We start from the raw sequence: 56,518 nt of genomic DNA, 5'->3' as shown, positions 1-56,518 counted from the left end.
AGGTAACCAAAGAAAAATGCTTTTCTTTGAATCAAGGGCCCGCACGAGCGATGCATACGCAGGGCTCTACATACGGGACATCCATGTCCCGATGAAAAACGGCCCGCATCCTTGCGGGCCGCCCTCCGGGTCTTCGTTTGCCTTCGCGAGTCTTAAGCTACGCACAGCAACAGCAACAGCAACAGCGACAGCGACAGCCAAAGAAAAGGCCCGAGCCGAAGGCTCGGGCCTTTGCAGGCAGCTCACTGGCGACCGCAAGCGCGCGGTCGCCTACGGCTTCGAATCAGGGCTGGACGAGTTCGACGAAGCCCAGCATCTCGCCGGCGCGCGGTTGCAGGCGCACGACGCGCAGCGAACCGGTGTCGAGCTTCAGCTCGCCATCGCGGGCGATGTCGTGGCGGTGGACCTTGACGGCATCGACCACGTCGCGCGGATGCAGCTTCGGCCAGGTCTCGACGCTGACGCTGTCGCGATCGAGGGCGACGATGCGCAGGGCCTGCTCGCCGATGACCAGTTCGCCGCCTTCGACCAGGACCAGCGACTTGTTCGCGGGTGCATCGATGCCCGGCGCGCTGAATTCGACCAGCGACACGTTGTCGCGCTGGCCGTCGTTGCCCACGTCCTGCACGCGCAGGAAACCGCCGGCCACCGGGAATACGTCCGAACGATTGAGCTTGAGTTTGCCGAGCCAGCGCTTGTCCTCGCTCCATACGTCCAGGCGCACGTCATGGCGGTCGAAGACGTTGACCAGGCCGAGTCGCGTAGTGCTGTGCGAGGCGGTGCGGCCCTGGATGATCTGGATGCTGTCGCTCATGCTGGCTCCTGCCTTCTTGGCGGCGTGTGGATACTCGTGCGCGTCGACGCGGGATAACAGCGCAAGACCCAGTATCGCGGCCGTGACGGCCAGGAAAAGTCTGTTGTTCATCTGCGTGATCGCCTGGATGGGAACGGCAACGGCATGTAAGCACTTGGCCCAGGAACGCGCAAGCCGCACGGGTGTGCGGCTTGCGCATGGATTCAGCAGGGGTGCTTACTTGGTCGGCGTCGAATTCACTTCGTGGTACAGCTTCTGGTAATCGCTGTACGGCATGTCGACGTCGCTGTGTCCCCAGGGATTGTCGAGCTTGATGCGGGTGTTGCCGTCGGCGTCGGTGTAGACGTCCTCGACCCGGTAAGCGTGACCGCCGACCGCGCCGTAGTCGGCGGCCAGCTTCTTCTGTTCGTCGTTCCAGCCGTCCGAGCCGGCGGTCCAGGCGACCACGGCATCGCCGTTCTTCAGCTTGTCGCTGAGCTCGCTGGAGTCGTACTCGGACGGGCTTTCGGTGCTCGAGTCGCGGCCCAGGATGGCTTCCTGCACGTCGGCCGGGCTCTCGCCGTCGTCGTAGGTCTTGTAGCCGCCATCGGCATACTGCGCGTAGGCCTTCTCGATGATCGCCGGCCACACTTCGCCCTGACCGTCCTTGCCCATGTCGCCGATGTCGGCGGCCTTGCCGTCGAACGGGCCGGCGACGGTCACTTCCTTCTTATCCCAACCGGAGCCGATGCCGAAGAAGCCGTTGTCGTATTCCTTGAAGGTGACGGTATAGGTGCCGTCGCCGTTGTCGCGGATCATGTTCTTGAGCACGTCCGGGTTCTGCGCCGCGATCGACTTGATCGTCGACAACACCGCGCAGCTGCCGTAGCCATCCTGATTGACGTCGTTGGGATCGATGGCGTTGCTGTCGCCCTCGCCTTGCACGAACGGCGTTTCGGTGGCGTTGGCCTTGGCGGCCTTCTCGTGATCGATTTCGGCCGGCAGGTTGACCGGCTGGTAGGCGTAGAAATTGGCGTTGCTCAGTTCCATGAGTCTGCTCCGGGGGAAGCTGTCGAGGATTCCGGCGCAGATTACGTAATGATGAAGGCTCGCAAAACTAGGGCCTACCCCAGTAGGGATTGCCCCAGGATGCGTTGCCGACGCGCGCCGGATCGACGATGAGTCGGTGCGCCGTGCAGCGCTCGTTTCTGCCGCGAATCGCCCGCGGTGCTTGCGATTCGGCGACGCGGGCCAGAGGCCGCGCGACTGCGAAAAACATCGATGCGATGGATAGGGAGCGCCGCATCGGCGAACGCCCGCGGCGCCGATGCCCGCGATGGAGACTGCCGCCGAACAGGGAGTATCGCCGGTCCCTGTTCGGCGCGGCCGAGATCAGCCGCCGCCCGATTGGCCGCGGCCCTTGGTGGCGGTGGCGACTCCCCACACGGCGTAGCCCGATGCCAACAGCCAGCCGCCGGCGATGTAGCCGACCACGGCTTCTTGCGTCGTGGCGAGTTTCTGCGCGCTCTGCAGCAGGTTGTTCCAGGAGTTGCTGGCCTTGACCAGACGGCTGGACTCGCTGGTGATCGCGCTGTTGGCGGGGCTGAGGCTGGTGAAGCCGTTGTACATGCTCACCGCGGCGCCTTCGACCATGCCCTCGGCCGCGCTCAGCAGCACGTCGCTGGCGGTGATCTTCTTGCCGGTGACGGCATCGGTGATGACCTCCGAAACCGCCGAGCCGACGAACCCGGTCGCGGCGCGGGTCAGGGTGCGGAAGGCGATCGTCTTGGCCGTGCCCCAGGCGGCGGCATCGCCCATCGCCGCCGGCATCGACGCCAGGCCGTTGAACCCGCCGGTGACCGCGCCGCTGAGCGCGCCGACGCCCATCGCCGAGAAAAAGCCTTTGGCGGTGAAGTCGCGGCCGTGCATGGCGTCGTACTCCAGCCCCTGCATGCCGGCGCCGGAGATGGCGCTGGACGCGGAATTGACGACCACGCTGAGCGCGTTGCGGGCCACCGCGGTGGCGGTCTTGAGCGGGACCGAGGCATCGACGGCATCGGCGCCGGCGCCCGCGGCGACATCGGTGGCGCCGCCGGCGCCGGCCAGGTCGATCTCGGCATCGATCGCCTCCGGCGCGGCGGCGCCGTCGGTCACCACGCTGAGCGCCAGTCCGCCCACGGCGACGGCGACCATGGCCACGCCGATGCCGACCTGGGCCCACAGCGAGATGTTGCCGGTCGGGTCGACGTAGTTGAGCGGGTTGTCGCTGGCGAAAAGGTAGGGGCTGGCGAACTGGCGCGCCGCATCCGGGGCGAGGAAACGCATCAGCGACGGGTCGTACAGGCGTGCGCCGAAGTCGTAGAGACCGCTGTCGGAGTCGTATCGCTTGCCGGCGAACAACAGGTTCCACTCACTCGCAGCGGAGCTCGCACTGGACAACACCGCGCCGAACGGCGCGTAGTCGAATGCGTGCTGTGCGTTGCCGGCGGCGTCGAATACCGCCCAGACGCTTTGCTGATAATCGTTGACCGGATAGCGCAGGGCGCCGTCGTGCACCGCGACCAGTCCGCCCGGACCCCAGACGCAGACCTGCAGCGCGTCGCCGTTCCAGACCATCAGCGGGGCCGAGCCGGCGCCGTAGAAGCAGATCTGGCGCGTGGCGCCTTGTTGCCGCAGCGCGCAATGGTTGTTCATGCCGCGTGCGTAGCGGATGGTGTCGAAACCCGGCGAGGCGACGGTTGCGGTCGAGAACAAGCAGGGGTCGTAGCCGATGTCCAGGCCGCGCCATTGCGAGGGCGCGCCGTCGGCGTGGTACTGGAAGGCCGCGGCGGGGCCGCTGCCGAAAGTCGCCGCGGCCAGCCGGTTGTTGCCGGGGGTGCACGGTGTCGACAGCGTTACCCCATCGGCGGTGGAGGCCCAGATGTTGCCGTTCGCGTCGATGCTGTCGATGCTCAGGTTGCCGGTGTCGCCCGACACCACCGTGGCCGTCGCCAGGCGTTGCTGGCCGTCGTAGACGTAGTTGGTCTGGCGCGTGCCCGTAGCGATCGCGGTGGCCAACTGGGTGGTGCGCTGTTGCACCAGGCGGTCGGGGGTGTAGCTGAAGGATTGCGCGAATGCGACCGCGCCGCCGACGCTGGCCTGGTGCAAGGTCACGCAGCCGGGCGAATCGTAGTTCCACAGTTCCGACAGCGCGCCGCGGACCGCCGTCTGCAACTGGCCGTTGGCGGTCCAGGTGTAGCGGGCGATGGCATCGGGCGCGTCGGGGGTGCCGATCGAGACGATGCGGCCGAGATCGTCGTAGACGTAGACGATGGCCGGCAGCGGCGCGCCGTCGGGCAGGTCGATGCGCACCACTTCGTTGAGGTTGTTGTAGGCGAAGCCCACCGTCGCATCCTGGCTCGCGGCGCCGTCGATCTGCAGGCGCGCGGTGATCGCGCGACCGAGCCCGTCGTAGCTCCAGGACTCGACCACGGTGCAGGCGCCCAGGCCATCGCCGGGATCCGGGTTATAGGTGGTCGTTTCCACCAACTGCCCGAGTGCATTGGGGTCGCTGCCATCGCCGTCATAACGATAGACGCGTCCGGGCACGGCACCGTCGGCCGCGGCGGGCCAGGCGGGGTCATCGAGGTAGGGGCTCAACGCGGCCGGATCCCAGGCCGCTTCGAGCACGCCTTCTTCGAGCACGCGGCCGAGCGCGTCGTAGCGGCGATACAGCAAATACTGTTGACCGGAATCGAGCGCAGGCTGGACGAACCGCAGTTGGCCCTTGCCGTTGTAGAGCACCTGGGTCTGGCCGGTGTCGGAGTCCTGATAGCTCGCCACTTGTCCGAGCGGATCGACCACGGTGGTGCGCACATAAGCGCTCGGGTCCGATTGCGGCGCCGTGGTGAATGCGTTCGGCAGTTGCAGCGAGATCGTCGTCGCCGCGGCGCCGGCATCGGCATAGCCGGGCAAGGCGAGGCTCTGTCCGGCCTGCTGGCCCGACTGCCCCGATTGCACCATCGCGGTCGCGCGCTGGCTGGTGTCGACCAATTGCCGCGCGCTGTATCCGCCGGGCGAGAGGCTGGTGGTCGCGTAGAAACTTCCCGGCGGAACCGGATCGGCCGCGGTGCTGGCGCCGTAGGCGGTGCGTATGGTCTGGCGCTGCGATTCCGGAATGCTGAGGAGGTCGTGGATGGCCAGTTGCAATCCCGGCTGGCCGCCCTCCACCGCGCGCGAGCTCGCCGCCGTTTCGTAGCGCGAGCCGTAGTACGGATAGCCTTGATCGTTCGAGCGCGTGCCGCCGTTGTCGCTTTGCCCGGCGTAATAATCGGCCACGTCGCCTTGCATGAGCCAGCTGTCCGAGGTTGCCGCAAGGAAGGCCGCGACATCCAGGAAGGCGGGCCGGTAGGTCAGCATCGGCGCCTGCGCGCCGCTGCCGAAGCTGCCCGGTGCCGCCTTGGTGCCGGCGAGCAGACGGTCCAGCCCGTCGTACACGGAGGCGGCGACGAGGCTGTCGCCGCCGTTGCGCTGCTGGGTCTGGCGCAGCCGCGCGGCGCCGTCGTTGTACGTCAGCAGCGTGCGTGGATCGGCGCCGAATCCGAGTTGGCTGATGCGCAGCGCGTTGGGGCCGGTGTCGAACGCGAACCCTTGCGCGGGTGTGGTGGCGGCGGCCGCGCTGAACACCACTTGGCCGTCGACGAAGAACAGGGATTGGCCGCCGCCGAGCAGCAGCAACCATTGCCGGCCCAGGCCCGGCGCCGATGCCAGCGGCGCGGGCCCCGCGCTGCCGTCGGCCAGCGTCCAGGTCCAGCCCGCGGCGGCGCTCCAGGCGATGCGTTCGCCGCCGCCGAATTGCAGCGCCAGGGTGCCGGCGGGCGCGGCCAGGGGCTTGAGTTCGATGAAGAAGGCCACCGAGTCGGGCTGGTTTCCGCCCTGCCAGGTCAGGGTCGCGGGCGTGGTGTTTTGTTTCAGCAGGGTGCCGTTGCTGCATTGCCAGTCGGCGGCATCGCTGGGCGCCCAACGGGTCTGCCAATCGTTGCCGTTGCGGAAGGTTTCGGTGTTGCCGCCCTGGGCGAACTGCAAGGTGAGTTCGCAATTGGGGCTGGCGTCGTCGAAAACGTCCTCGGCATTGCCCAGGCGCGACAGGAAACGCAGGTCCAATTCCTGCCATTGGCCGTCGGCACCGACCGCGCCGAGGGTCTGGGCGAAGCGGTCGTAACGGATGAAATCGCAGGCGCCGGCGAGGTTCATGCTCGCGAGCAACAGCCGCGTTGAGGCCTGCCAGGATTGCACGGTGATATCGCAGCCCACCGGAATCAGCAGCACGCCGTCGAGCAGTACCGCGCCGTTGCCTGGATTGGCGATCGCCAAGCCGACGCTGTCGCAGCCCTGGGGCAAAGCGACGATGTCGCTGAGGTAGCTCCATTCGCCCTGGGTGTCGGGCAAATCGAAGGAAGACGAAGTCGCGCCCGCGGTGACGGTGATCGCGCCGCTGCCGCCGTCGTAACCGGGTGCGGTCAGATAGCGCAGCGCGAACCGGTAAGCGGTTCGGCCAGCGCTCGGCGTCACCGTGGTGGAGACGCTGCCGGCGACCGCCAGCGACAGGCTTTGTTCGCCGAGCCAGGCTTGTTGCGGATCGGCCTGCGTGCCGCTCAACTGCCAGCCATCGGTGCTTTCGTACGTCTGGAAGCCGCACCAGGCGCACTCGCCGGCGACGGCGCCACGGAACACGGCGATCGGCAGGCCGCCGCCATCGGCGGAATAGGTGGTGGCACTGGTGACGCCTGCACCGTCGGCGTTCTGCAACACCGTGCCGTCGGCCGCGCGCGTCTGGATCAGGCTCAGCGACTGCCAACCCGCCGGTATCTGTCCCGGCGTCCAATCGGCGAACGGAAATGCATCGCTGCCGGCGGTCCAGCCGAAATCGGCGGCTTCGGCGAGCGTGCTCACGCCATCCCACAGCGTCGGCCAGGTCGACAACGCCATCGCCGAGACCGAGGTGGTGACGCCTGCCTGGGTGGTGCGTTGTTCGATCTTGGAGGTCAGATCGTTGAGCGTGCAGCTGACCGCATAGGCGTCGCAGGCATAACGGTAGTCGATGGTGTCGACCTCGCTGTTGCCGGAGCCGTCGACGACGCTGGACTGGACGCTGACCGGTTGGCCGGAATAGGGCGCGGACAGGCCCGCGGGGACATAGGAGGTGGTCCGGCTGGAGGCCACGCCGTCGGCCAGTTTCTGCTGCGCGGTCTGCACCACGTAGGCGCCGTACAGCGTTCGCACCGGCACGCCCGGATCGGTCGGGTCGCCGGCGCGTTGCACATAGGCGGTCCATTGATTGGTGATCGAGCCGACCTCGCTGCCGCTCGCGTCGAGCGCGGTCACGCTGTAGAGCAGGCCGTCGAGCATGCCGTACCAGTCGTCGCCGGTGACGATCTGGTTGCCGTTCAAGTAACGGCTGACGACGCAGCCGTTGGCGCTGTCGGCCGCGTCGCCATCGGGATAGACCGTGGATTGGTAGTACTTGACGATGCTGCCGGTGGCGTCGCAGGCGGCGCTGCTCGCATCGAACACGTAGGCCGTGGTCGAAGACTCCGACAGGCCGTCGTCGAGGGCGATGCTGCCGACCGGCCAATCCTGGATCGGGCCGAGAATGCCGTTGCCGGCATAGCGATTGAGGTTGACGCTGGTGGCGGCGTCGAGGCTGCCGGCGCTGCCCGGATAAGTGAAGAACGCCATCGGCCCGCCGGGCCAGGTGCCGGCGCCCTCGCCCTGCTGTTGCGCGGTCCACATCGCCTGTTCGCCGAGCACCTGGGCACCGCCGAAGACTGCGCCGTTGCGCAACACGAAGGCCGAGGTGGCGCTTGCGGTGCCGCCCGGAACGCCCTGGTCGTAGAGCGAGCAGGCGATGAAGGTCGGTCCCTGGTTGAGCAGCGAGGCCGAATTGAGCACATACGGGCCCTGCCCCGGCGCCGCGGTGTCGATCAGGGTTTGCAGGTCGGCGATGCTGGTGGCGACGGCGTCGCCCCAATCGGTGGCGACGCCGCGGAAGAACAGCTGGGTGCCGATCGCCAGATAGTCCGGACTGCCGGCGCCGACCCAGTTGGCGGTCGCGGCATGGCTGTTCGGAATGCTGAGTCCGCCGACGCTGGCGGGTGCGCCGAAGGCGTCGGCGGTGGGGTCGTAGCCGAGCACCTGCGCCGAGGGCATGCCATTGCTCTGCACCAACACCTGCACGACGTAGTCGGGGCCGTAGCCGTAGCGCTGTTCGGCGTTGGTGGTGCCCACCGGCACCATCGCGCTGTTGATCGACCAGCTGGCGCCGTCGAAGCGGGCCACGTTCGCGGCCACGCAGACCATCGAATTGGCGACGGTGGTCGGTGCCCACGAGGTCGGGTGCTGGGCGGAAAAATTATCCGTGCACGAGAACTTCGTCGCCGGCTGGGCGAACTGGTATTGATCGTTCCACTGCACCAGCCACAGGTCGTAGTTGTTGCGGTTGGTGCCGGCGACCAACAGATGCGAGATCGCCAGCAGGGAGGCGTCGCCGGCCAGCGCGATCGAATCGATGCTGGAGATGGAGAAGCCGAGTGCCAGCGGCGTTGCCGAGTGCCACTGGCCGCTGGCGTCGAGCCAATCCAGATTGACGTTGGCGCCGATGTCCACGCTGGCGACGTGGTCGTGGCCGCTGGCGAACCAGCGGTAGCTCAAGCCGGACTGCTGCTGGTAGTTCCAGTTCTGCCCCGGCCAGTACCAGCTGAACCTCACCGTATCGCAGGTCTGTTTGGCGGAGTTGGACTGCACCGCGAAGGCGAAGGAATCGCCGGCCAGGATCTGCACGCTGCCGTTGCTGTTGTTCCAGCTCCAGGTCGGCGAGTTGAGGCCGCCCGAGCCCTGGCCGCCCGAAGCGGCGATCCATCGGCCGGGGCTCGCCATGTCCTGGCGGAACAAATGCAGATCGGTGGTGGTGCTGGTCAGATACGAAACGGCGATGAAGTCCTGGCTCGCCTGCACCGACAATCGGTTCGAGGTGGTCTGCCCCTGGCTGCCGTCGAGCAGCAGCGGCGAGTTGCCCTCCGGCGGCCACACCGTCCATTGGCCGTTCCAGGTGTAGACCTGCATCGACAGACTGCCTTGGCCGTCGTTGCACCACAGCACCACGGCGTAGTCGGGGCCGAACCACACCCGCGCGTTGGAACCGTTCGGCATCTGCGGCGGCGGGCCGGCGGGCAGGGTGCGGTCGCAGATCGCCAGCGCTTGCTGGGTGTACTCGTAGCTCGCGCTGCCGCCGCTGGGCCAGACGATGCGGTTGAGCGCGCCGAGATTGCCGTCCGACCCGCCGTCGAGCACGTAGCCGTAGCGATAGCCCGGCAAGGAGTCGCCGTCGGCGTTGCTGAGCGTCATGGAAGTGAGCAGGCGCTTGCAGGTATCTCCGGAGGTGCCTGCGACATTGGCCACCGGCGAGCCGGGCAAGGGCTGGTACTCGAACTCGACCGCGAACAACGGCGCGCCGCTCGGCTGCAACACGTCGATGGATGCCAGATACAAGGTCTCGTAGCAGTCCTGGAAACCGTTAGGGTCGGTATTGGGGACGGCCTTGTGCGGGTCGTCGTACTCGCGGGGGCTGGAAGGCGTGGCATCGCTCCACAGTTTTTGCCCGTAGTTGAACACCACGCTGCGGCCGAACACGTCGTTGATCAGGCCGAGGTAGCAGGCCTTGGTGTAGGGCTTGCCGCCCTCGGCCACCAGTTGTTCGACCTGGTCGAGCAAGCCCGCGGCGTTGCGCTCGAAACAGTTGTACGCGTAGGTCACCGACTCGCCGAAGATGCTGTAGACGCGCTGCAGGTGCCAGGCGCGGGCGAACTGGCGCTGGCCTTGGGCGAGGCTGCTGTTGCCCTGCCACAGCGCGCGACCGTTGGCGTCGGTCCACTGCACGCCCCATTCGATGCTGTTGCCGGCGCTGGTCGCGTAGCCGGCGTCGGTCGCGGCGACGCCGCCGCCGAACGACATGCGCTGGCCCGAATCGTTGGTGACGCACCAGCGCTCGTAGCGAGGGTAATACAGCACCTTCCAGAATCGGTAGCTGGCCAGTTGGTAGGCCTCGCCGCCGTCGGCGGCGACCAGGGCATCGCCCAGGCTGAGCGCGAACTCCTGCTCCAGCGCATCGTCCTGCAAGGTCCACGCATCGTTGCCGTCGACGACGACCACGGCCGTGGCGGACAAGGGCAATCCGCGCGAGACGAACTCGTTGCGGATCGCCGCCGGCACGGCCTGGCCGCCCTGGAGCTGTGAGGCCAGGGTCGGGTCCATGGAGAACAACGGCGGTGCGGTCGGGTCGAACACGATCGCGCTGGCGTTGCCGCTCACCGACAAGGTGTAATTGCGCTGGCCCGGGGTGGGGCAGTTGCCGTCGTCCATGCGGATCTGCGCCAACGGCAGCGTCCAACCCATGCCGAGCACGCCGGTGGGCTGGTCGCGGTTCCAGGTCATCGCCTGTTGATTGACGTTGCTCTGGTACTGCATCGTCAGTTGGATCTGCAGGCCGTCGTTGTTGCTGCGCCCCGGCAGCGAGAACAGGTCCTGGGTGTAGTTCACGTCGCCGCGAAACAGGTTGACGCTGTTCTTGAGCACGCCGACGCTGCTGGCGTCCATCTGGAAGGTGCGGATGCTCGGTGCGCTGGTGCCGGACGGACTGGCCATGGTGTTCTCCCTGAAGGTGCGCGCGGCCAGCGTTCGCGGCGTGGCGCGAGACGGTTTCGGTTAGTGCGTGGCGGGCGAGGCGACGGCCGGTGTGCTGTCCGCAGACGCCCTGCAGTGAGTAGGGCGCTTGCGGCGGGCCGTACGAGCTGTCGTCGCGAACGGCCGCTCGGCGCGCGCGTGGCGCGCCGCGGATCTTACGAGATGGTGCTGGTGTAACCGATGATGATGCCGCTGGCGTAGCTGTTGCCGTCGCTCTGGTGATTGCCGCTGTTGTCCTGCATCCAGGCCGAACCGTTGACCTCGGCATAGCCCTGGCCGGAGTTGCCCAGGATCAAGCCGGCGCCGAACGAGCGGACGTTGTGATCGGTGCTGCCATTGAACTGCACCTGGAAGCCGGTGAGCAGCAACAGGAAGCTGTTGTAGTTATTGTTGAATGAAATCCGCGTATCGCTGGAATCGTTCTGCAGGTTCGGCAGGGTGACCGCTTGGATGTTCAGCGAGGAATCGCAATTGACGATCAGGCCGCCGTCGACGGTCGCGGTGGATACGTTGTTGCCGTGGCCGTCGTACATCGAGGCGGCGGAGGTCACCGCTACGCCGTTGGAGGATGTCGATACGCCGGCGCGCGCGGCGATGTGCAGGATCTGGTGATTCGAGTTGCCGTACGACAGATCGAAGCCGGCCAGCGCCGCGGTGTCGATCAGTGTGGTCGTGCCCGGGATCGGATAGGACTGGCTGCTGCTGCCGTTGGACACGCCGTCGACGTTGGTGAACAACAGTTGCGAATCGGCCGCGCCGGTCCAGGCCAGCGCCACCAGTTCGATATAGGAATCGTCGACGTCCATGCTGTTGCCGCTGGAGTCGACCAAGGTCGCGTCGACGTTGACCGACAGCTGTTGCCCGCTGGCGCTCGGCGACAGGCTGATGCTGGCGGTGCGGATCCAGTGATCGCTGCTGGTGCCGTAGCTGAGGTTGAACGAGCGGATGCCCACCACGTAGGCGGCGATGTTGTTGGCGAACTGGTGGGCGAAGGTCTTGCCGGGGCGCACGGTTCCGGAAGCGATCTCTAAAGCCATGGGACTCTCCTTGGCAGGGGCGGCCCTCGGCGAGGGCCGCGTTCACGCTGTGTGGAAAACAAGCGATTACCGCACCGGGATCGGACGCTGCTCGGGCGGTAGGAGACAGGCGCAATCTCCATGCATCGGGGATCGGCGCCGGACGACGGTTGCAACGGCGGTTGGCTGTCGGATCCTCCGCGGGCCGGCGATTGTCAAGGTGAAACGCCGCCGCAACGGCGAGGCGGCCATGGTCGCGCCAGCGGGATTCGAAACTGCAGGCGATTCACCGGAACGAACTTGCGTTCGGTCAAATATCGGGCGAATCGGTGGGCCGCGAAGCGACGTAATCCGCGTTTGCGGCAGGCGACGAGCGGTCGAGTAATCGCAAACGCTCGCATCGATTCTGGTCGATACGCTCGACGACAGCGACGAAAAATCCGATGGCGGTGAGCCGGGAAAGCGATTCGCTATCGTTGTCTCGTGCGCTCGTTTCCGCGGTGCCGGCGTGTGCTCGAAACGATGGCCATTCGACCGGGTGAAGGTCGACGCCGCGAAATGACGGCCGTGATTGAGGCACTGATGGATGCCGATGGTCTACGTTGTCGCGCAAGCAAATCCCTCGCGCTGACGAAGCGGTCGACCTCGTGCTTGCGTCGGGCGCTTTCCCCTTCTTCAAAGGGGGCAATGGATTGCGCGCTCGTTGTTGAATACGCCTTTGCAGGCGTAGCCGCACGCGGCGGCCGCTGCCCATTCAGAAACGCCGGACCGCGAGTGCCGAGACCTGCGGCCAGCAAGCGCTCACCGCGTCGATGGCGGACGTTGGCCGGCCTGCGCTCGGTTTTGCGTAATTGAGGTCGTTCAGCTGTGGCCGGGGCCTGCGCCCGGTTCGCGGCGCGGGCGCTGGGGCGCCCCCCGACCAGGAGAGGCGAGATGGGCTTTCGATTAGAAGAAAAGACCTTGAGCAGCGGCGAAAAGGTCACGCTCGTGCATTGGGAAAACGAGTCGCCGACCAAACACGGGGACACCTTGCAGAACCGGACCTGGAAGGACAGCGATACGCGCTCCGGCCTCGGTTTCTACGACTCGACCTCGGAGTACATGCACAACGACTGGGCGCAGAAAAACATGTCGCCGCAGGGCGTGACCGTGCCCGACGCCGGTTCGTTGCTGCTGTACCACCATGCCGAGACCGACACCTGGCACAGCGCGGATGCCTTGGATATCGACCATGTCGATCAATGGAAGGACCACTTCGATACCTTGAAAGTGGCCAGCCACGCCGACGCGCACATGGCCTACAACGACACCAGCAACCTGCGCCTGCTGCCGGCGCCGGTCAACCGTGCGCGCGAGGCCGCGTTCCGGATCCTCGAAGAACACGGCGCCGATTCGCCGCAGTGGCAGGGCTGGGTCGAGAAGCGCTTCGGTTTCGATGCCGACGCCGACCGCCCCGGTTTCGATCCCGACAACGACGGCGCCAAGCGCAAGCGCACGACCATGGAGCAGCCGTGGTCGGCCGACGACGGCCGCAAGGGCCTGAGTTTCGACGCTGCGGTGTTGGGCAAGTGGTACGAGTCGAAACTGGAGGAGTCGCATGTCGACACGGTGACCTTGAAGAGCCCGACCAGCGGCAAGATGGTCCCGGTGCCGCTGTTCTACTGCGCCGCCTCCGGACAGTTGTGCACCCGCGACGCGCTGGATATCGACCACGAGATTCCGTTCGAGCTGCTTGCCAGGAAGATGGAAGAGCACGGCGGGCCCGACGGGCTCAGCAAGGCCGACGCGCTGGACGGCTACAACGAGACCAGCAACCTGCGTCTGGTCGGCCGCAGCGTCAACAGCTCGCACGAATACGAGATGGGCGAGGATGGCGGCTACCGCGACGACGAAGAGCCCGAGCAGCCGGGAGAGTTCGACGGTCTGATCGCCAGCGACGACGAAGACGAGGAGCTGTCGGCCGAGACGATCAGCGAGTTGCAGTCGCTGGGTCGGAACTATCGGGTGCCGGAGACGCGGGTGGACCAACCGGGCCATCGCGACAACGATCTGTACCAGCAAGCTTTGGGCTGCCTGGAGAACTCGAACGTGGGCCAGGGCATGAGCGAATCCGAACGCAAGAACGCCGCCGGCACGCTGACCTTGGCGGCGAAGAATTTCAATCTTGCCTGCATCGACGCGGTAGCGACCGACAACCAGGACAGGTCCAAGCTGTTCGCGATCGAAGGCGATCCCCGAAACGCCAACTACGTCTGGGTGCCGGTCGAAGGCGCGAAACAGCAGAGCCTGGAGCAGAGCACCGTGGGCTTGAACCAGTTGGCCTACGAGCGCGAGCAGCAGGGCCAGCAGCAGACCCAGCAGCGGACTCAGAACGCGATGACGATGTGATAGTGCGAGGGTAAGGCGGCCCGGCAAGCCTCGGTGCGGTCGCATCGAGGCCGCGATGCCCCGGCGTGCCCTGGCAGGCCGCCCGGCGATGTCCTGTGATCCTGGGTTCGTCCCTTCCCACCCCGCTTTCGTCGCCAAGGGCTCGGTTTCGTCGCATCGGCCGATCCGGACCCGGCGATAGCTCCTATGCTCCACCGCATCGACGATGACGGGTCCGGCAAACGCCCGCGACCGCGTGCGGGTCCGGCCGGGGAGGCCGGGTCATCGAGGCGAATGCCAGCGATCTTCCTGGACGGAGCGGCTACGGCCCAGCCCGCTCGAATGCCCAGGCCGTCAACCTACTGCAAGGACTTGCGTGAGAACTATCGGAAAACTGATCGGCGCCTTCATGGTCGCCGCGACGATGACGCTGTCGGCGCCTGCGGCGTCGAGCGACGTGCAGCCTGCGGACAGTCGCTTGCTCGGCACGATCATGGCTTTGGACTGGGCCGTATTCGACGCCTTCAATCACTGCAGTGCGCCCGATAAGCTGCAGAAGCACGCCGACTATTTTTCGCAGGACGTCGAGTTCTATCACGACACCGGAGGCGTGACTTGGTCCCGGCAGGAGATGCTGGCAAATACCGAGAAGTACGTCTGCGGCAAATTCCGGCGCGAACTCATTCCCGGTTCGGTGACGGTCTTTCCGATCAAGGATTTCGGCGCCATCGAAATGGGCTCGCACCGGTTCTGCCAGTTTTCCAGCGGCAACTGCGACGGCCTGGCCGATTTCACCATCGTCTGGAGCAAGCAGGGCGGCGACTGGAAGATCACCCGCGTCCTCAGCTACGGCCATCGGTCCAGCAAGTAAGTCGCTTCCGCTCCGGCGTGTATCGGGGCGGAACGACAGCGTGTTGTGCCCGCGGCGATCGGGTTCGCGGCTCCCCTATTTTGTAGGCGGCGGCCACCGCGTTGTTGGGAGCCGACGCGGACGGGTTCGTCGTCGAGCCGGCAGCGAGCAGGAGAGGCCTACGGGCTTCTCTCCGTTCGCCCCTCAGCCATGGATCGCCGGATGCCTTGCCAGCACGGCATCGAGCAGGCTCATGCGCAGGCGGATCATGTCTTCGCCCACGGCGACGACCTTGGCGCGGCGGTGCGGGTGGTCCTGCAGCAGGCGGTTGATGATGTCGCGCATGACCAGGGCGTGGTCTTCGTCCTCGCTGACGTGCAGGACGAAGAAGTGCAGTTGCTCGTTGCTGTAGCCGGCCGCGCGCAGGCCGTCGAGGATGCCGCCGTACAAGGTCGGCACGATCGCTTCGGCGCCCAGGCACAGGGCCGCCAGGCCGTCGAGCGGGTCGGGCGAGCGGCAATAGTGGAACATGCTTTCGATCAGCGCCGTGGTTTCGGCCAGGATCGGCGCACTGCGCGGCTGCACGCCGATCTCGCCCAGGCAGCGGCGGTACAACTCGGCGTGGGTGACCGCATGGGGCCGGTCGAGACCGGTTTCCTCGACCAGGTTCATCGCCAGCGCGCGCACGTCCTCGTTGCTCGGCATGCGCGACATCAGCGCGCACAGATAGCGGGTGAAGTGTTCCGAGTAATAGCTGTGCTGGACCAGGAACGCACGCAGCATTTCCAGTGCGCGCTCGCCTTCGCGGCAACGGCGCAGAAAGGGATGGCGCTCCAGTTCGAGCAGCAGGCCCGGCGGGAACAGGTCGTCCCACAGCGCGGGCGGCGCGTCCGGGCGGGCATGGATGTCTTCGATGACGTGCATGGCGTTCCTTTAGGATCGTTGCGTTGTGTGGGAAGGGCGGTGGACGGGCGGCCAGGCCGCACCGGTGCGTTTGCGGACGAGGTCGGCATAGGCCGCGCCGAGGCGGCGCGTGATCGGCCCGGGGGCCCATTCGGCCACGGTGCCGCGCGCGTCGACGACGCGGCGGATCGGCGCCAGGCCGATCAGGGAATTGGTCATGAAGGCTTCTTCAGTGTCGCCGAGCCGCGCGTAGGCCAGCGGACGTTCGGCATGGCGCAGGCCCAGCGCGGCGGCCAGTGACAGCACGCAGGCGCGGGCGATGCCGGCGAGCGGGCCCTCGCTCAAGGGCGGGGTGATCAGTTCGCCGTCGAGCACGAAGAACAGGTTGCTGTAGGCGCCTTCGCAGACCTGGCCGCGCGCGTTGCACAGCAGCGCTTCGTCGGCGGCGTGGGTCTGCGCCTCATCGAAGGCCAGGATCGAGCCGAGGTAGTTCGCGTGCTTGCAGGCGGTCGGTGACTGATCCGGCAGGAGGTGAATGCGCTCGCTCGCGAACAGGGTCGTGCCCTGCTCGTGGATATGCGGCTCGTAGTAACGCGCCGGCAGGCAGGCGGCGACCCAGGTCGGCCGATGCGCGCCGCTGCAGGACAAGCCGGCGCTGCGGCCGCGGCTCATCCACAGGCGCAGGGTCGAGGACGGCTCCTTGCAGGCGCCGATCACCGCGGCCGCGGCCGCGCGCCAGTGCTGTTCGGACGGTGGGTCGAGGTAGCGCAAGGCGCGCGCGCCGTCCTGGAGCCGCCGCAGATGTTCGTCGAGCAAGAAGGGCATGCCGTCGTAGACCGGCAAGGTTTCGAACAAGCCGTCGCCATAGAGAAAGCCGCGGTCGAACACCGAGACCTTGGCGTGCTCGGCATCCACCAGATGGCCGTCGAGCCAGATCATCGTTGCCAACCCCAGGTGCGGCGCAGTTCCAGCAGCATCAGGCGGTCCTTGCGCAGCGCGCCGAGATCGGAGTCGGCCGGGCCGGTGAAGTGTTGCCAGCGCGCGAGCAGGCTCCAGCGATCGTCGAGTCGGTATTCGAGATTGGCGAACCAGGCGCGGCCGCGACCGTGGGTGGTCTGCAGCAAGCCGATGTCGCCGCTGAGGTCGCCTTCCAGCTGCGCGCGGGTCAGGCCGAGGTAGAGCGCATCGCTGTCGGCGTGGTTCTGGAACCAGACTGCGCGATTGGCGCGCAGTACGAAGTCCGGCTGCGCGCCGGGCGAACGGGTTCGCTCGGCGCGCCGGTGTACGTACTGGGCCAGGCCGAGCCAGCCGCCGTCGAAATGGCGCTCGAGGCCGAGCACGGCATAGAAATGATCGCCGAGGCCCGGCGGCGGTGGCCCCTCGAAGCGGGTGTCGGCCAGTTCGCCGCGCAGCCCCCAATGCTCGCCGAGCGAAGCGCTGAAGTCGGCGCCGAGCACGCGCACTTCCGCCTGCGCTAACTGCGGGCCGGCGGCATAGGCGAAGGCGGGCAGGATGGAGTAACCGCGCACGACGCTGAGCGAGGCATCGAGGCCGTTGCCGGCGTAGTCCAGGCGCAGCGCATCGGTCGACCCCGGCGCGCGGATGCGGTCGCCATGCAACGAAGGGACCGGCTTCCACAGTGAGGCCGGCAGGATGCTGGCGCGCAACTTCGGTATGTGCAGCGCCGCCAGCGACCAGCGTTCGTGCAACTGCAGACGTGCCGAGAGCAGATCGATGCCCATGCGGTCTTCGTCGATGTCGCTGACCAGCGCGCGCATATTGCGTGGGGAAATATTGTCGGTCGGGTTGAGGCGGTCGGCGCGGCCCCAGACCACAATTTGCCGCCCTGCGCGTAGTTGCAGCGGGCCGTGGGTGTATTCGACGAAGCCCTGGCGCAGCACCGGCGCGTCGTCATAAGCGAGCTGACGGGTGCCGCCCACGGCTTCGATCAAGCCGCGCCAGGCCTCGCCGCGCAGTTCGCTGCGCAGCCGCGCCGCCAGGCCGAGGCGCGAGCCGACATCGTCGAGGTCGCGGCTGCCGCTGGCGGCCAGCGCGGCGCCGGAGGCGGTGCCGGTCCAGCGCACGCCGTCGACAGCATTCTCGGGAACGTCTTCGGTGGCGGCTTGCTCTGGCGCGGACTCTGCGGCCTCGGCCGGCGCGACGACGTCCACGCCGGCCTGCGCCATCGCCGGCAGCGAAGCGCAGTACGCAGCGGCGACGGCGGCGGCGAGGGTCATACGGCGCATCACTGGCCCAGGCGCGATTCGATGAAGAGGTCTTCGCGCAGGGCGCGGTTGCTGTTGACGTTCTTCAGGGTCAGCACCGAGCTGCGGCCGCCCTTGGCCGCGACCATCTCGCGGCGGGTGGCGATGAGCTTGCCGGGCTGGTTGGCCACGGCGACGTGGCCGGAGATGGTCTGGCGCTTGAACTCCTGCCCGGACTTGTCGAAGTAACGTACCGATACCGCGGCGAAATCGTTTTTGCGCACGGTCGCGACGAGCTTGGAATAGCCGAGCGAGGCCGCGGTCTTGGCATCGCGCGGCACCGACTGCACCACGTAGCAGGTCGCGTTGGCGCAGGGCTCGTCGGCGAGCAGGGCATGGGTGAAATCGGCGCTATCCTGGGCCATCAGGTCGGCGTAGGCGAAGTCCGAGCCCATGAAGCTGTCTTTCTTGTTCGAGGCCAGGATGCGCCGGGTCTTGCCCATGCTGGGGAAATAGATCCACAGGTCGTCCTGGCTGGCGGCGTTCTCGTGCACCAGCACCGCGGTGCCGGCGACGTCGGCCGGCGTGGCGAAGCGGAACAGGCGATGGCTGTCGACCGCGTCGGTTTGCAGCTTGTTGTAGACCACGCCGCCGCGGTTGCGCACGCGTTCGCCCTGGCGGATGCCGAGCTGGCTGTCGGCCTGCCAGTCGGCGACTTTCTCGGTCGCGCTGCTGCGTTCGAAGATCTGTTGCGCGCTCGGTTTGGCGCCGTCCTGGGCCGGCGCGGCCAAGGAAATAACTGCAGCAGCGACGCCCGCGAGCGCCGCGCCGGCAAGGCGCAGGGTGAGGGGACGGATCATGGGGTCTCCTGGATCGTGTGGGTCGACGAGGCGCCGTCGGCTTCGCGCGGTAACAGATGGCGCAACAGGCCGACGCGCTCCAGGCCCATCAGCACCGCGGGCGTGAACAGGAACTCGCACAGCGCGCCGACGCCGATCGCCAGCGCGGTGACGCCGCCGAACTTGGCCAGGCTTTGCACTTCCGACAGCATGTAGATGACGAAGCCGAGCACCAGCACGCTCGACAGCAGCAGCATCGCCAGGCCGGTGCTGGCGAAGGTGTCGCGCAAGGCCGCGGCCATGTCGTGCTTGCGCCGGTAGTGGTCGACGACGGTCTTGACGAAATGCAGGGTGTCGTCGTCGAGGATGCCGATTGCGATCGCCGACACCAGCAGGGTGAACGGGTCCAGGAACACGCCGCCGAAGCCCATCACCGCCAGGGCGATGGCCACCGGCACCAGGTTGCACAAGGCCATGGTCAGGCCGAGCGTGGCCGAGCGGAACACCAGCACCATCACCGTCAGCACCACGAAGAACGACAGGCCGATGCTGCGGATCTCGTTGCTGGCCAGGTAGTTGGTCAGGCGCGACCACAGCGGCACCACGCCGGTGGTTTCGATCGATCTGATCTGCGGCGTCTCGCGCAGGATCCGTTCGGCTTCGGCCTGGATGTCGCGGAACAGCGGCTGGTACTGCGAATCGGGCCGGTACTTCATGCGCAGGTTGATGCGCGCCTTGGCGTAGTCGCCGGTGACCAGACGGGTCAGCTCGTCGGTGCCGGAGGACTCGAACAGGATCAGCGACTCGGCCACCTCGGCGCGCGAGTCCGGGATGCGGTAGGCGGCCTTGTCGCCTTCGTGCAGGGCCTGGCTGATCTCCATCACCACGTCGGCGATGCTGTAAGTCTTCAGGCCGAGGGCGCCGTAGCGCGCTTCCAGCCGGTCCTGCAGCTCGCGCATGCGCTTGAGCACCGCCGGGTCCTTGATCGACTCGCCGCCGACGCCGGCGCTGTCGACGATCAGCTCCATCGAGGCGGCGCCGCGCAGGGTCTGGTCGACGTAAGTGTAGGAGCGGTAGATGTCGGTGTGGGGCTTGAACAGGCCGACGTAGTAGTAGTCGGTGGTGACGCGGGCGACGCCGAAGCCGGCGACCGCGATCAGCCCGGCCAGCACCAGCAACAGCAGGCGCCAGCGCCGGGTGACGAAGTCGGCGAGCCAGTGCATGCCGCGCACGCGGCCGTCGAGCAAACGCGCCGCGCGCTGCGCATCCGGCAATAAACGAAAACGGCTCAGCGCCAGCGGGATCAGCAGCCAGCCGATCAGCAAGGACGCGACCAACCCCGCCGCCATCGAGATGCCGATGCCCTGCACCGGCCGGATCTCCGACCACGAGAACGACAGCAGCGCGCCGGCAGTGGTCAGCACCGACAAGGCGCTGGCGCCTGCCGAGTGGCTGAAGCCTTCGACGATCGCCGCGCGCAGGTCGCCGCCGGCGGCGTACTGGCGATAGACCTCGGCGAGCAGGAAGATGCTGGAACCGACTCCGACCGAGATCAGGAACGAGGGAATGATCGCGGTGAGCATGCCGATCGGCGCGCCGATCAGGGCGCTGACTGCCATCGCCACCACGATCGACAAGGACGCGACCACCAGCGGCAGCAAGGCGACCGCCCAGGAGCGGAAGATCAGCCAGAACCCGACCGAGACCAGGATGAAGGATAGCGTGCCGAAGATCGCGCTTTCGCGGTTGATGATGGTGAACACGTCGGCGTCGATGATCGGCGCGCCGACCACGCGCATGTTCAAGCGCTTGAACTCCGGCGCCTGGGCCAAGGCGCGGATCTTCTTGGCCAGCTCGATCTTGTAGACGATTTCGCCCGGTCGGACCCCGGTCTCGGCCAGGATGCCGAGGTGACGGCCGTCGCCGCTGATCAGGAAGTTGCGGTAGTAGGGATGGGCCAGGGCCTCGCTGCGCTTGGCCGCCAGAGCCGCCGCGTCGAGGTCTTCGCCGAGGAAGGGGCCGACGTCGAGGCCGCCGCCGTCGACGCTGGCGATGTGGCGCACGTTGGCGAGGGTGGTGACCTTGTTGACGTTGTCCATCGCCTCGATGCGTGCGCCGAGATCGCGCACGTTGGCGATGAAGGCCGGCGTCCACTGCGCGGGCGCATCGAGCACCAGGAAGCTGTATTCGTCGCTGCCGAAGTCCGCCTTGTACTGGGTGTACTTGATCAGCGCCGGGTCGTCTTGCATGAAGAACGAGTCGGGCGTGTTGTCGAAGCGCAGCTGGGTCAGGGCCAGGCCGGACAACGCCAGCAACGCCAGCAACAGGATCAGGCAGGTGCGCGGGTAGGCGAGGATGCGGAGGATCAGGGGGCGCATGGGGGCTCAGCCGTGGGCGGCGATGTGTTCGGGAAGGGAGCTCGCACCGGTGATGCGGCTCAGCTCGGCGATCAGCGGATAGACGAAGCGCTCGCGCATCTGCGCCTCGTTCATCTGGCCCTTGTCGTAGAGGTAGACCAGGCGCAGATGGCCGCGGAAGGCGCTGACCTGCACCATCACCTCGCCCGGCGGGAACAACTGCGGGAACGAGTAATAGGTGCGCACCGGGATCGGGCCGAAGTGCTCCAGGCGGGTGTCGATCGGGCCGACGTTGGTGCAGATCAGGTTGGCCCGGGTCAGCACGTTGGCGGCGAAGCGGATCGTCGCCGCCTTCGGCAGCAGCAGCGAGCTTTGGAACAGCAGGCGGAAGCGGTACAGCTCGGACAGGATCTCGCCGTTCTTGAGTGCGTCCAGGCGTGCGTTGGCGCGCTGGATCACCGCTTCGTCGTCTTCGTTGGGGTCCAGTTCCAGCGTATACGGCACGGCCACGCAGTCGTACAGCTTGTGCACGCGCGGGTCGTCGACGAAGCGGCGCAGGCTGAAGTTGTCGACGATGCGCAGGCCGTGCTTGAGGCGTTTGCCCTGGCGGCCGGCATCGGCCTGCGCGGTGCGCAGCAGGGCGAGCAGCAGCAGCGGATGGATGGTGCTGCCGCGGCGCGCGCCGGCGGCCTTGAGCGCTTCCAGCATCGGCGCCGGCAACTCGATCATCAGCACGTCGGTCTCGCCGCTGCGCTTGCCGGAGATGAGCAGACGCCCGGCCGGCATGACCAGGTCGTGGAAGAAGCCGGCCACGCCTTTCCAGGCCAGGCGCAGCGCCTCGGCGCCGCGCAGCTTGGCCAGGAACAGGCGGTCGTGGTTGTGCTCGGGCAGGTCGATCACTTCCGGGTCGAGCGGCAGCCCCGCCGAGAGGCGGCCGTAGGCCTCGGCGATGTCGCCGGAGAACAACTGCGCGGCCTTGCCGTCGGTGAAGGTGTGGCTGGTGAGGAACTGCAGGATGTGTTTCTCGGGCGTGCGGGTGTAGATGAAGCGGAACGGGTGGCCGCCGCGGGTCGGCACGCGTTCGTTCCAGGCATTGCCGAGCAACTCGGCGCGCAAACGCGCCGGGTCGACGTTGATGCTGCTGCGCTGTTCGATTTCGATCGGCAACCGCTGGGCCAGATGACGCCAGCCCAGGATCACGCCGCGCTGGTACTGGACCGAGCGCGCGCGCGGATGACGGTCGATGGTGTGCTCGATCGCCCGCTTCAGCAGGGCGAGGTCGGGCGCCGAGTCCAGCTCGATCCAGTCGCAGGAATTGGCGTTGCAGATCAGGTTGAGTTGAGCGTAGATCTGATTGAAGCGTCCAAGGCGAAAGTCGCGAGAGGTCGTCGGCGCCATGGGCTCAGCCCTCGTTGCCGGAGCGGTAGGGGAAGTCGTTCTTCTCCAGCTCGATCAGATCCTGGCGGCCGAGTTCGTTGAACACGTCCTCGACTTCGGCGCGGAACTCGTTGCGCAGGGTTTCGTTGTCCTTGCGCTTGAGGCCGTAGGCGCTGAGCCGCGCGCCGCGCGAGGTCGACGGCGGGCCGAAGAAGTTCAGGCCCTTGGCGTACCAGTTGGAGATCTTGATCCGCGCTTCGTTGGTCTCGCCCTTTTCGGCCAGGTAGGTGCGCAGTTCGGCGAAGCCGAAGCCGATGTGGCCGCGCTCCTCGCGCAGGATGGTCTGGTTGGCTTCGGCCCAGGGCTTGAAGCTGGCTTCGCAGAAGTTGCCGACCATGAACTTGCCGGCGCGGTCGAGGAACATGTGGTTCAACATGATGTCGATCCACTCGTTGCTTTCGTCGCCGACGCTGAGCGGGCCCTCCAACGAGGCGTCGTGCATCGGCCGGTGGGCGCGGCCTTCGGCGATGGCGATGGCCTGCTTTTCCGGAACGCCCATGCGCTCGAGCAGGTTATAGATCAGATAACTATGGCGCGCTTCCTCGGCGATGATCTTGGCGAACACGCGGCGGCGCTTGTAGTCGGGCGCGTTGGCGATCCACTCGATGCCTTCGGTGGCGGCCTTTTCTTCGGAATAGGCCTGGATCGCCATCAGCCGGATCAGCTCGTGGCGATACTCTTCCGGCACGTTGGGCAGGTCGGGAAAGTCGATCGAGCCGGGGGCGTAGTCGAACGGCGCGGCGTGGGCGTCGGCGATGGCGGTAACGGTGCTGCTCATGCGGAAGTCCTTGTCGGTGAAGTGATGGGAAGGTCAGATCGAGGCGGGGGCTGTGGCGGGCGTTACGACGGGCGCTGCGGCAGGCACGGACGCGTAGCGTTCGCGGACGTGGCGCTTGAGCACCTTGCCGGTGAGCCCGCGCGGCAGTTGCTCGCCGGGCGGCAGCACTTCGATACGCAGGCCGTCGTAGCCGGGCACCTGTTGGCGCAGCCAGGCCTCGAAGGCGCTGGCGTCGGTCGGTTGGCCGGGGCGGCATTCGATGACCGCGCCGGCGCCGGTGCTGCGGTCGGCACGGCTCAGCTCGACCACCGCCACGTCGGCCACCGCCGGGTGCTTGAGGATGCGTTCCTCCCACTGCAGCGAATAGACGCGGCCGTCGCCGACGCGGATCGAATCCACTTCGCGGTCGAGGTGGTAGTAACCGCCTTCGCGGGTCTTGACCGCGACATCGCCGGTCCACCACCAGCCGTCGAAATGCACGCCGTGCAAACGGTCGTGGGCGTTCCAATAGCCCTTGAACAGGGTCGGGCCCTTGACCATCAGGCGGCCCGGTTGGCCGACCGGCAGCGCGCGGCCGTCTTCGTCGGCGATCTTGACCTTGGGGCTGACCATGGTCGGCTTGCCGACATAGCGGTCGAAGCGCTTGGTGAAGGAAAAGCTGACCTTCATCAGAGCGGCGAAACCGACCTCGGAGGTGCCGAAGAATTCCAGGTACATCGAGCTCAGCAGGCGCTTGCCGAACACCCGCGCCATCGCGCCGTGCGCGGTGAGCTGGCGGATGTGCACTTCGTGGCTGGAGTCGCCGCCGGCCATCCAGGCCTTGACGTGGGACAGGTCGAAGCGCGACAGGCCGGCGTCGCACATGCCCTGGTAGACGTCGGGGAAGGACAGGATCAGCGAGCAGCGCTCGCGTTCAATGATCGACAGCAGTTGCTCGGGGGTTTCCTTCGCCGGCACGTAGCCGGGCACGCCGGCGGCGAGGCAGCTGACGATGCTGGCCTGGGTGATGTGGTGGTTGGTCGGCGAGGCCAGCAGGATGCGGTTGTTGCGGGTGATCGGCTGGATCATCAGCTGGCCCTTGGTGGCGCGGACCAGGCTGTAGGAGCCGTGCAGCACGCCCTTGGGGAAGCCGGTGGTGCCGGAGGTGTGGACGATCATCACGTCGTCGTGCTGATGCATGCGCACCGGCGCGAAACCGTCGGCGCGCGGCGCCAGGCATTCGCTCAGGGCCACGCTGCCGGCATCGCCGGCCTGCACGGCATCGGTGACGATGGCGACGCGGCGGCCCTGCGCCAGCGCGCCCGCGTCCAGTCGCGGCAGCCGCTCGCGGTCGATGAAGACCAGGCGCGCGCCGGTGTAGTCGAGGTAGGCGTTGAGGTCTTCGGCGCGCATGCCGCCGTTGATCGGCACGGTGATCGCGCCGGCGCGCATGATGGCCAGCGAATAGATCAGGTATTCGACGCCGTTGTCGAGATAGATCGCGACCCGGTCGTAGCGTTCCAGGCCCAGGTCGAGCAGGGTCTGCGACAGCCGGTCCGACAGCCGGCGCAGCTGTCCGGCGGTGATGGCCCGTCCGCCGACGCCGAAACGTTCGAGCGAGCCGGAGAAACGCAGCACTTCGAAATCTTCGCCGTAGACGGCGATCGACTTCTCCAGCGCATTGGCGACGGTCAGGCCGCCATCGAAGATGAACTTCAATCGGGACAGCATGGGGTCTACCTCAGGCGGGGATGGTTTCGGCGGCATGCGCGGCGGCCGACTGTTCCTCGGCGCGTCTGCGCAGCGGAGCGCGCTGCAGCTTTCCGGTGCTGGTGCGCGGCAGCGCATCGACGAACTCGACCAGGTGCGGATAGCGCCGCGCATCCAGGCGGGTCTTGCACAGGGTGCGCAATTCTTCGGCGAGGTCCGGCGAGGCCTGGTCGGACACCACCCAGGCCTTGGTGCGCAGGGTGCTGGAGTCCTCGGTGGCGACGCCGTCGGCGCTGGAGGTGATCGCCGCCTCGCGCACCAGCGGATGGCTCAGCAGCACTTCCTCCAGGTCGAGCGGCGACACCCATTGCCCGGCGACCTTGAACATCTCGTCGTGGCGGCCGCAGAAGTGGAAGTAGCCGTCGCCGTCGCGCCAGAACACGTCGTTGGTGCAGTACCAACCGCCGTGGAATCGGCTGCCGGCGTTGCGGTCCTGGCGCGATACCGACAGCGACGGCCCGCGCAGCCACATCACCCCGCGTTCGCCCTTGCGGCAGGGACGGCCGTCGTGGTGGCGCAGCACCGCATCGAAGCCGGGCACGAGCTTGCCGGTCGAGCCCTGGTAGTCGCCGTCGGCGACATTGCTGAGGTAGGTCGAGAAGGCTTCGGTGGAGCCGAGACTGTCGAGCAGGCGGATGCCGTGGCGCTGCAACCAGCGCGTCGCCACCGCCTGCGGCAGGCGTTCGCCGGCGGCGATGCACAGGCGCAGGCTGTTGCGGCCCTCGATCCGGTTCGACAGCGCCTCGTCGTCGAGCAGGTACTGATAGACGGTAGGCACCGCGAACATGACGGTCGGGCGCGCGGCGACGATCAGCTCGGCGACCACCGCGGCCGAGATCTTCTGCGGTGCGATCACCGCGGTCGCGCCCTTGAGCAGGGCGATCAGCAGGTTCTGCAGGCCGAAGGCGAAGCTGGTGCGCGAGGCCGAGAACAGCACGTCGCTGACGCGCAGATCGAGCAGGTGGGCGGCATAGCGCTCGGTGGCGACGATCGGATCCAGGTGCCGGTGCTCGATCAGCTTGGGCTGGCCGACCGAGCCGGAAGTGAATACCGCGAAGGCATGGTCCAGCGGCCCGGTCGGCGAGGCCAACAGCGGCTCGCGCTCGCGGCCGCTCGGTGCGGCGCAGACCGCTTCCAGCGGCAGCAGCGGCGCGCCGGCATCGATCTCGTTCAGGCGCTGGCGGGCCGTGACGTCGGCGACCACCAGGCTCACCTCGGCCTGTTCCAGCAAAGCGGCGATGTCGCGCGCCGGCAGCAGCGGGTTGATCAGCGTGCAGACCGCGCCGAGATGCATCACCGCGAGCAAGGCAGCGACATGCTCGATGCCGTCGTGCGAGATCAGCGCGACCCGTTGTTGGTAATGCACGCCGGCCGCCGACAAACGCCGTGCGCAGGCGGCGATGCGCTCGGCGAGTTCGGCGTAGCGGATCTCGCCGCCTTCGTGGCGGATGGCGATCTTGTCCGGGTAGGCGCGCGCCGCGCCCTGCAGCAGATGCTCGGTGACGTTGAAGTGCGCCGGTAACGCACGCTGCTGGGTGAACAGCCGCGCTTCCGGCGAAGCGTCGCTATGCACCCGGCTGCGCTTGAGGAAGGCCTGCAGCCACGACAGCACTGCCTGGCGATCGATGCGGCGCTCGGTTTGCAGGTCGCTGCCGCACGCGCGCACGCTGGCGGCACGCTCGAAGCGCTTGTCGCCGTACAGGTAAGGGCGGTAATGGGCGACACGGCGCGCGAATTCGACTTCGCGCCGCGACAGCGGTTGTTCGGCCAGCTCCTGGGCGCTCGCCATCGTCAGCGGGATGCCGGTGGCCGCGGCGACGCTGGACAGGAAGTCGGCGGTCGGCACCGTGCTGGCCGAGACCAGGTGATAGATGCCCTTGCGGCTATCCGTATTGGCGTCGATGGCGAGCATTTCGGCCACGCACACGTCGACCGGCACCAGGTTGAGGTGCGCGTTCTCCGGTGCGGCGAAGCGCAGGCTGCGCGCCGCCGCCGCGCCGCGCTGCGACGACCAGAACTCTTCCAGCAGTTCGCAGAACTTGTAGAGGCCGCTGTCGCTGGCGCTGAGCCAGGTGCGCGAATGGCCGACGATGATGCTCGGGCGCAGGATCCGCCAGGCCAGGCCGGCGGCCTCGGCGCGCGCGACGATGCGGCGCTCGGCTTCGAACTTGCTGCGCTCATAGGGGTTGGAGAAGTTGGCCGGCGCCTGCGGCTCGAGCTGTTCTGCGATCTCGCCGCTGCGGTCGCCGCAGACGTAGGCGGTGCTGACGTAGTTGTAGTCCGAGCAGCCTGCGGCGATCGCCAGTTCCAGCGCGTGGGTCGCGCCCTGGGTGTTGATGCGTTCGAGCTCGCCGGCTTCGGATTCGGTGAAGCGCACGGTCGCGGCGACGTGCCAGAAGGTGGCGTCGCCGCGGCCGGCGACGGCCTGGGCGATGCGCTCGGCGAGACCGGCCTCGGGCCGTAAGGGATTGCCGCTCACCACCTGCAGGCGCGCCAGTGCTTCGGCCTGCAAGGCCTGGCCGCAGGTCTGCGCGGCCAGGCGCACGGCGGTGACGACCCGCTGCCGCGCGTCGCCGCCATCGCTGCGGGCGATGCAGACGACCTGCGCTTCGGGCTGGCCGAGCAACAGTTCGAGCACGAGGTGGGAGCCCAGGTAGCCATTGGCCCCGGTGACGATATGGCTGCGTTGCATGCTTAAGTCCCTAGCTGCGCGACGGGAACGGCGGGTGCGTCGGTGTGCGGCGAGAGTTCGCCGGGAATTCGCCAGGCCTCGGCGTCGCCGCTGGCGCAGCGCGCTACCGCACGCATCGGCGCGCGTGCCTTGACCAGGAGTTCCTCGAATTCGCCGTCGGCATCCGACAGCGCGATCACCGCGCCGCCGACGCCGAGCTCCAGACTGCCGTCCTGGTGGACCAGGGTGCGGATCACCATGCTCAGGTCGGCGGCGCCGTTGAGCGACAGATAGCCGATCGCGCCGGAATAGATGCCGCGCGCCGAGGCTTCGAGGGTGTCGATGATTTCCAGGGTGCGGCGCTTCGGCGCGCCGGTCATCGAGCCGCCGGGGAAGGTGGCCTGGAGCAGGTCGATCACGTCCAAACCTGCACGCAGCTGTGCGCGCACCGTCGACACCAGCTGATGCACCGAGGCATAGCTCTCGACCTGCATCAGCTTGGGCACCCACACCGAGCCGACCTCGCACACGCGGGCCAGGTCGTTGCGGGTCAGGTCGACGATCATCAGGTTCTCGGCGCGGTCCTTCTCGCAGTGCTTGAGTTCGGCCAGGACCGCGCGGTCGTCCTCGTCGCGGGCCGAGCGCGGGCGGGTGCCCTTGATCGGCTTGATCTCGACCACGCCGTTCGGGCTCAGGCGCAGGAAGCGCTCGGGCGAAGAACTCAGTACGTCGAAACCGTCGTGGCGCAGCAAGGCGGAATAGGGCGCGGGGTTGATCTGGCGCAGGTGGCGATACAGCTCGACCGGGTCCAGGTCGACCTGTGCGCGCAGGCGATTGGTCAGGCAGACCTCGTAGGTTTCGCCGTCGCCGATCTGCTCGAAACAGCGGCCGATGCGCTCGCTGTAAGCGGCGCGGTCGAGTTCGAGGTGGAACTCCACCGGCGTTGCGCGCTCGCCGTGGCGCAACGCCGGCGCGGGCGGCACCTGGTCCAGGCGCGCGGCCATGCGTTCGAGCCAGGCGGCGTCTTCGCTTGCGCGCTCGGCCGGGCCGGTGGCGACCGCATGCCAGCAGCGTTCCAGGTGATCGTAGGCGAGGAAGCGATTGATGAAGCGCAGGAACAGGTCCGGCTGGCGCGAGCGATGCGGGCCGCCGACTTCGGTCAAGGCCTTGAGCTCGTAGCCGAAGTAGCCGACCCAGCCGCCGACGAAATCGAACGGCAGGGTTTCGCCGCCGTGCAGCGCGACCGCCAGGCCGTCGCGGATCCGGCCGAACAAGCGCTCGCCTTCGCCGGCGTCGCCGCTGCCCTGGCCGACCCGATGCACCAGGCTGTGCGCGCCCGGCTCGTTGCCGTCGCCCATGAAGCTGAAACGCGAATAGCCCGGACGCACCGCGCTGGAGTCGAGCCAGAACGCGGCATCGCTGGCGGCGAAGCACTCCAGGAACACCGACTGCGGATCGGCTTCGGCGCCGATGCGGCGCGACTGGATGCGCCAGGCTTGCGTCGGTGCCGGCCGTGCCGTCTCCGGCTCGCTGCCGACGGCGCTGTCGCCACTGCGGCGTCTGCGCTTGCGCAAGGTGTGGCTGCGCGCCAATTCGATGAAGTTGTCGATGATCTGGTGGCCGAATTCGGTGTGGATCGACTCGGGATGGAACTGAACGCCCCACAGGGGGCGGCTGACGTGCTCGAGCGCCATCACCAGGCCGTCGGCGGTGCGCGCGGTCACGCGCAACCCTTCCGGCAGAGGCTCGGCCGCCATCAACGAGTGATAGCGCACGACGTCGAACGGCGAGGGAATGTGGGCGAACAGCGCGCTGCCGTCGTGCACGACCGCGCTCAGGCGCCCGTGCATCGGCTCCGGCGCGTGCACGATGCTGCCGCCGAAGGCATGCACCAGCGCCTGGTGGCCCAGACAGATGCCGAGCACCGGCACGGCGGCCATGGCGAGCACGTCGTTGCTCACACCCATGTCGCCGGCGCGTTCCGGGCGGCCCGGGCCCGGGGAAATCACGATCGCGTCGTAATCGGCGGCGTCGATCTGCGCCCATTCGATGCGATCGTTGGCGACCACCGTGGGCGGCGTGCCGTTGGCCTCGCCCAGGTAGTGCGCGATGTTGTGGGTGAAGCTGTCGTAGTTATCGACCAGAAGCACTCTCAACTTTTCCACTGCGCTTGGCTCCTTGCTGATCGGCTGGGGCGGATGTTCGTAGAGAGTCGGTCGATGCGCGCTTGCGCACGGCGGCGCGACGCGCTGTCGAGTCGATGAAAACGGTCGGTTCGATGAAAGCTTGGGCAAAAACTCACCCGGACCGCATCCGCATGCGGCGACAGGTCTGCTGCGTTTGTCCCCTGAAGCCAGCGGCTGCGCAGAGGCGAAGCCTTCGGTGGCCGCTATCGGCGGCATGACGTCGGCTTCGCGCATTGATGCGCGAGATCGTGGAGAAGGGTGGCGTTACAGAAGCACTTTCGATCTATCCCTGTGCGTTGCACTCCATGTCGATTCACTATCGATTATCCAAAGCAACAACGTCAACATGCGTTGTTCGATGCAGTTGACTAAATTTTGTGATCCGAACTGAGGAAACGAATCTACGCAAAAAAAGGACTATTCGCGTGTTTCATAACTGATCGATCGCTTGTGCGAAAGCCGTGAAAAATACGGATTTTCATTAGTCGAAGGTCGATATAAGACTTTCGGCGTAAGGCCCGCGTGTGACTGTCGTCTTGCGCGTTCGGAGATCGCCGAGCACGAATAAACGTGAGGGCGGCGTGTTCGAAAGTGATCGGTTGCCGGCTTCGCAGCAGGCGTTCGATAGATAGAAGCGTCGATGTTTCAACTTGATGTGGGTTGCCTTTTGCATCGCGAATCTGTGATTGCATTCATCGACGATGAATAACGTAGGTCATGTTTGCGATGCGCACGCCGGATGCGCCCGGCGGTTCGCGAGCCGAGGGCATGGTGCGTTCGGGCCGACGTGTCCGTTGCATGTGCCCAGATATAAGAAAGCCTCGTCGCAGCGGACGACATCGCGTCTTGTTATCGGTGTCGATGTGATGAGGTCGGCATCGAATCGCCGCTGCAGTGAGAAAACCGCAGGCTCGGCACAGGTTTCCGTACGCCAAAGTTCGGAATCGGCACCGATGGCGATACGCGATCGAAGCGTCCGCTATGCGCGGCGCCAGCGATTTCGACCGAGCCGTAAGGCAGCCGCGTCACTCGGGTCTCGCGAAGCGGCGAACCGCCGGTCTATGCCGTCAGCGTGCACGCCCTTGTGGCGAGTGTTGGATACGCGATCGAATGGACGGAGCAATGGACGAAGCGACGCCATGCGTCCTCCGGCCGACGCGTGCGGCATCGGCCGGAGCCGGATCGGTAGGCTGGATCAGCCGGCGGCGTCGAGACAGTCGCCGTGCTGCTTGAGCGCGCGACGGGCGTAGTAGGCGAAGGCGACCTGGCTGCGCTTCGGGGTGGAGATCCAGTCGTGGGCTTCGCGTGCCAGCGCCGGCGGCAGCGGCTTGATCTCGCCGGCCGCCATCGCCAGCAACTGCATCTTGGCGGCGCGCTCGAACAGCGCGGCTAGCACGCAGGCTTCTTCCACGCTGGCGCAGGCGACGAGCTGGCCGTGGTGGGCGAGCAGGATCGAGCGCTTGTCGCCGAGGGCTTGGGAGATGATCTCGCCTTCTTCGTTGCCGACCGGGATGCCCGGCCAGTCCTTGAGGAAGGCGCAGTCGTCGAACAACGGACAGATGTCCATGTGCGAGACCATCAGCGGCACCTCCAGCATCGACAGGGCGGCGATGTGCAGCGGATGGGTATGGATGATGCAGTTGACGTCCGGACGCGCGCGGTAGATCCAACTGTGGAAACGGTTGGCCGGGTTGGCCATGCCGTCGCCTTCGAGCACGTTCAAGTCCTCGTCGACCAGCAGCAGGTTGCGCTCGCTGATCTCGTCGAAGCCCAGACCGAGCCGCTGGGTGTAGTAGGTGCCCGGGACTTCGGCGCGGGCGGTGATCTGGCCGGCCAGGCCGGAGTCGTGACCGGCGTCGAACAGGATCCGGCAGGTCAGGGCGAGCTTCTGGCGGGTGGTCCAGCTGTTGTCCGGCAGCAGGTGTTGCATGCTGCGCAGCGCTTTCGCGACCAGTTCGTCCTTGCCTAACTGCAGGGTGGTGGCCATGGGCTTCCTTTGCGTGCTGCCGTTCGCGTCGCTTCGTGCGACAGATGAGCTGGCGTGTTCGAACAAGCGCCGTCGAATGCCAGGGCGCAGAACATACCGAGTGCGGCCTCAGCTGTCACCCGACGGGCCGGGCGGCGTGCCCTGTGCGCTGAGTTTGTATATATAGGCGTCGACCGAACGGCCGTCCTTGCGCTTTGCCGCGGTCAGCACGCGCTCGTAGCCTTCGCCCTCGAAGGCATCCAGGCGCGCCCAATGTTCGGGCAGGCGCTCCGATTCGAACAGCAGGCCATCGACCTCGGCGCCGTCCGGGTCGAGGACGATGCCGGGATAGCCGACGGCCGCGCCCCAGCCTTCCTGCAACAAGGTGCCGGTGACGCTGGCCGGCTCCCACGTACCGGGGATGCCGGCAAGGACGTGCTCGTTCGGCCGTCCCGGCGCGAGCGTTCCATAAACGAAAAGTCGGTGGGTCATGGTTCGGTCGGGTCTTGGGGAACGCCAAGCTTCGCACGCCTGCGCCGGCCGGTCGCGTCCGCCTCGATGCCTCAGGCGTTCGCACCTGTCGCGACCGAGGTCGTCGAGGCGGCCGGGGTTTGAAGTTCGTTTCACATCGGCCGCCTAAGGTGCGTGCGACGGCAATCATGAGATGGCGGCGATGCGCACCGGCTATTGGAAGAAATTGAAGACCGCACTGTTGGCGACGTTGTGCACGCTGTCGCTGCTGGCCCTCGCCGGCTATTGGTATGCCGACGGCTTCCGCCTGGACGAGCAAGCGCTGGCCGATCCCGCCAGCCGGTCGACCGATCTGGCTTTCATGCGGGCCGGCGTCGGCGAATCGCGTGGCCGCATCCTGGCCGTGCTGACCAGCACCGCCGCCATCGGCGCCTCGGGCAAGAAGGCCGGGTTCGAACTGACCGAGTTGTCGCGCGCCTATTACGTGTTCGTCGCGAACGGATTCGAGGTCGACATCGCCAGTCCGCTAGGCGGCAAGCCGCCGATGCGGCTCGACGACGAACTGGTCGCCGCCGACTACGCCTTTCTCAACGATGCGCAGGCCATCGCCAAGCTGGATCGCTCCGTGCCGTTGGCGCAGGTCGACCCGTCCCGTTACGCCGCGGTGTACTTCGTCGGCGGCAAGGGCGCGATGTTCGACTTCCCCGGCCATCGCGAGATACAGCGCATCGTCGGCGCGGTGTACGACCGTGGCGGCATCGTCGGCGCGGTCTGTCACGGACCCGCCGCGCTGTTGGAGGTGCGTCTCGGCAACGGCCGACGCCTGATCGAGGGCAAGCGCATGACCGGGTTCAGCAACGACGAAGAACTGTTCCTGCTGAAGGATGCGCGCCGTCTGTTTCCGTTCCTGTTGCAGGAGCGCATCGCCGGCCACGGCGCCCGCTACGTCGAAGGTCCGATCTATCTCGACAACACCGTCGTCGATGGCCGTCTCGTCACTGGGCAGAACCCGTGGTCGACCTGGTCGGTGGCCGAGTCGATGGTCGCCGCGCTGGGCCACGCGCCGGTGCCGCGCGAGCGCACCAGCGAAGAAGTCGGTGTACGACTGTTGAGCGTCTATTACCGGGACGGCCGAGATGCGGCCGATCGCGCCAAGGCCCAGGGCGCGCAGGCGGATCGCAGGATCCTGTTGATGCATGCGCTGGTCGCCGCCATGCAGTACCGATGGCGCGATGCCGTCCATATCCAGCGTCTGGCCCGGCCGTGATGCTTGCCTGACGCGATGCAGGCGGTCGCGAATGATCGATGCGCCGGACTCGCCATGCAGTTTGTGATGCAGTTTGCGATGAAGTTTGCGGATTCCCGCCGTTCGGCGCCATCGTCCACATGCGATGGCCGTTGCGCTTACGCTCTTGCGTTGTTATAGGACTGCTGTCGAAGCCCGCCGCCGAAGCCCAACCGTATGGCGCCGGAACCGATGACGGTGCAAATCGAACAGCGCAAAGGAGATCGAACACGTGAGCACGGGCGCGCAACTGAAAGTTCTGTTGGACGGGTCGAGTGGGTTTTACTTCGGCGATAAGAAAGTCGTCAGCGACATCAATAATTACTTGAAGAAGAACGACCCCGATCTGCTCAAGCAACTGCTGCCGGACAGGGACAAGGAGCTGAAGATAGGCAGGAACTATCCTGCGGCCCTGCTCGACGGCGCCAGCGAAGCAGACCGCGATGCCAGGCAGGCGAAGCTGGCGAAACTGTCCGAGCGGCTGTCCGGCATGGTCGAAGCCAAGGCGCACGGCGGCGAGGCGCTGGCCAAGAACCTCTTCGCGGCCGCTCGTTTCCCGGATGGCGACTCCGATGGCAAGCTGACGCGCGGCCAGGTCGAGTCCAAGCTGTACGCGGCCTACGCGCCCGCGCACAACCCGGATACGGATGCGGCCACCCTGGTCGCCAGCCCGATGCTGAAAGGCCATCCGGCAACGCGTGAACCGGGGTTCAAGAAGTTGGGGGCGCAGGAGCAACTCACTGCGATTTCCGCGAAGAACCTGGAAGGGCTCGCCTCCGAACTCGACAAGTATCAGAAGCTGTTCGCCGCCGATCCCAAGTTGGCCACCTACGACAAATTGGTCGGTGCCGCGTCGGAGGATGTCTGGAAGCGTTACGGCGGCGGTCTGGCCACGCATGCGACCAACGGCGATATCGCCAGCCATATCCTGCCCACCGCCGACCGTCATGCGATCCAGGGTTTCGCCAAGGGCCTGACCGGCGATACGAGTCGCGCGGCCAAGGTCACCCACACCTCGGACACCAATACCCAGCATCTGGCGACGCACGATTACGCATTCTTCAATGTCTATCCGCAGACCAACGATGCCTTGAAGCGCGAGATGCTCGGGGCCACCCGCTATCTGCGCGAGACGCCGGAAGTGGCGTCCTCGGCGATGGCGGCCAAGGCGCAGTCCTTCACCTTCGGGCTGGGCGATTTCACCGCGCCGGAACGGCTAAGCGTGATGACGCTGCGCGACCCGGTATATCCCGCCGGCGGCACGACCGCAGCGGATGCGAGAAAGCGCATGGAGGGCGCCGACGGATTCGCCACCTACGGCGGCGCCGAACCGTCGGCGGGCAAGGCGAAACGTCATTTCGGCACGGAGGTCGACGAGTACGAAACCTCCAGCCGATTGTTCGCCGGCCAAGACGCGAAGAAGGCGTTGACCATGAATGTCCATGTCGGCTTGTACAAGACCTACTATGGTTTGTATCAAGACGTCTTGGCGAACTCGAGCAAAGACCCGACTTCGTCGGGAACGAGCCAGGAGGGCGAGGCGGCGAGAGAAAAAAGGCTGGAGCAAGCGAAGGACAAGCTGGAACGATTCAGTCATCTGGTCAACGACATCACCGCAGGGCCGCGCCCGAAGACGGACGGGCAGATGGAAACCGCGGAAGATTGCTCGCACCGCCAGGACAAGGCGGCATTGGCGGCGATCAAGTTGTACCAGTACCCGCAGTTGATGGTGTCCGGCCCGGTCGATATCAGCCGGGCGGAGAAGTTCACTCCGACCCAAGGCCTGGAGCGGGCGCCGACCGTCGCGCAGGTGGCGCCGGCGGAAACGCAGGTCCAGGCCGGCAACGAGCAGACCCGGCGCGCGATCACGCAGTGAGGCGTGGACGGCCGCGACCCGATTGGGTCGCGGCCATTGCGCAGCTATCGCTATGCGGCGTCGTCGACGGGCCGGGCTCGCGCCCGGCTCGTCGTCCGCGCCGTTCGCCGCGCTCAGGTCGGCGGCTTACTCAAGGCGCTTACTTCAGGCCCTTACTTCAGTACCTGGCCCGCATCGACGATCTCCACGCCCTGCATCTGTCCCAGCAGGTCGTCGAACCAGGGCTTGTGGGTGCGGCCGACGATCGACAGCACGCGCGCGCCGGGGCGTTCGCGGAACGCGGCGCGGATGTTGGCGACCATGCGCAGGTTGCGGGTTTCCCAGCCGGCCACATACAACTGGCCGTAGTGCTCGGGCGAAGTGTCGCGCAAGGCGGAGCCGAAATCGCCGTCGACGACGGTGCGCAAGACGTCCGGGCGGTTGGCGTAGCGGTACAGCGCCAGCATGTCGCCGCTCTTGATCAAGGCTTCTTCGCGTTCGAGAATCTGGCCCATCGGTGCGGCAGCCGCTTCCCAGGCGGTCTGGACCGCCTTTCCGTACGCGGCCTCATCGGCGATAGCGACGTTGTCGCCGGTATGGTCGTCGGCCGCATACAGGCGCTGCAGGCCCAGGCGCGCGGCCAGGCGTGCGCCGATCAGCAGGCTTTCGTCGTTGTGCAGCATCGCCTTTTCGAGCGACGCGACCAGGACATCGTCGAGGCCTTCGCCGCTGTGGCGCTCGGCCTGCGGCAGTTGCAGCCATTGCACCAGGGCCGAGGCCTTGTCGTTGGCGGCCATGAACACCGCGGCGAGACGGCGGCGCTGTGCGGGCGAGGGCGCCGCCGGCCAGTCCTTCAGTATCTTGTGCGCTTCGGCGATCGCCGCCGGCGCGTCCAGCCCGGTCGCGGCCTTCGCCGCGTCGGTCTTGCGGCAGTACGGCGCCAGCCCTTCCGCACCGTAGATCGCCGGATGGCGCGCGGCCAGATCGCATTGCTCGCCCGAAATCGCCTCGATGGTGATGACGTCGGGCTTGAACGCGGCCAGACGATCGATCACCGGCGCCAGAGAGTCGTGTTTGAAGTCCTTCGGCAGGCCGCTGAGATGCACCGAGCCCAATACCAGCACCTGCGTGGACGGTCCAGCCATGCGCCGGTCGAGCGTGGACAGGTCGACTTGCGCGAAGGCATCGCCGCAACCGAACAGGCCGATCAACAAACCACAGACAGCAAATGACTTTTGCAAGGTCTTACTCCTGGTGACGACAGTCGGGACGACGAGCCGGCATGGTACTCAGGCGCCGTGGGAGGTACCAGGGAGCGGATCGGCGTGAGCTTGCGTGCGAGACGCGGTGGGCCGAAGGCGATGGCTGCAGCCCCTCCCGGCCCGCGTCGGTGGCCGCCTTCGCTTGCCACTGTCACGGACGCTCGTGTATCTATGCGCCTCGGTTACATCAAGGAAGGATGCGATGCGTATTTCAGGATGGGCATTGGCGCTCGCATGCGCGCTGGCCGCCGCCTGCGGCCAGGATCGGGCCGCGGACGTCGCGGCCGCGACAACGCCGGATCGAGCAGCGACGACCGCCGCCCCGGCAACCGACAGCGAAACCGATGACGAGGCCCGCGCCGATCGTGCGGCCGCCGATGCGTTCCCGGCGATTCCGGTGATCGTGGTGCCGGAGATCGTCGGCGTGACGCCGGCACAGCGGGCATTGGAATCGTCGATGCAGGAGATTCTCGACCCGATCGCCGGGATCAGCGTGAGCCCGGCCCGCTGCGACGCCGGCGGCGGTCTGGTGCGCGACGCCGGCATCACCAGCGTCGACGCGCAGGGCAATCTGAGCCGCAACGGCGATGCCGGCATCTTCCGTATCGCCGCCGACGGCAGCGGCAGCGCCAACTTCGAAGGCGGGCTGGTCGTGGTCAACCGCGACGGCAGCGGCAGCATCAACGGCGGCGAGGACGGCGAAGACGATGCCATCGTCCGCGTCGAGGCCGACGGTTCCGGCAGCTACAACGGGCCGGCGGGCATGATCACCCTGGATGCCAAGGGCGCCGGCACCTGGAATGGCGAAGGCAGCCTGATCCGCAACAACGGCGACGGCAGCGGTACCTGGAACGGGCCCCTGGGCCTGGTCACGATCGACAAGGACGGTTCGGGCACGTGGAACGGTCCGCAGGGATTGATCCGCAACAACGGCGACGGCACCGGCCAGGTCGGCACGCCGGCGCGCACCATCAAGATGGAACCGCTGGCTAAGGTGCCGCCGGCCGGGCGCTTCCCGCCGATCAAGAAGTTCGCCCCGCCGGGCGCACCTTGCGGTTATCTGGTCACCCTCAACGACCGGGTTTTGTTCGACTTCGACAAATCCGATATCCGCGCCGACGCGGCCAAGGTGCTCGATGCGCTTGCGGGCGCGCTCAAGGACATCGAGTCCGACGGCATGGAGATCGGCGGCCATACCGATGCCAAGGGCAGCGACGATTACAACCAATCCCTGTCGGCGCGTCGTGCCGATGCCGTGGTCGAGGCCTTGCGGCAGCGCGGCGCCGCCGCCGACGCCTCGGCCAGGGGCTATGGCGAATCCTTGCCGGTGGCGCCCAACGAAATCGGCGGCCAGGACAATCCAGGCGGCCGTCAGCTCAACCGCCGGGTCGAGATCTTCGTGCGCAGCTGAGGCTGTCGGTAAGCATGGTCGGGCGCGTTCTTATCAGTGCTGCCGACCTGTCGTATCCTTCGCGCTTCTTCCAGCGGAGCTAGACAGTGGACTTTGAGACGATCGGAGAAGTGGTGCAGACCGACGAGTTGTCGGACGTCAACCAGCGTCTGCAGGACGGCTGGGTGATTCTCGCGATCGCCACCGGACATCGCGCGGACGGCGAGCCGCGCTTCGCGTATTCGATGGGGCTGCCCTACGAAGACGACGAGGAAGAAGAGGACGAAGACGAGGAAGAAGAAGGCGACGAGTAAACCCTCGCACCTGCTTCGCGTTGCGCTGCGGAGGGCCTCGGCCCTCCGCATTGGTTTGGGCCGGGTCGATCGCAGAAGCGTCCGGGCAATGGCGCCGCTTATCGGTCCGCCGGGATTGAGCCGTGGACATCCGAATACACGCTTTCGGGGCGGCATGGTTATGCGTGCAGAACCGCAATGATGGCTTTGTCTTGCGCTTCGGTTTGGCACCATCGAAATACGTGCTGAAAAGGAACCTCTTTCAGGGTGTTCCCTAGGTGCCGGAAGTATCGGGAAGGACTGGAATCGAGCCACACCCACTCGACGAGGCCTCCCCCATGTATCCCGACGGCATACGCCCCAACCGCCTGGCGATTCCGCCGCAGAGCGAACCCGAGACCGTGCCGAATCGAGTGCCTTCGGTTCCGGGAGACGCGCCCGCGCCCGCGCAGGCATCGTCGCCGACCGCAGTCGACCTCGCCGGTCGCGGCTATCATCAGGCGCAAGACAATCTCGATGTATTCAATCGTACTTTCAGCAGCCAGGAGGTCAGGAACGATCCCGTCCTGCTGGAGATGCGCGCCGGCTACGAGCAATCGGTAAAGCAGGCCCGGACCGGGCTCAAACAGGCGGTCGAGGCAGAGATCAAGGCCGGTTATCAGCGCGAATTCGAGGCGCGGCCGACCGGCGCGGTCTACGACGAGAGCACCATCGACAGTCACGGCAAGGCGATGGCTGCGCGTTACGGCGACGATCCGCAGATGAAGCGGGACGTCGAGACGATACTCGCCGAGGTCCGGCTCGACTTCGAGGTGAACTCGACCCTGGATACGGCGCGTGCGATGGGCGACCCGCGCAAGGCGCTGGACTACCTGCGCAGCGAGACGCCCAAGTTGTCGCCGGAGGCGCAGAAGAGCCTGGCCGGCAACGACGAAGTGCTCGGCTGGAAGCGGGAACTGGGCAAGCGCGACGGCGAAGCGGTCGCGCGTGCCTGGCGCGAGTTCGAGGCGGCCGAGCCGGGGACTTCCGATTACGATTTGAAGCGCCGAGTTCTACAGGGAGCGCTGGACGATTTGCGTGCCAACGCCGCCGACCCGGCTTACGCCGAGGCGGCGCTGAAGGGCGTGGGCGCCGCCGACTTGAAGAGTCTCGTCGACGGTTTCTACCGGATCGACAGCGCCAACCCGAACATCACGCCCGGTAACTTCGACTTCCTCAAGGACTACTTCGGCCCGCTCGCGCAAGTAGTGGCGACGGCCGACCGCGCCGGTGCGTTGCCGGCCGATACCAAGAAGGCCTTGTTCGAGTGCGGCCCGGCCGAGCTGGCGCTGTTCCTGCGCTCCGCGCCGCAGACCGAAGGGATGATGCGCGATGCGATGCAGATGCTCCTCGACGGCCCGGGCTATACCCCGGCCGGAAACTTCGCGATTCAGCAACTCATGGTCGGCATGGATCAGCATCCCCGACTGATGCAGGAACTGCTGGCCGATCCGAAATCGAAAGACCTGCTGTTCGGCGCCGGCCTGTTCGCGCCGGACCGCGGCACCCACTACGAGCAGGACCTCGCGCTCGCCCTGAACGTGGCGCTGACCCCGGGCCAGGGCGATGCCGCCACCCAACAGAAAGCCTGGACGGCCTTGATCAAGGATTGCGACGACAAGGATTGGCGCGCGCATCCCAATGGGCGAAAAGACGACGAAAAAGACGCCGGTTTCCGCGACCAGATCAACAGCCACCCGCTGCTGGCGCGGGCCATGGCCGAGCAGTTCAAGCACTACTTGCCGTGGGCTGCGAACCAGCAGGCGCAGAGGTATGCCGGCACCCATCCGATCCCATCGCTGCCCGCCGATGCTCTCAGACTGGACGGCTCTGTGTCGCCCGGCCAGATGACCAACTTCGTGGCTGCGCTGAGTTCCGACCCGCTGGCTCTCGACAGCCTGCTCAAGGAGACGACGCGTCTGTTCCAACAAGGCGGCTTGGCGACCATGACGCCGGACATGTTGAAGTCCCGCGATCAACTGGCCCTACAGGGGCGCTTACAGGTCGATTTCGCATTGTTCTCCCTGCTATTGGGCGGAATTGCCCGTGCCGATATCGATGAGCAGGGGCGGCGAGACGCGATGGCCGATGCATTGAAGACCATCGTCATGGGCTACTTGCTGATGGCTCTTCCGCCGCTGATCGCGCCGTTCGTCGACGCCGCTGTATCTCCGGTGACTACCCCGTTGTCCAAGGACTTGGCGGATTTCGTGCAGAGCATGGCCAACGGCGAGCAGATCGACGCCAAGAAAGTGCTTGATTTGGCGGTCAAGGTGGTGCATGAGTACGTCGAGCGAAAGATCGCCGAGATCGTGCCGGACTGGACATACGGCGAGCGACAGACTCTGCTCAACTACATCATGGGTCAGTTCAAATCGACGGCGGGCGAAGGAGTCAACGATGAGTTCTCGAAGGGAATGAACTGATCGGTGTTCCCGACCCGCCGATGGTCGGCTTTGCCGACCGTCGGCCGATGCGAAACGCGTCCGCGACCGGATGCAGCTATTCGCCCAATGTCAGGCTCAGCATGATCCGGCGCTCGGGCTCGTAAGTCTGGATGCCGCTGGTGCCCGCCGCCCAGGCGTAGCGGTTGCCGGCGTTGTAGACGCGCACGCGCAGCGCCGCCGGGGTGCCGTGCCAATCGAAACGGTAGCGCGCACCGAGGTTGAGCAAGGTGTAGCCGGGCGTGCGGAAACGGTTCAGCGCATCGGCGGGGCGCGCGCCGTAGTAGTTGGCATCGGCGTCGAGCGACAAGCCCGGCAGGCCGGCGACACGATAGTTGAGACTCAGCAGCGCCTGCTCCGCGCTGCGTCCCAGCGGGCGTTTGCCGATCTTCGCATCGTCGACGAGTTCGCCGCGCAGCCGCAATCGCATCCGGGTGAGGCCGGCGACCAGGCTCAAGCGCTCGCTGAGGTGGCCGGCCAGCGACAGCTCGATGCCGCGATGCGAGACCTCGGTGAGGTAGCGATAAGCGGAAGCGCCGTCGAAACCGGGAGACGGCTTCTCGATCTCGAACGCCATCGCCAACAAGGCCAGGTCCGGGCGAGCCTGCCAGCGCAGTCCCAGTTCGTTCTGCCGCGCCAGGATCGGCGCCAGCACTTCGAAGCGGTTGCTGGCGTTCTCCGGCGCGGTCACGCCCTCTTCGATGCCGCGAGTGGTCGCGACGAAACCCGTCCATCGCTCGCCGAGCGGCGCGACCGCGGACGCGTTGTACAGCCAGGCCTGCGAGGAGCGCGATTGGCCGGGGCCCAAGGCCGGCCGCGCGATCTGGTCGATGGCGGCGCGGCGGGCGCCGAGGTTCAAGGCGAAACCGCGTTGGTCGAGGAACTGCCAGCCCAAGCCGAGTTCGTACTGATCGATCGCCGCACGCGACTGCGCGGTCGATGTCGCTGCGTCGGCCAGGACCACCGGCATGCGGCCGTCGAGGATCGAGACCGGCCCGATAGCGAGATAGTCGACGCGCGGGTTGCGATAGCTCGATCGACGCAGGCGCGCGAGCAAGGTCAGTTCGTGGCGGCGCCGCTCGCCGGTCCAGTCGTAGCTGGCCATGGCTTCATGGCCCCAGGCGTCGATCCTGCGTCCGCGCGCGACGACGATGGCGGCATCGGCGTGGCCTTGCGGGGTAACGGCGTCGAACAGATTCAAGTCGGAGCGAGGCCGGTTCACCCCGGAGAACAGGCTCGACACTCGATAGTCCCAGGCATTGTCGCGTGCGGCGGTGGCGGCGATGAGGCCGTAGGCGCTGTTGCGCGTGTCGTAGCGCGACCACGGCTGGCCGAGATACTTGAGGCGATCGGGCTCAGGCAACGGTTGCGTACCGGCGGGCGTGAAACCGACGTCGCCCTGATATCGATGCTCGTAACGCGTGAGCAGGCCGGTGAGTTGCCAGCGATCGCCCATCTGCAGCCGCGGCACCAGGCCGAGGCCGTAGTACTCGGCCTCGTTGCCGAAGATGTAGCGCGCGCTGTGCGTGCCGATGAAGCCGACGGCAAGCGAAGCGTCGCGGTCTTTCGATTGCCGCGCCGCATGGAAGCGCAGATACGGGCGCGGATTGCTGTCGCTGAGGTGCTGGAAACCGAGTTCGAGCTTGGTCCGCTCGCGCTCGCCCGGGATCAGGCGGTACTCGACCAGGCCCGAGGGCGCGGGGAAGTCGAGGTCGAGGGCGTTCGGCCCGACCTTGACCTGCACGCCTTCGACGACCGCGTCGGAAGGATTGGCGGCGCGCACGAAATAGGCGCCGTCGAGGCGGTAGTTGCCGGCTTCCTGCAGATTGAAGCCGCGCACCAGCGATTCGGAATACAGCCCGATGCTTTCCTGGCCGATGCGCTGGCCGAAGGCGTCGGCGGCTTTCTGCGCCGTTGCCTGCTGCGCCTCGGCGGCGGCGCTGCAAAACAGGCCGGCCATGACGAGCAAGCGGCGGGGCGAGCGCCGACCGGGCCGGGCCTGCAGCAGCCGGGGTTGCAGCAAGGGCAGTGAGCGCATGGCGGGAGGCTGGAGCGGGAAGGCCTCCATTGAAGCGATAGGGCGCTCGTTGACATAGCGCGGCGATCGGTGATGAGCTGTGCGCCGTATGCACAGCTCGAAGTCGCTGCCGCCCCTGGACGGCCTGAACGCGGTGATCGCCGCCCGCGATACCGGCTCGTTCACCGCGGCCGCGGAACGGCTCGGCCTGACCCATGGCGCGGTCAGCCGGCGCGTGCATGCGGTCGAGCACTGGCTGGGCACCGCGGTGTTCGAGCGGCACGGCCGCGGCGTTCGGGCGACCCCGGCCGGGCAGCGCTTCATCGCCCAGGTCGAGCAGGCCTTGAGCGCGATCAGCGACTCCGCCGATCGCTGGCGCCCGCGGCGCGAGCTGCCGGTGATCCGCCTGAGCGTGGTGCCGTCGTTCGCACGCCTGTGGTTGCTGCCGCGCATGCGCCTGCTGCAGGACGTGCCGGCGCAGCGCCGGGTCGAATTGACGATCGAACATCGTCTGGCCGATTTGTCCGGCGGCGAGGTCGACTTGGCCGTGCGCTATGGCAAGGGCCCGTGGCGTGACGCCTGCGCACAGTTGCTGTTCAAGGAACGCCTGCTGCCGGTGGCATCGCCCGACCTGGTCGCCGAACTCGGCGGCCACCCGGGCGCGAGCCGTCTGGCCGATGCGCCGCTGTTGCACGACTCCGATACCAGCCAGTGGCGTGCATGGCTGAAGGCGCAAGGCGTGGCTTATCGCAGTAAGGCCGCGGACCGGCGCTTCGAGGACTACGACCTGGTACTGGCCGCGGCCAAGTCCGGTCTCGGCGTCGCGTTATTGCGCTCGCCCTTGGCCGACGAAGCGCTCGCCTCCGGGCAGTTGGTGCGCCTATCGAAGGCGTGGCTGGCCAATCCGGCCTCGCACTACCTGGTCATGCGTTCGGGCGAAAGCCGCGGCATGGTGTTGGAAGCGGCGGCGAAACTGCTGGCCTTGTCGGCGCCCTTGCGGCGTTGAGCCGGGACGGCGTTTCAAAGTAGTTTGGTCACCGACAGCACTACCGGCCCGCCGACCGATTCGACGCCGGTGGTGGAGCAGGCATCCAACTGCGTCTGCAGCAAGGTCACCGTGCGTACCGTGGCGGCGCCGAGAAAGCGGCCGCTGACGATCTGGCCGGATTCGATCCGCACCACTTCGCCGACCGGCCGTTGCGTAACCACGGTGGTGGGTTGGATCACGCTGGTCGTGCCGTCGCTCCATAGCACGGTCAGCGGCGGCGTCGGCGCCGCACCGGAGAGGATTTCGCAGGAGAGGTTGGCGGTGCCAGAGGTGCCGTAGCTCGCGCTGGTCACGCCGAGCGGAATGCCGGCGCACGGAGCCAACAGTCCGCTCACCGAGAACGCGACCGGCTGCGGCGTGAAGGTCATGCCCGGATCGTACTCGGCGGTTTCGGTGCCGAGGCAAGTCAGGCTGACGGTTTGCGCGGTCGCCGTCGACGGCAGCCCGAGGGCCGACAGAACGAGTAGGGAAATCACGGCATCGGCGAGTGTCTTGCGGAAATTCATGACGGCTCCTCGGCGGATAGGTAGGTCTACGGCTTGCTTCATGGCGGTGCGGTTTCGACTTGCGATCGGTCGATCGGCGAGGCGATGACTGTCCGGCATGCCGCCGCGCAAGGCCACTCACCCTCATTCACACTGCGACCGTCATCGGGCCCGCGGCCATGCCGCATGCGCGGATTCACGAACACCTCATCCTGCTGAAGGATCGCTGCACGCCGTGCGCGCCATCACCCGTCTGTAACCGGTCGCGACCGAGGATCGATGCACATCGGCGTTGCTGCCGATCCGGTCCGAACCTGTGGAGGTCACGATGCTTCGTTACACGGTCATCTTCTTCATCATCGCCATCATCGCCGCGGTGCTCGGCTTCTCCGGCATCGCCGGCGCGGCGAGCAACATCGCATGGATCCTGTTCATCGCCTTCCTGATCCTAGCGGTCGTCTCGTTCTTCCGCGGGCGCCGAGTCTAGAGTCCGCGTTCGCCCGAAGTGTGCGAGGTCAGAGCGGGCGAATGAGGATGTTGCGGTAGGCGACTTCGTCGCCATGATCCTGCAGGCCGATGACGCCGCTGCGCGCAGCGGCGAACTCGGGCCAGTCCTTGAACTTGCTTTGCCTCAGTCGCGCCTTCCAGTCGGGCGAGTCGAGCCGATAGGCGACCACCTTGACCCCGTTCAACCAGTGCTCGACCTCCGCGCCGCGCACACGGATGCGGGCCTGGTTCCATTCGCCGGCCGGTCGTGCGACGACCGTGCTCGGCGGATACAGGTCGTAGGCGGCCGCGGCCCAGCGCGTGCGGCCGTTGCCGGCGTCGGGATGGCGCTGGTCGTCGAGCACTTGGTATTCGATGGCGCTGCGATAGATCGGGGCCTGGGTTTCCGCGGCGCGGTAGAAAATGCCGCTGTTGCCGCCGGGCGCGATCTTCCACTCGATGCGCAGCTCGAAGTCGCGGTAAGCGCGGTCGCTGACCAGATCGCCGCCGGGCCCGCTGCGCACGATCGCGCCGTCGATCACGCGCCAGCCGGCAATCGGTTGGCCGCGCTGAGCGTACAGATGCCAGCCTTCGAGGCTGCGGCCGTCGAACAAACGCACGAAGCCCTTCTCGCGTTCGGTCTTCCTCGGAGCGTCTGTGCCGGGCCGGGCCTCGGCGGGAGGCACGGCCGGCGACGGCAGGGCCGATAACAGGATGAGCGCGGCGACGATGACAGACAGTCTCGACATGATGGGCAACTCCGGTGATACAGAAGTGTCGGTGGCGCAGTGTCGGCGGCGCGCAGCGGTGTCGTGCCCGTCGGCGCCAGCGCGGCAGCGCCGATAGGCGACGGCGCCGGGTCAGGCCTCGGCTTTGAGCATGCCGGTCTTCCACGCGCGCGGCGACAGCCCGGTGGAGGCCTTGAACGCGCGCGACAGCGCGGCCTCGCTGCCGTAGCCCACGTCCATCGCGATCGTCTTCAACGGCCGGCCGCCTAGCAAGGCTTGCTGGGCCAGTCCGACGCGCCATTGCTGCAGATAAGTGCCGGGCGTGCAGCCGACGCTGTCGCGGAAGGCATTGGCGAACACGCTGCGCGACATGCCGGCGCGTGCAGCCAGCGTGTCCAGGGTCCAGTCGTGCTCGGGCGTTTCGTGGATCGCGACCACGGCATGCCGCAGTTGCGGATGCGATAGCCCGGCCAGCATGCCGACGCGGGTGCCGCCGCTCTCCATCAGGTGGCGCAGCACCTGGATCAGCACCACCTCGAACAGACGGTTGATCAGGGCCTGTCGGCCGCAGCGCCGTTCGAAGGCTTCCTCGAACAACAGCGCCAGCACCGGCTGGCTGCCGTCGATCTGGTCCAGCCCGATGCAGACGAAGGCCGGCAAGGCGGTGGCGATCGGGTTGGCGGCGCCGCCTTCGAACTGCAGGTTGGCGCAGGCCAGGTCGGCGCCGCGCTCGGCGTCGGTGATGAAGCGATGCGCGAGCGGACGAGGGTAGAGCAGCAGGCTCGGCACCTCGACGCGCAGCCCGGGCTCGCCTTCGTGCACCACCTCGACGGTGCCCTCGCGCACCAGATGCAGCTGGCCGGCGCCGTGCTCCGGCGTGAGGTCGTTGATGCCGCACAGGGCGCCGGCCTGGAACAGCCGGGCGCTGGCGGAGAAGCGTTCGAGCAGGGCTTCGAGGCGGTCGGTCATGGAAATACGATAGGTAAAGTTTTACGGACTATACGTCACGTGGAGTCCTGGCTGAGCCGGCAAAGTATCTCCCACGGGCCCAACGCCCACCCAACAAACCGGAGACCGCCATGACCACCCTGCAACGCTCGCTCGCCCTGTCCCTGCTGACCTTTGGCATCGCCACCTCGGCCCAGGCCGCCGGCCCCGTCGCTACCGCCACTGCCGCCTCGACCGAGCAGGCCGCTGCGCTGCGGCAGTCGTCCAACATCATCGTCACCCAGGACGGGGTCCAGCTGTACTACAAGGACTGGGGCCCGAAGGACGGCCCGGTCGTCGCCTTCAGCCACGGCTGGCCGTTGAGCTCGGACAGCTGGGAATCGCAGATGCTGTTCCTGGCCGAGCACGGCTACCGGGTGATCGCCCACGACCGCCGCGGCCACGGCCGTTCCAGCCAGCCCTGGGACGGCAACGACATGGATCACTACGCCGCCGACCTCAAGGCGGTGCTGGACACCCTCGACGTCCGCGATGCGGTGTTGGTCGGCTTCTCCACCGGCGGCGGCGAAGTCGCACGCTATCTCGGCCGCTACGGCAGCGAACGGGTGCGCAAGGCGGTGTTGGTCAGCGCGGTGCCGCCGCTGATGCTGAAGACCGCGGCCAACCCCGGCGGCCTGCCGATCGAAGTGTTCGACGGACTGCGCAAGGCCTCGCGCGAAAACCGCGCGCAGTTGTACCTCGACATCGCCTCGGGCCCGTTCTACGGCTACAACCGTCCCGGCGCCAAGCCCTCGCCCGGCCTGATCGAATCGTTCCGCTCGCAGGGCATGCAGGCCGGCCACAAGAACACCTACGACTCGATCGCCGCGTTCTCGGCGACCGACTTCACCGAAGACCTCAAGCGCATCGACGTGCCGGTGCTGGTGATCCACGGCGACGACGACCAGATCGTGCCGATCGCTGCCTCCGCACACGCCGCGGCCAAGCTGATCAAGAACGCCAAGTTGATCGTGTACTCGGGCGCGCCGCACGGCCTGCCGGATTCGCACAAAGACCGGCTCGACCGCGATCTGCTGGAGTTCGCCGGCAAGTGATCGACGGCGGTGGCCCACGGCCACCGACGAGCGCAAGGCCCCGGTCGACCCGGGGCCTTGCGCGTTTCGCCGAAGCGAAGCCGCAGCAGGGAGGGCTGCCCGCAAGCGGTCTGCGGCCGAGCGTGGAACCCGTGCCGCGACCATGGCCGAATTGTATTTTTTGTCGGTTCTGCCCGTCGGCGAATCGCAGAAAAAATCCTGGGAACTTAGCGCGGGGAGCGGATGCGGACAGGCGGCGACCGGAGCATTGGCCGTCTGCGCACGCGACGGCCGGGGCCGCCATCGAGCGGCATCAGCGCTGCTTGCGCACGGCTTTCGCTTTGGGCGCGCGCGAGCTCCGGCCGAGTTCGGTCAGTCGTTGCGGCGAGCCCTCGCCGTTGAGTTCGTCGAGCACGGCCGCCGGATAGTCGGCATACACGTTGCCCCACCAGCGCTTCGATTTGCTGTCCCAGACGCGCCAGCCGTCGGCGGGGACGGGTTTGCCGACGTAGCGTCGCTTGCGGGCTCCCATGCGTCACCTCCAAGCAGTTGCGGAGCGGCAGCGTAGGTCCGCCGCCCAGGCAAAGACAGATTCTGTTCTCGAAACCGTGATCCGATTCGCCAAGTCGAAAACCGGCGCTGGGGAATTTCTCGAAACTGGATGTCGCACGACGCGGTTCCGGATTTTTCCATTGGGCGCGCGCCGTAGACAACGGCAACCTGATGCCGCGATTACCGCACCAGGAGAGATCATGAAAGAAGCATGCTTATTGCCGCGCACGGGCAAACCGAGCCTGCGGCTGCTGTTGACGCGCGCCGCATTGTTGGCCGGCGGCTCGCTCGCATTGGCGGGCTGCCCCCAGCAGGAGGCCGCACCGCCCGCTACGGCAGCGCCGCTCGAAAACGCCACGCCCGCCGCGGCGCTGACGGTCGGTTCGGCGCCGCCCGCGTCGGTATCGCCGCAGGCCGCCGCGACCGCCCGTCCGGATTCGTCGGTAGCGGCCCCGACCCGCAGCGCGCTCGTTGCGTCGTGCACGCAGGTGAAGCAATACGAAGTCACCTTCGTCCTCGACCGGGCCTATCCCTGCGGCCAGTTCGCCAACGGCGACTACTGGGTCGCGCCGACCGCCGACAGCCTGGGCAAGGTCAAGGTGGTGTCGATCTCGCCGGCCTTCTCCAGCGGCCGCAACGGCTTCGAGGTGAACCCGACCCAGGTCGACCGCCAAGGCTTCGACTCGCGCGCAAGCAACTACCTCCGCTCGCTGGTGCCGGCGTTGCCCTATTCGGCCTCGCCGAACCAATCCATCGTCAAGGCGAAATCGCTCTCCACCTTCAACAAGACCGCGCTCGATACCGCGGTGGTGCTGACGGTGTTGGCCGCGCCTCCGGCCGATGGCGGCAGCACCTCGTTCCGTCCGCCGTACTTCGGCCGCAGCAAGCCGTTGTACTCGACCAACCGGCTGCGCCTGGATCGCTTGCCCTCGCTCGCGCCGCTGGCGTCGGCGCCGACCCTGAGTGCACTGTCGGCGAGGTACCAGCGTCTGCAACTGGATCACCAGTTGCATTGGAGCGCCGACGAGATCCATCCGCTCAAGAACATGCCGGACTACGGCGCCTGGATCGCGATGAACTTCGCCGAGGCATCGCTGCGCCTGATGGTCGACGGCGATGCGGCCGAGCGCCGCAAGCTGGCGATCAACATGGTGCAGTACGGCATCGACCTCGATGCCGGGATGCAGGGCGGCTTGCATTTCAATGCCGACGGCGGTCACCGCCACGGCCGCAAGTTGGTGTTGGCCTTGTCGGCGCTGTTGCTCGACGATCCGGCGATGGCTGCGCGCGTGCGCGACTTCCAGCAGGGGACCTTCCAGGAAGACGGGCAGCTGTATGTCGGCGCCGGCGCCGGGCAGGTGTTGTTCGGCGGCCTGTGTTCGGCCGAGGACTACTGGGACAACCAGAACACCGGCGGCAACTCGCGCGATTGCCGCGATCCTTATGGCTACATCGACGGCGGCCAGGAACCCGGCGCCTACTATCAGATGTGTTGCACGGCCAAGGGCTACAAGGCCATCGCGCTGGCGCTGCGCTTGATGCCGTCGCTGCGCTGCATCTGGACCGACGACAAGATCCTGCGTTACGCCGACCGTTGGGTGAACCACGGTGCCTGGACCCAGCCCGACCCCTACCAGCCCAACGGCAACGGTGCGCTCGACAACAGCCCCTCCGACGGCACCGGGCGCTGGCCGGCGCTGCACGGCGCCGCTCGCGACGGGGGCTACTACGGCAGCGAGTTCGCCGATGCGATGTGGACCGCCTACCGCGCGCAGGCCAGCGATACCTATAGCTGTCCCTGATCGAGGTATCTCGGCATAGCGCCCGACGATAGCGGTCGGGTGCGAAACCATCGAAGGGCCGCTCCATTCGTGGAGCGGCCCTTCTTGTTTCGGGCGGGCCGCTCGATACCGCAGTGCGATGTTTGCGCCGGCCGGGACCGCGGGCGGCGCGGCGAGCGCAAGGCTAAGCTGGTGGCAGCCGACCGACCGGCGGCCTCGCCGCGATCACATGAAAATTCCGACTCTCATCGTCTGCGCTTTACTCGCCGTGACCGGTTGCGCCAGCTTCTCGGGCAGCGGTCGCGACGATGCCTTCTGCGGTGAAATGGTCAAGTTCGCGAATGCGACTCCCCTGAGCAGCCAACATTCGGTCGAATTGCTGACGAACTGGCCGGAGTGGAGCAAAAGCTGCCAGCACGAGGGCTACCAGCCCGGCAAAGATTTCTGCAAATGGCTGGTGCATAACACCTCGACCGAATTCGCTTACGGCAATATCCGCAGAGCACTGTCCTGCCTCGATCCAGGCGCGAATTATGCCGGCGGTGGGCATGCTGTCCCGAGCTACCTGACCGGAAAGATCGAGTCCTACCGCGTGAAAGGCGCCGACGAGAACGTGCGCATCGAAGTGGAATACGCGGACCGCATCGAGGGGCAACCCTCCAAGCTCAAGATCACCGCCGAGCGTTGGGTGTTGGACGAGTGATTCCGGCTTGTTTCCGTTTCGTCCTGCAGTGCCACCATCGATGGAGCTGCGGCCCGGTGGATTGAGGGGGAGCCGGACCTTGCCGATGCGTGGGCCGTCTCGACTGCGAAATCGCCGGGATTCTTGCTATGTTGCCGGCACCGAGGGCCGCGCCGCAGCGAAGCCGAAAGCCACATTCGCGGGCAGGCCACCGGTCTTTCAGGGGGGGGAGGGCGCAGCAGCGCCTTGCCGATATGGAACATCCAGGGGGCAGTATCCAATGAAGCAGTCGATGCAATCGGCCCGTCGCGGGCCGGTAGGTTTCTTTCGTGCGCGGATCGCAGTGGCGGTCGCGCTGGCCGCCCACGGCGCGGTCGCCGCGGCCAAGCCGCCGGAGCCTTTGCCGTATCCCTTGGCGCCTGAGCTCGCGGTCGAGTTGCACCTGACCCAGACCGAGCTGACGCCGGTCAGCGGTGTTTCCAGCCCCGTCGTCGACCCGGTGATGATGAACAGCCTGGTCACGAATCACGGCACGGCCGGATTGGTCGGCGGCCTGATCGGCGGCCTGATCGTCGGTGCCATCATCCAGAAAGGCGCGAACGACGGCGCCAAGTGGGGCAATGAAGTCATCGGTCCCTACGATTACCGGACCTCGATGGAGGCCAGCCTGCGCGCGGCGCTGGTGTCCGGCGGCATCACCCCGTCGCCGATCGTCAAGGTGGTGTTGCCCGAGCCCAAGCCCGAATCCAATACCGAACCCGGAGCGGCCGCCGCCAAGCCGGCGCCGGTCAGCAAGGGCCCGGTGGCATGCACGAACCCGGTGCTGCGGCTGCGCCCACTGCGCTGGGCGCCAGTGAACAGCACGCTGGTGACCGGGCTCAATGCCAGCTTCTACGATTGCGTTCCCGGCAAGAAGGGCGGGCTCGAAGAGAAGCTGGCCTGGTCGCGGGGCTACCAGGTGTCGATGGTCGCGGACGCCGAGGCGATGCCGCGCAAGCAGCAGAAGGGCTATATCGAGGGGCTGGATGCGGCGCGTGTGCATCAACTGCTCGACCATGCCGCGGTCGAAGTGGCGGCGATGTTCGCTTACGAGTTTTCGCAGGAAGGCCGGGTCGAGCGCGAGCAGAAGGTCAGCGTATGGAACGGTCTGCGGCAGATACGCGCCGGAGAGTACTGGGTCTGGAACCGCCATCGTCACGCGATGTTGCCGGACATCCTGGGTACCTACCGCCTCAACGACGCTTCGATCGTCGCCTTCAGCGCCGCCACCGCAGCGCCGGCGACCGCCGTTGCGGCGCCCGCGACGCCTGTCGTCAGCGACGCCGTGGCTGGGCCGGCTGCGGCGGTCGCTCCTGCGGCACCCGCAAGTGCTGCGCCTTCCGCTCCTGCGGGTGCCGCAGCTCCCGCGGCCCCGCTCGTGCCTGCGGCACCCGCGCCGGCCACGCCCGAAGCCTCGGGCCCGGCCACCGGCGGCGATGCCGTGCAGGGAGGCTGACCGAGGGCATGGCGGTGCCCGGCCGTCGGCCGGTCTCGCTTGCCGCGATAACAGCAAAGGCCCGCAATGCGGGCCTTTGCTGTTTGCGGATGCCGCATTGAAACGCGTTACTCGCTCGGCGATGCGTATCCGTCGAGGTTGCTGACGATGTTCATGCACTTGCCGGTGCTGTCGCAGGCGGCGTGGGCGATGTTCTTGTTGTTGCAGTTGCCGTAGGTCTTGGTGGTCTGGCTGGTCGCCGGCAGGTTGCCGTTGGCCACCGGCAGGTAGAACACCGAGGATTGCGCGCCGATCACGTTGCACGAGGGCAGTTGGTTCGCGCCCTGGCTGTATTCCTCGACGAAGCTGACGGTCTGGCTCTTGAAGCCGCTCCAGGTGGCCGGGATGTTGATCGTGGCGACGGTGATGCTTTCGCCGGTCATCAGGTCGGTGACGACGCCGGTCACCTTGGTCGAGGCGCGGATCACGTCGACCTTGTACTTGTGGCCGGGCTTCCAGTTCCACTTGATTTGGCACTGCACGCCGCTGCCTTCGTGGGAAAAGTGGCCGCAGCTGGCGCGGCTCGATGCGTCCCAGCCGCTGGCGAGCCAGATCGAGAAGTTGAGCCAGCGCTGACCGCTGCGGTTTTGCAGGCCGATGTAGCCGCCGTCGCCGCCGTGGAACCAGAACTGGTTGGCCCAGTAATAGTTCGAACGCGAGCCGCCGTCGTGGTTGACCTGATCGTAGAAGGTGAGCTGGTTATAGCCGGCGGTGGTTGCCGGCCAATGCGCATCAGTGCTGACGATCCCGCCCACGACCACGGCCTGCGCGGTCGGCCCGATCAACATGCATGCTGCTGCGATCAGCCCGGTCAGAGCTAGCTTTTTCATTGCGGTTCCTCTTGCGGATGGGGCCGCCCGCGAATGCGGGTCGGTGCACGGCCTGGGTGCAGCGCGAACCTAGCGGTCCGCACGGCACAGTGGAACGGCCGATATCGTTGTCATCCGGGAGTGCGGCGGTAGCCGATCACGGTATCGATCATTGCCTCGCGATCCGCGCTTGGCCGGGTCATGAAGCTGCCGCGAGATATCCGCGGTGACCACGGAGATCGACGCCGTCGTCCTGTTTGCGCGGCGATGCATCAACCAAAGGCGCCTTCGTTGAAAGACAACGGTGTCTTCCGCGCCGATGCCCCATCGAGGCGATCGCAGCGCGTTGCGACTGGGCGGCTGTCGCCGTGATGCATCGGGCGCGAGCTCGCGCGGTGGGTTTCGGCCCGCGATGCTTTAAGACTTCTTAGTCCGTTTCGCAGCGCCGTCTCGCCTGGACAGTCGCAGCGGGATCGTGCGAGGCCGGCGCGAACGCGGCCGGCACGCGCGCCCGGAGGCAAGCACTGCCTTCGCATCGGCCGATTCGGTACAGCGCCTTGCTCCCCAAGCACGCCGCGAGCGGGTATCTTCACCGCCCTCCCGCGTCCCCAATGCTCCAATCGAGCCCCTATGGCCAAGAAACAGCTCCGTCGCGACCCCGGTTTCGACGCCTTCGTCCGTGTCCGCGGCGCGCGCGAGCACAACCTCAAGGACATCGACGTCGACATCCCGCGCGATGCGCTGGTGGTGTTTTCCGGCGTGTCGGGTTCGGGCAAGTCCTCGCTCGCTTTCGGCACCCTCTATGCCGAGGCGCAGCGGCGTTACCTGGAATCGCTGTCGCCGTACGCGCGGCGCCTGATCGATCAGGTCGGCGTGCCCGACGTCGATGCGATCGAAGGCCTGCCGCCGGCGGTGGCCTTGCAGCAGCAACGCGGCAGCCCGAACGTGCGTTCGACGGTGGGCAGCGTGACCACCTTGTCGAGTCTGCTGCGCATGCTGTATTCGCGCGCCGGCAGCTATCCGGCCCAGCAGCCGATGCTGTACGCCGAGGACTTCTCGCCGAACACGCCGCAGGGCGCGTGCCCGAATTGCCACGGCCTGGGCTATGTCTATGAAGTGACCGAGCAGTCGATGGTGCCGGACCCGTCGCTGAGCATCCGCGAGCGCGCCATCGCATCGTGGCCGCCGGCCTGGCACGGACAGAACCTGCGCGACATCCTGGTCACCCTGGGCTACGACATCGACAAGCCCTGGCGCGATCTGCCGAAGAAGGATCGCGAGTGGATCCTGTTCACCGAGGAACAGCCCTCGGTGCCGGTGTATGCCGGCTTCAGCGTCGCCGAGACCCGCGCCGCGCTGCGCCGCAAGGCCGAGCCCAGCTACATGGGCACCTACATGGGCGCGCGCAAGTACGTGCTGCATACCTTCGCCAGCACGCAGAGCGCGCTGATGAAGAAGCGCGTGTCGCGCTACATGATCGGCGCGCAGTGTCCGCTCTGCGACGGCCGGCGCCTGAAACGAGAGGCTTTGTCGGTGAGCTTCGCCGGGCTCGACATCGGCAGCCTGTCGCAGCTGTCTCTGGACCGGATCGCCGAGGTGCTGACGCCCGCGGCGGAAGGTCGCTTCGATGCCCCGGCCAGCGCCGCCACCCGCAGCCGCGCGGCCGGCCGCAGCGCCGAAGCCAAGCGCATCGCCGCCGGCGGGTTGGCGCATGCCGGCAGTTCCGACGTGCGGCGCACGCCCAACCTGTCCGAGGAAAAACGCATCGCCGCGCAGCGCATCGCCCACGACCTGGTCGAACGCATCGGCACTTTGCAGGCCTTGGGGCTCGGCTACCTGGCGATGGACCGGGCCACGCCGAGCCTGTCGCCGGGCGAATTGCAACGGCTGCGCCTGGCCACCCAGATCCGTTCCAATCTGTTCGGCGTGGTCTACGTGCTCGACGAGCCTTCGGCCGGCCTGCATCCGGCCGACAGCGAGGCCTTGCACCGCGCGCTCGACCAGCTCAAGGCCACCGGCAACACCGTGTTCGTGGTCGAGCACGACCTGGAGACCTTGCGCCGCGCCGACTGGTTGGTCGATGTCGGCCCCGACGCCGGACAACACGGCGGACGCATCCTCTACAGCGGCCCGCCCGAAGGGCTGCGCGAGATCGAAGCTTCGCGCACCCGGCCGTATCTGTTCGATCTCGTTGCCGCCGAGCCGCGGCCGCCGCGCAAACCGTCGGCCTGGCTGGAACTGCGCGGCCTGCATCGAAACAACCTGCATGGCCTCGACGCGCGCTTTCCCTTGGGCGCCTTCACCGCGGTCACCGGCGTGTCGGGTTCGGGCAAATCGAGTCTGGTCAGCCAGGCCTTGGTCGAACTGGTCGGCGAGCACCTGGGGCACGAGCCGGTGCCCGAAGAGAGCGACAACGACATGCCGCAGCCCGGCCCGCTCGCGCGCGTGTCCGGGCGGTTGCACGCCGGCGCCGACGCGATCAAACGCCTGGTCAACGTCGACCAGAAACCGATCGGCCGCACGCCCCGCTCGAACCTGGCCACCTACACCGGCTTGTTCGATCACGTACGCAAGCTGTTCGCCGCCACTGCGATGGCGAAGACGCGCCGCTACAACGCCGGGCGTTTTTCCTTCAACGTCGCTCAGGGCCGTTGCGACACCTGCGAGGGCGAGGGCTTCGTGCAGGTCGAACTGTTGTTCATGCCGACCGTATACGCGCCGTGCCCGACCTGCCACGGCAGCCGCTACAACGCCAAGACCCTCGAAGTCGTCTGGAACGGACGCAACATCGCCGAGGTGCTGGCGATGACGGTCGACGAAGCGCTGGCGTTCTTCGACGGCGAAGCGGCGATCCGCCGCTCGTTGAGCCTGCTGCACGACATCGGCCTGGGGTATCTGCGCCTGGGACAGCCGGCGACCGAGCTGTCCGGCGGCGAAGCGCAGCGCATCAAGCTGGCGACCGAACTGCAGCGCAGCCAGCACGGCGACACCTTGTACGTACTCGACGAGCCGACCACGGGCCTGCATGCGGCCGACGTCGACAAGCTGATGGCGCAGTTGCACGGCCTGGTCGAGGCAGGCAACACCGTGGTCGTGGTCGAACACGAGATGCGCGTGGTTGCCGACGCCGATTGGGTCATCGACATCGGTCCGGGCGCGGGCGAGCAGGGTGGACAGATCGTCGCCAGCGGCACGCCGCAACAGGTCGCGCGCTCGAAGGCGAGCCGCACTGCGCCGTATCTGCGCGAGGTGTTGGCTTGATTATCGGCTAGTAAGGTCGATTGGCACGCGTTCGGTACGTGTAGGAGCGACGTGAGTCGCGACCACGTACCTGGCCGGCGCGCGGTCACTTGCACGGAGCTCCAGGGTAGGAGCGGCGCGAGCCGCGACCGCGTTATGTCCGATGCGGTGTCTATGGCCGCCAGGCGATGAGGCAAGTGCAAGAGTAAGAGCAAAGCTTCCGTCCGCTGACGCGGCCGGGTTACTTTCTTTTGCTGGCCCAA

Annotated in this window: 37 protein-coding genes; 14 read left to right on the top strand and 23 right to left on the bottom strand. The window is 66.9% G+C overall.

Translation table 11 applies throughout. The annotated features are described in order from the left end of the window. Nucleotides 1–283: 283 nt before the first annotated feature. The 4 genes from EX88_RS0106670 to EX88_RS0106650 form a co-directional block, all read right to left on the bottom strand. Nucleotides 284–814, bottom strand: a complete 531-nt coding sequence (locus EX88_RS0106670) for a hypothetical protein (protein ID WP_031371227.1) — start codon at nt 812–814, stop codon at nt 284–286. 216 nt (nt 815–1,030) lie between these two features. Continuing rightward, nucleotides 1,031–1,843: a C2 family cysteine protease gene (locus EX88_RS0106665; RefSeq protein WP_031371226.1), complete on the bottom strand. Its 813-nt coding sequence runs from the start codon at nt 1,841–1,843 to the stop codon at nt 1,031–1,033. A gap of 342 nt (nt 1,844–2,185) precedes the next feature. Next, complete coding sequence (locus EX88_RS0106660; protein ID WP_152566135.1) at nt 2,186–10,471, bottom strand: RHS repeat domain-containing protein; 8,286 nt, start codon at nt 10,469–10,471, stop codon at nt 2,186–2,188. Between the two features lie 194 nt (nt 10,472–10,665). Then, nucleotides 10,666–11,547 (bottom strand): hypothetical protein, encoded by an 882-nt coding sequence (locus EX88_RS0106650; protein ID WP_152566134.1) that lies wholly within the window; start codon nt 11,545–11,547, stop codon nt 10,666–10,668. A 912-nt stretch (nt 11,548–12,459) separates the two neighbouring features. Here EX88_RS0106650 and EX88_RS0106645 point away from each other — a divergent pair. Beyond that, nucleotides 12,460–13,914: an XVIPCD domain-containing protein gene (locus EX88_RS0106645; protein ID WP_152566133.1), complete on the top strand. Its 1,455-nt coding sequence runs from the start codon at nt 12,460–12,462 to the stop codon at nt 13,912–13,914. 355 nt (nt 13,915–14,269) lie between these two features. After that, nucleotides 14,270–14,764: a nuclear transport factor 2 family protein gene (locus EX88_RS0106640; RefSeq protein WP_235186210.1), complete on the top strand. Its 495-nt coding sequence runs from the start codon at nt 14,270–14,272 to the stop codon at nt 14,762–14,764. Nucleotides 14,765–14,947: 183 nt separating this feature from the next. Here the strand turns inward: EX88_RS0106640 and EX88_RS0106635 are convergent, their stop codons facing one another. The 12 genes from EX88_RS0106635 to EX88_RS0106580 form a co-directional block, all read right to left on the bottom strand. Beyond that, nucleotides 14,948–15,667 (bottom strand): TenA family transcriptional regulator, encoded by a 720-nt coding sequence (locus EX88_RS0106635; protein ID WP_051884636.1) that lies wholly within the window; start codon nt 15,665–15,667, stop codon nt 14,948–14,950. 9 nt (nt 15,668–15,676) lie between these two features. Next, a complete protein-coding gene (locus tag EX88_RS0106630; protein ID WP_031371220.1) occupies nt 15,677–16,585 on the bottom strand; it encodes an aminotransferase class IV in 909 nt (302 codons plus the stop codon). Then, complete coding sequence (locus EX88_RS0106625; protein WP_031371219.1) at nt 16,582–17,883, bottom strand: DUF1302 family protein; 1,302 nt, start codon at nt 17,881–17,883, stop codon at nt 16,582–16,584. Before EX88_RS0106625 ends, EX88_RS0106630 begins: the two co-directional genes overlap by 4 nt. 8 nt (nt 17,884–17,891) lie before the next feature. Continuing rightward, nucleotides 17,892–18,710 carry an outer membrane lipoprotein-sorting protein gene (locus EX88_RS24385; RefSeq protein ID WP_051884635.1) on the bottom strand — a complete coding sequence of 273 codons (819 nt, stop codon included), beginning with the start codon at nt 18,708–18,710 and terminating at the stop codon, nt 17,892–17,894. Further along, nucleotides 18,707–21,067, bottom strand: a complete 2,361-nt coding sequence (locus EX88_RS0106615; RefSeq protein WP_031371217.1) for an efflux RND transporter permease subunit — start codon at nt 21,065–21,067, stop codon at nt 18,707–18,709. The genes EX88_RS24385 and EX88_RS0106615 overlap by 4 nt, the downstream gene beginning before the upstream one ends. Before the next feature lie 6 nt (nt 21,068–21,073). After that, nucleotides 21,074–22,444, bottom strand: a complete 1,371-nt coding sequence (locus tag EX88_RS0106610) for a hypothetical protein (protein WP_031371216.1) — start codon at nt 22,442–22,444, stop codon at nt 21,074–21,076. Nucleotides 22,445–22,448: 4 nt separating this feature from the next. After that, nucleotides 22,449–23,261 carry a Phenylacetic acid catabolic protein gene (locus EX88_RS0106605; protein WP_031371215.1) on the bottom strand — a complete coding sequence of 271 codons (813 nt, stop codon included), beginning with the start codon at nt 23,259–23,261 and terminating at the stop codon, nt 22,449–22,451. A 33-nt stretch (nt 23,262–23,294) separates the two neighbouring features. Continuing rightward, nucleotides 23,295–24,971, bottom strand: coding sequence for a class I adenylate-forming enzyme family protein (locus tag EX88_RS0106600; RefSeq protein ID WP_031371214.1), 1,677 nt, complete (start codon nt 24,969–24,971; stop codon nt 23,295–23,297). A gap of 10 nt (nt 24,972–24,981) precedes the next feature. Continuing rightward, nucleotides 24,982–27,702 (bottom strand): AMP-binding protein, encoded by a 2,721-nt coding sequence (locus EX88_RS0106595; protein WP_031371213.1) that lies wholly within the window; start codon nt 27,700–27,702, stop codon nt 24,982–24,984. Between the two features lie 2 nt (nt 27,703–27,704). Further along, nucleotides 27,705–29,846 carry an aminodeoxychorismate synthase component I gene (pabB, locus tag EX88_RS0106590; RefSeq protein ID WP_152566132.1) on the bottom strand — a complete coding sequence of 714 codons (2,142 nt, stop codon included), beginning with the start codon at nt 29,844–29,846 and terminating at the stop codon, nt 27,705–27,707. 1,216 nt (nt 29,847–31,062) lie between these two features. Continuing rightward, a complete protein-coding gene (locus EX88_RS0106585; RefSeq protein WP_031371211.1) occupies nt 31,063–31,854 on the bottom strand; it encodes an aldolase in 792 nt (263 codons plus the stop codon). A gap of 108 nt (nt 31,855–31,962) precedes the next feature. Beyond that, nucleotides 31,963–32,325: a gamma-glutamylcyclotransferase family protein gene (locus EX88_RS0106580; protein ID WP_036148223.1), complete on the bottom strand. Its 363-nt coding sequence runs from the start codon at nt 32,323–32,325 to the stop codon at nt 31,963–31,965. A gap of 181 nt (nt 32,326–32,506) precedes the next feature. On the opposite strand from EX88_RS0106580, the gene EX88_RS0106575 reads away from it, so the two are divergent. Both EX88_RS0106575 and EX88_RS0106570 read left to right on the top strand, forming a co-directional pair. Beyond that, nucleotides 32,507–33,571: a type 1 glutamine amidotransferase domain-containing protein gene (locus tag EX88_RS0106575; RefSeq protein ID WP_051884640.1), complete on the top strand. Its 1,065-nt coding sequence runs from the start codon at nt 32,507–32,509 to the stop codon at nt 33,569–33,571. Between the two features lie 250 nt (nt 33,572–33,821). Beyond that, the gene (locus EX88_RS0106570) at nt 33,822–35,465 is read left to right on the top strand and encodes a hypothetical protein (protein ID WP_031371208.1); all 1,644 of its coding nucleotides are present in this window, start codon (nt 33,822–33,824) and stop codon (nt 35,463–35,465) included. 152 nt (nt 35,466–35,617) lie between these two features. Here the strand turns inward: EX88_RS0106570 and EX88_RS0106565 are convergent, their stop codons facing one another. After that, entirely contained in the window at nt 35,618–36,685 is a 1,068-nt protein-coding gene (locus EX88_RS0106565) for a DUF5694 domain-containing protein (protein ID WP_051884633.1), read from the bottom strand. A gap of 223 nt (nt 36,686–36,908) precedes the next feature. Between EX88_RS0106565 and EX88_RS0106560 the strand changes: the two genes are divergently transcribed. From EX88_RS0106560 to EX88_RS0106550, 3 genes are all read left to right on the top strand, one after another. After that, a complete protein-coding gene (locus EX88_RS0106560) occupies nt 36,909–38,117 on the top strand; it encodes an OmpA family protein (RefSeq protein ID WP_051884631.1) in 1,209 nt (402 codons plus the stop codon). 86 nt (nt 38,118–38,203) lie between these two features. After that, nucleotides 38,204–38,410 carry a hypothetical protein gene (locus EX88_RS0106555; protein WP_144436486.1) on the top strand — a complete coding sequence of 69 codons (207 nt, stop codon included), beginning with the start codon at nt 38,204–38,206 and terminating at the stop codon, nt 38,408–38,410. 317 nt (nt 38,411–38,727) lie between these two features. After that, the gene (locus tag EX88_RS0106550; protein ID WP_031371204.1) at nt 38,728–40,854 is read left to right on the top strand and encodes a hypothetical protein; all 2,127 of its coding nucleotides are present in this window, start codon (nt 38,728–38,730) and stop codon (nt 40,852–40,854) included. Nucleotides 40,855–40,930: 76 nt separating this feature from the next. Here EX88_RS0106550 and EX88_RS0106545 read toward each other — a convergent pair whose 3' ends face one another. After that, nucleotides 40,931–42,910 carry a TonB-dependent siderophore receptor gene (locus EX88_RS0106545; RefSeq protein WP_161786082.1) on the bottom strand — a complete coding sequence of 660 codons (1,980 nt, stop codon included), beginning with the start codon at nt 42,908–42,910 and terminating at the stop codon, nt 40,931–40,933. Nucleotides 42,911–42,998: 88 nt separating this feature from the next. Between EX88_RS0106545 and EX88_RS0106540 the strand changes: the two genes are divergently transcribed. After that, nucleotides 42,999–43,895 carry a LysR substrate-binding domain-containing protein gene (locus EX88_RS0106540; RefSeq protein WP_081930674.1) on the top strand — a complete coding sequence of 299 codons (897 nt, stop codon included), beginning with the start codon at nt 42,999–43,001 and terminating at the stop codon, nt 43,893–43,895. Nucleotides 43,896–43,909: 14 nt separating this feature from the next. On the opposite strand, the gene EX88_RS0106535 is transcribed toward EX88_RS0106540, so the two are convergent. Further along, nucleotides 43,910–44,443, bottom strand: a complete 534-nt coding sequence (locus tag EX88_RS0106535) for a hypothetical protein (protein WP_200875806.1) — start codon at nt 44,441–44,443, stop codon at nt 43,910–43,912. A gap of 307 nt (nt 44,444–44,750) precedes the next feature. On the opposite strand from EX88_RS0106535, the gene EX88_RS25130 reads away from it, so the two are divergent. After that, nucleotides 44,751–44,909, top strand: a complete 159-nt coding sequence (locus EX88_RS25130; protein ID WP_031371200.1) for a DUF1328 domain-containing protein — start codon at nt 44,751–44,753, stop codon at nt 44,907–44,909. A gap of 28 nt (nt 44,910–44,937) precedes the next feature. Here the strand turns inward: EX88_RS25130 and EX88_RS0106525 are convergent, their stop codons facing one another. Both EX88_RS0106525 and EX88_RS0106520 read right to left on the bottom strand, forming a co-directional pair. Beyond that, entirely contained in the window at nt 44,938–45,657 is a 720-nt protein-coding gene (locus EX88_RS0106525; protein ID WP_036148219.1) for a 3-keto-disaccharide hydrolase, read from the bottom strand. A 111-nt stretch (nt 45,658–45,768) separates the two neighbouring features. After that, nucleotides 45,769–46,605, bottom strand: a complete 837-nt coding sequence (locus tag EX88_RS0106520; RefSeq protein WP_031371198.1) for an AraC family transcriptional regulator — start codon at nt 46,603–46,605, stop codon at nt 45,769–45,771. Nucleotides 46,606–46,715: 110 nt separating this feature from the next. Between EX88_RS0106520 and EX88_RS0106515 the strand changes: the two genes are divergently transcribed. Further along, nucleotides 46,716–47,678, top strand: a complete 963-nt coding sequence (locus EX88_RS0106515; RefSeq protein WP_031371197.1) for an alpha/beta fold hydrolase — start codon at nt 46,716–46,718, stop codon at nt 47,676–47,678. A 292-nt stretch (nt 47,679–47,970) separates the two neighbouring features. On the opposite strand, the gene EX88_RS0106510 is transcribed toward EX88_RS0106515, so the two are convergent. Then, the gene (locus tag EX88_RS0106510) at nt 47,971–48,189 is read right to left on the bottom strand and encodes a hypothetical protein (protein WP_031371196.1); all 219 of its coding nucleotides are present in this window, start codon (nt 48,187–48,189) and stop codon (nt 47,971–47,973) included. A gap of 220 nt (nt 48,190–48,409) precedes the next feature. Between EX88_RS0106510 and EX88_RS0106505 the strand changes: the two genes are divergently transcribed. From EX88_RS0106505 to EX88_RS25790, 3 genes are all read left to right on the top strand, one after another. Continuing rightward, nucleotides 48,410–50,011 carry a hypothetical protein gene (locus tag EX88_RS0106505; RefSeq protein ID WP_152566130.1) on the top strand — a complete coding sequence of 534 codons (1,602 nt, stop codon included), beginning with the start codon at nt 48,410–48,412 and terminating at the stop codon, nt 50,009–50,011. A 118-nt stretch (nt 50,012–50,129) separates the two neighbouring features. After that, nucleotides 50,130–50,693, top strand: coding sequence for a hypothetical protein (locus EX88_RS0106500; RefSeq protein WP_161786081.1), 564 nt, complete (start codon nt 50,130–50,132; stop codon nt 50,691–50,693). Between the two features lie 271 nt (nt 50,694–50,964). After that, nucleotides 50,965–52,167, top strand: coding sequence for a hypothetical protein (locus tag EX88_RS25790; RefSeq protein ID WP_152566128.1), 1,203 nt, complete (start codon nt 50,965–50,967; stop codon nt 52,165–52,167). A 107-nt stretch (nt 52,168–52,274) separates the two neighbouring features. Here EX88_RS25790 and EX88_RS0106490 read toward each other — a convergent pair whose 3' ends face one another. After that, nucleotides 52,275–53,036 carry a DUF3472 domain-containing protein gene (locus EX88_RS0106490; protein WP_081930673.1) on the bottom strand — a complete coding sequence of 254 codons (762 nt, stop codon included), beginning with the start codon at nt 53,034–53,036 and terminating at the stop codon, nt 52,275–52,277. A 609-nt stretch (nt 53,037–53,645) separates the two neighbouring features. On the opposite strand from EX88_RS0106490, the gene EX88_RS0106485 reads away from it, so the two are divergent. After that, a complete protein-coding gene (locus tag EX88_RS0106485) occupies nt 53,646–56,276 on the top strand; it encodes an excinuclease ABC subunit UvrA (RefSeq protein ID WP_031371191.1) in 2,631 nt (876 codons plus the stop codon). Nucleotides 56,277–56,518: the final 242 nt, after the last annotated feature.

The sequence above is a fragment of the Lysobacter antibioticus genome, assembly GCF_000731095.1.
Taxonomy (GTDB): domain Bacteria; phylum Pseudomonadota; class Gammaproteobacteria; order Xanthomonadales; family Xanthomonadaceae; genus Lysobacter; species Lysobacter antibioticus_B.
The sequence above is the reverse complement of the archived record's forward strand: the minus strand, read 5'-3'. Positions and strand labels throughout refer to the sequence as shown.

Coding starts and splice junctions, on each gene's coding strand:
- EX88_RS0106580 (WP_036148223.1), bottom strand. CDS start 32,325: ATGACCCACCGACTTTTCGTTTATGGAACGCTCGCGCCGGGACGGCCG.
- EX88_RS24385 (WP_051884635.1), bottom strand. CDS start 18,710: ATGATCCGTCCCCTCACCCTGCGCCTTGCCGGCGCGGCGCTCGCGGGC.
- EX88_RS0106650 (WP_152566134.1), bottom strand. CDS start 11,547: ATGGCTTTAGAGATCGCTTCCGGAACCGTGCGCCCCGGCAAGACCTTC.
- EX88_RS0106485 (WP_031371191.1), top strand. CDS start 53,646: ATGGCCAAGAAACAGCTCCGTCGCGACCCCGGTTTCGACGCCTTCGTC.
- EX88_RS0106545 (WP_161786082.1), bottom strand. CDS start 42,910: ATGCGCTCACTGCCCTTGCTGCAACCCCGGCTGCTGCAGGCCCGGCCC.
- EX88_RS0106660 (WP_152566135.1), bottom strand. CDS start 10,471: ATGGCCAGTCCGTCCGGCACCAGCGCACCGAGCATCCGCACCTTCCAG.
- EX88_RS0106500 (WP_161786081.1), top strand. CDS start 50,130: ATGTTTGCGCCGGCCGGGACCGCGGGCGGCGCGGCGAGCGCAAGGCTA.
- EX88_RS0106535 (WP_200875806.1), bottom strand. CDS start 44,443: ATGAATTTCCGCAAGACACTCGCCGATGCCGTGATTTCCCTACTCGTT.
- EX88_RS0106600 (WP_031371214.1), bottom strand. CDS start 24,971: ATGCTGTCCCGATTGAAGTTCATCTTCGATGGCGGCCTGACCGTCGCC.
- EX88_RS0106615 (WP_031371217.1), bottom strand. CDS start 21,067: ATGCGCCCCCTGATCCTCCGCATCCTCGCCTACCCGCGCACCTGCCTG.
- EX88_RS0106625 (WP_031371219.1), bottom strand. CDS start 17,883: ATGACCCTCGCCGCCGCCGTCGCCGCTGCGTACTGCGCTTCGCTGCCG.
- EX88_RS0106520 (WP_031371198.1), bottom strand. CDS start 46,605: ATGACCGACCGCCTCGAAGCCCTGCTCGAACGCTTCTCCGCCAGCGCC.
- EX88_RS0106540 (WP_081930674.1), top strand. CDS start 42,999: ATGCACAGCTCGAAGTCGCTGCCGCCCCTGGACGGCCTGAACGCGGTG.
- EX88_RS25790 (WP_152566128.1), top strand. CDS start 50,965: ATGCAATCGGCCCGTCGCGGGCCGGTAGGTTTCTTTCGTGCGCGGATC.
- EX88_RS0106560 (WP_051884631.1), top strand. CDS start 36,909: ATGCGTATTTCAGGATGGGCATTGGCGCTCGCATGCGCGCTGGCCGCC.
- EX88_RS0106635 (WP_051884636.1), bottom strand. CDS start 15,667: ATGCACGTCATCGAAGACATCCATGCCCGCCCGGACGCGCCGCCCGCG.
- EX88_RS0106510 (WP_031371196.1), bottom strand. CDS start 48,189: ATGGGAGCCCGCAAGCGACGCTACGTCGGCAAACCCGTCCCCGCCGAC.
- EX88_RS0106645 (WP_152566133.1), top strand. CDS start 12,460: ATGGGCTTTCGATTAGAAGAAAAGACCTTGAGCAGCGGCGAAAAGGTC.
- EX88_RS25130 (WP_031371200.1), top strand. CDS start 44,751: ATGCTTCGTTACACGGTCATCTTCTTCATCATCGCCATCATCGCCGCG.
- EX88_RS0106595 (WP_031371213.1), bottom strand. CDS start 27,702: ATGCAACGCAGCCATATCGTCACCGGGGCCAATGGCTACCTGGGCTCC.
- EX88_RS0106670 (WP_031371227.1), bottom strand. CDS start 814: ATGAGCGACAGCATCCAGATCATCCAGGGCCGCACCGCCTCGCACAGC.
- EX88_RS0106605 (WP_031371215.1), bottom strand. CDS start 23,261: ATGAGCAGCACCGTTACCGCCATCGCCGACGCCCACGCCGCGCCGTTC.
- EX88_RS0106550 (WP_031371204.1), top strand. CDS start 38,728: ATGTATCCCGACGGCATACGCCCCAACCGCCTGGCGATTCCGCCGCAG.
- EX88_RS0106515 (WP_031371197.1), top strand. CDS start 46,716: ATGACCACCCTGCAACGCTCGCTCGCCCTGTCCCTGCTGACCTTTGGC.
- EX88_RS0106505 (WP_152566130.1), top strand. CDS start 48,410: ATGAAAGAAGCATGCTTATTGCCGCGCACGGGCAAACCGAGCCTGCGG.
- EX88_RS0106490 (WP_081930673.1), bottom strand. CDS start 53,036: ATGAAAAAGCTAGCTCTGACCGGGCTGATCGCAGCAGCATGCATGTTG.
- EX88_RS0106610 (WP_031371216.1), bottom strand. CDS start 22,444: ATGGCGCCGACGACCTCTCGCGACTTTCGCCTTGGACGCTTCAATCAG.
- EX88_RS0106525 (WP_036148219.1), bottom strand. CDS start 45,657: ATGTCGAGACTGTCTGTCATCGTCGCCGCGCTCATCCTGTTATCGGCC.
- EX88_RS0106665 (WP_031371226.1), bottom strand. CDS start 1,843: ATGGAACTGAGCAACGCCAATTTCTACGCCTACCAGCCGGTCAACCTG.
- EX88_RS0106630 (WP_031371220.1), bottom strand. CDS start 16,585: ATGATCTGGCTCGACGGCCATCTGGTGGATGCCGAGCACGCCAAGGTC.
- EX88_RS0106585 (WP_031371211.1), bottom strand. CDS start 31,854: ATGGCCACCACCCTGCAGTTAGGCAAGGACGAACTGGTCGCGAAAGCG.
- EX88_RS0106575 (WP_051884640.1), top strand. CDS start 32,507: ATGCGCACCGGCTATTGGAAGAAATTGAAGACCGCACTGTTGGCGACG.